Origin of the sequence: Ostreiculturibacter nitratireducens (assembly GCF_032670585.1) — a bacterium.
GTDB lineage: Bacteria > Pseudomonadota > Alphaproteobacteria > Rhodobacterales > Rhodobacteraceae > Ostreiculturibacter > Ostreiculturibacter nitratireducens.
Map to the genome: position 1 here is coordinate 562,856 of NZ_JAVQHL010000001.1, position 55,591 is coordinate 618,446.

At 64.3% G+C, this 55,591-nt stretch carries 55 protein-coding genes and 4 pseudogenes (2 of these 59 cut by a window edge); 23 read left to right on the forward strand and 36 right to left on the reverse strand.

The annotated features are described in order from the left end of the window. The 8 genes in view from ABCN56_RS02625 to ABCN56_RS02660 are tightly spaced (at most 10 nt apart) and all read right to left on the reverse strand, a layout consistent with a single transcriptional unit that may run on beyond the window. Positions 1-742 carry the 5' portion of a V-type ATP synthase subunit B gene (locus ABCN56_RS02625; protein WP_343079214.1) on the reverse strand. It extends 668 nt beyond the left edge of the window, so 742 of the gene's 1,410 nt are visible here — the first part of the coding sequence; its start codon is at positions 740-742; its stop codon lies beyond the left edge, outside the window. Beyond that, positions 732-2,450 (reverse strand): V-type ATP synthase subunit A, encoded by a 1,719-nt coding sequence (locus ABCN56_RS02630; protein ID WP_343079215.1) that lies wholly within the window; start codon positions 2,448-2,450, stop codon positions 732-734. The genes ABCN56_RS02625 and ABCN56_RS02630 overlap by 11 nt, the downstream gene beginning before the upstream one ends. Beyond that, complete coding sequence (locus ABCN56_RS02635) at positions 2,447-3,076, reverse strand: hypothetical protein (protein WP_343079216.1); 630 nt, start codon at positions 3,074-3,076, stop codon at positions 2,447-2,449. Before ABCN56_RS02635 ends, ABCN56_RS02630 begins: the two co-directional genes overlap by 4 nt. A gap of 1 nt (position 3,077) precedes the next feature. Next, positions 3,078-3,374 carry a V-type ATP synthase subunit F gene (locus ABCN56_RS02640; RefSeq protein ID WP_343079217.1) on the reverse strand — a complete coding sequence of 99 codons (297 nt, stop codon included), beginning with the start codon at positions 3,372-3,374 and terminating at the stop codon, positions 3,078-3,080. 10 nt (positions 3,375-3,384) lie between these two features. Next, a complete protein-coding gene (locus ABCN56_RS02645; protein WP_343079218.1) occupies positions 3,385-3,732 on the reverse strand; it encodes an ATP synthase subunit C in 348 nt (115 codons plus the stop codon). Continuing rightward, entirely contained in the window at positions 3,729-5,555 is a 1,827-nt protein-coding gene (locus tag ABCN56_RS02650) for a V-type ATPase 116kDa subunit family protein (protein WP_343079219.1), read from the reverse strand. The genes ABCN56_RS02645 and ABCN56_RS02650 overlap by 4 nt, the downstream gene beginning before the upstream one ends. Further along, positions 5,555-6,211, reverse strand: coding sequence for a hypothetical protein (locus tag ABCN56_RS02655; protein ID WP_343079220.1), 657 nt, complete (start codon positions 6,209-6,211; stop codon positions 5,555-5,557). The genes ABCN56_RS02650 and ABCN56_RS02655 overlap by 1 nt, the downstream gene beginning before the upstream one ends. A gap of 5 nt (positions 6,212-6,216) precedes the next feature. Beyond that, positions 6,217-6,564, reverse strand: a complete 348-nt coding sequence (locus ABCN56_RS02660) for a hypothetical protein (RefSeq protein ID WP_343079221.1) — start codon at positions 6,562-6,564, stop codon at positions 6,217-6,219. 287 nt (positions 6,565-6,851) lie between these two features. Between ABCN56_RS02660 and ABCN56_RS02665 the strand changes: the two genes are divergently transcribed. Continuing rightward, positions 6,852-7,325 carry a hypothetical protein gene (locus ABCN56_RS02665; protein WP_343079222.1) on the forward strand — a complete coding sequence of 158 codons (474 nt, stop codon included), beginning with the start codon at positions 6,852-6,854 and terminating at the stop codon, positions 7,323-7,325. 148 nt (positions 7,326-7,473) lie between these two features. Here the strand turns inward: ABCN56_RS02665 and ABCN56_RS02670 are convergent, their stop codons facing one another. Continuing rightward, positions 7,474-8,301: a capsular polysaccharide synthesis protein gene (locus ABCN56_RS02670; protein ID WP_343079223.1), complete on the reverse strand. Its 828-nt coding sequence runs from the start codon at positions 8,299-8,301 to the stop codon at positions 7,474-7,476. A 312-nt stretch (positions 8,302-8,613) separates the two neighbouring features. Between ABCN56_RS02670 and ABCN56_RS02675 the strand changes: the two genes are divergently transcribed. From ABCN56_RS02675 to ABCN56_RS02695, 5 genes are all read left to right on the forward strand, one after another. After that, entirely contained in the window at positions 8,614-9,045 is a 432-nt protein-coding gene (locus tag ABCN56_RS02675; RefSeq protein ID WP_343079224.1) for a styrene oxide isomerase, read from the forward strand. A 191-nt stretch (positions 9,046-9,236) separates the two neighbouring features. Beyond that, the gene (locus tag ABCN56_RS02680) at positions 9,237-10,235 is read left to right on the forward strand and encodes a zinc-binding alcohol dehydrogenase family protein (protein ID WP_343079225.1); all 999 of its coding nucleotides are present in this window, start codon (positions 9,237-9,239) and stop codon (positions 10,233-10,235) included. A 1-nt stretch (position 10,236) separates the two neighbouring features. Then, complete coding sequence (locus ABCN56_RS02685; protein WP_343079226.1) at positions 10,237-10,605, forward strand: hypothetical protein; 369 nt, start codon at positions 10,237-10,239, stop codon at positions 10,603-10,605. A 143-nt stretch (positions 10,606-10,748) separates the two neighbouring features. Beyond that, entirely contained in the window at positions 10,749-12,197 is a 1,449-nt protein-coding gene (locus tag ABCN56_RS02690; protein ID WP_343079227.1) for a mannose-1-phosphate guanylyltransferase/mannose-6-phosphate isomerase, read from the forward strand. Between the two features lie 484 nt (positions 12,198-12,681). Further along, positions 12,682-14,049 (forward strand): phosphohexomutase domain-containing protein, encoded by a 1,368-nt coding sequence (locus ABCN56_RS02695; RefSeq protein WP_343079228.1) that lies wholly within the window; start codon positions 12,682-12,684, stop codon positions 14,047-14,049. A gap of 284 nt (positions 14,050-14,333) precedes the next feature. On the opposite strand, the gene ABCN56_RS02700 is transcribed toward ABCN56_RS02695, so the two are convergent. The 3 genes from ABCN56_RS02700 to ABCN56_RS02710 are packed head-to-tail and all read right to left on the reverse strand — an operon-like array spanning position 14,334 to position 17,279. After that, entirely contained in the window at positions 14,334-15,077 is a 744-nt protein-coding gene (locus ABCN56_RS02700) for a maleate cis-trans isomerase family protein (RefSeq protein WP_343079229.1), read from the reverse strand. Next, on the reverse strand, positions 15,074-16,240 hold the full coding sequence (locus tag ABCN56_RS02705; protein ID WP_343079230.1) for a M24 family metallopeptidase: 1,167 nt from the start codon (positions 16,238-16,240) through the stop codon (positions 15,074-15,076). Before ABCN56_RS02705 ends, ABCN56_RS02700 begins: the two co-directional genes overlap by 4 nt. Beyond that, positions 16,233-17,279 carry a pyridoxal-phosphate dependent enzyme gene (locus tag ABCN56_RS02710; RefSeq protein WP_343079231.1) on the reverse strand — a complete coding sequence of 349 codons (1,047 nt, stop codon included), beginning with the start codon at positions 17,277-17,279 and terminating at the stop codon, positions 16,233-16,235. Before ABCN56_RS02710 ends, ABCN56_RS02705 begins: the two co-directional genes overlap by 8 nt. Before the next feature lie 177 nt (positions 17,280-17,456). On the opposite strand from ABCN56_RS02710, the gene ABCN56_RS02715 reads away from it, so the two are divergent. From ABCN56_RS02715 to ABCN56_RS02725, 3 genes are all read left to right on the forward strand, one after another. Next, entirely contained in the window at positions 17,457-17,921 is a 465-nt protein-coding gene (locus ABCN56_RS02715) for an Lrp/AsnC family transcriptional regulator (protein ID WP_343079232.1), read from the forward strand. 247 nt (positions 17,922-18,168) lie between these two features. Continuing rightward, on the forward strand, positions 18,169-18,603 hold the full coding sequence (locus tag ABCN56_RS02720) for a universal stress protein (protein WP_343079233.1): 435 nt from the start codon (positions 18,169-18,171) through the stop codon (positions 18,601-18,603). 28 nt (positions 18,604-18,631) lie between these two features. Continuing rightward, positions 18,632-20,299, forward strand: coding sequence for a BCCT family transporter (locus tag ABCN56_RS02725; protein ID WP_343079234.1), 1,668 nt, complete (start codon positions 18,632-18,634; stop codon positions 20,297-20,299). A 190-nt stretch (positions 20,300-20,489) separates the two neighbouring features. Here the strand turns inward: ABCN56_RS02725 and ABCN56_RS02730 are convergent, their stop codons facing one another. Continuing rightward, positions 20,490-21,098: an HD domain-containing protein gene (locus ABCN56_RS02730; RefSeq protein ID WP_343079235.1), complete on the reverse strand. Its 609-nt coding sequence runs from the start codon at positions 21,096-21,098 to the stop codon at positions 20,490-20,492. Here ABCN56_RS02730 and ABCN56_RS02735 point away from each other — a divergent pair. Next, complete coding sequence (locus tag ABCN56_RS02735; protein ID WP_343079236.1) at positions 21,088-22,059, forward strand: LysR family transcriptional regulator; 972 nt, start codon at positions 21,088-21,090, stop codon at positions 22,057-22,059. The two genes, ABCN56_RS02730 and ABCN56_RS02735, sit on opposite strands and share 11 nt — an antisense overlap. Positions 22,060-22,319: 260 nt before the next feature. On the opposite strand, the gene ABCN56_RS02740 is transcribed toward ABCN56_RS02735, so the two are convergent. Then, positions 22,320-22,595 (reverse strand): Lrp/AsnC family transcriptional regulator, encoded by a 276-nt coding sequence (locus ABCN56_RS02740; protein ID WP_343080104.1) that lies wholly within the window; start codon positions 22,593-22,595, stop codon positions 22,320-22,322. A 57-nt stretch (positions 22,596-22,652) separates the two neighbouring features. Beyond that, a pseudogene (locus ABCN56_RS02745) lies at positions 22,653-22,781 on the reverse strand (Lrp/AsnC family transcriptional regulator); the annotation flags it as partial. A gap of 149 nt (positions 22,782-22,930) precedes the next feature. Between ABCN56_RS02745 and ABCN56_RS02750 the strand changes: the two are divergent. From ABCN56_RS02750 to ABCN56_RS02760, 3 genes and pseudogenes are all read left to right on the forward strand, one after another. Further along, positions 22,931-23,458 carry a protein tyrosine phosphatase family protein gene (locus tag ABCN56_RS02750; protein ID WP_343079237.1) on the forward strand — a complete coding sequence of 176 codons (528 nt, stop codon included), beginning with the start codon at positions 22,931-22,933 and terminating at the stop codon, positions 23,456-23,458. A 308-nt stretch (positions 23,459-23,766) separates the two neighbouring features. After that, positions 23,767-23,968 (forward strand): annotated as a pseudogene (locus ABCN56_RS19680) (IS5/IS1182 family transposase); the annotation flags it as partial. A 72-nt stretch (positions 23,969-24,040) separates the two neighbouring features. Then, entirely contained in the window at positions 24,041-25,132 is a 1,092-nt protein-coding gene (locus ABCN56_RS02760; RefSeq protein WP_343079238.1) for a YeeE/YedE family protein, read from the forward strand. A gap of 52 nt (positions 25,133-25,184) precedes the next feature. Here ABCN56_RS02760 and ABCN56_RS02765 read toward each other — a convergent pair whose 3' ends face one another. From ABCN56_RS02765 to ABCN56_RS02785, 5 genes are all read right to left on the reverse strand, one after another. Continuing rightward, entirely contained in the window at positions 25,185-25,943 is a 759-nt protein-coding gene (locus ABCN56_RS02765; protein ID WP_343079239.1) for an SDR family NAD(P)-dependent oxidoreductase, read from the reverse strand. Between the two features lie 16 nt (positions 25,944-25,959). Then, positions 25,960-26,775 (reverse strand): ABC transporter permease, encoded by an 816-nt coding sequence (locus ABCN56_RS02770; protein WP_343079240.1) that lies wholly within the window; start codon positions 26,773-26,775, stop codon positions 25,960-25,962. Between the two features lie 7 nt (positions 26,776-26,782). After that, positions 26,783-27,574 carry an ABC transporter permease gene (locus tag ABCN56_RS02775; protein ID WP_425466080.1) on the reverse strand — a complete coding sequence of 264 codons (792 nt, stop codon included), beginning with the start codon at positions 27,572-27,574 and terminating at the stop codon, positions 26,783-26,785. 70 nt (positions 27,575-27,644) lie between these two features. Then, complete coding sequence (locus ABCN56_RS02780; RefSeq protein ID WP_343079242.1) at positions 27,645-28,808, reverse strand: ABC transporter substrate-binding protein; 1,164 nt, start codon at positions 28,806-28,808, stop codon at positions 27,645-27,647. A 30-nt stretch (positions 28,809-28,838) separates the two neighbouring features. After that, on the reverse strand, positions 28,839-29,963 hold the full coding sequence (locus ABCN56_RS02785) for an ABC transporter ATP-binding protein (protein ID WP_343079243.1): 1,125 nt from the start codon (positions 29,961-29,963) through the stop codon (positions 28,839-28,841). Positions 29,964-30,064: 101 nt separating this feature from the next. Here ABCN56_RS02785 and ABCN56_RS02790 point away from each other — a divergent pair, with 101 nt between their 5' ends. Then, entirely contained in the window at positions 30,065-30,856 is a 792-nt protein-coding gene (locus ABCN56_RS02790) for a helix-turn-helix transcriptional regulator (RefSeq protein WP_343079244.1), read from the forward strand. A 219-nt stretch (positions 30,857-31,075) separates the two neighbouring features. On the opposite strand, the gene ABCN56_RS02795 is transcribed toward ABCN56_RS02790, so the two are convergent. The 8 genes from ABCN56_RS02795 to capB are packed head-to-tail and all read right to left on the reverse strand — an operon-like array spanning position 31,076 to position 39,974. Next, positions 31,076-31,363 carry a cupin domain-containing protein gene (locus ABCN56_RS02795; RefSeq protein ID WP_343079245.1) on the reverse strand — a complete coding sequence of 96 codons (288 nt, stop codon included), beginning with the start codon at positions 31,361-31,363 and terminating at the stop codon, positions 31,076-31,078. Between the two features lie 60 nt (positions 31,364-31,423). Further along, entirely contained in the window at positions 31,424-32,611 is a 1,188-nt protein-coding gene (locus ABCN56_RS02800) for an ABC transporter substrate-binding protein (RefSeq protein WP_343079246.1), read from the reverse strand. A gap of 42 nt (positions 32,612-32,653) precedes the next feature. Next, complete coding sequence (locus tag ABCN56_RS02805; RefSeq protein ID WP_343079247.1) at positions 32,654-33,691, reverse strand: branched-chain amino acid ABC transporter permease; 1,038 nt, start codon at positions 33,689-33,691, stop codon at positions 32,654-32,656. Position 33,692: 1 nt separating this feature from the next. Beyond that, on the reverse strand, positions 33,693-34,607 hold the full coding sequence (locus ABCN56_RS02810) for a branched-chain amino acid ABC transporter permease (protein ID WP_343079248.1): 915 nt from the start codon (positions 34,605-34,607) through the stop codon (positions 33,693-33,695). Continuing rightward, positions 34,607-35,341, reverse strand: coding sequence for an ABC transporter ATP-binding protein (locus ABCN56_RS02815; protein WP_343079249.1), 735 nt, complete (start codon positions 35,339-35,341; stop codon positions 34,607-34,609). The genes ABCN56_RS02810 and ABCN56_RS02815 overlap by 1 nt, the downstream gene beginning before the upstream one ends. Further along, positions 35,338-36,090, reverse strand: coding sequence for an ABC transporter ATP-binding protein (locus tag ABCN56_RS02820; RefSeq protein WP_343079250.1), 753 nt, complete (start codon positions 36,088-36,090; stop codon positions 35,338-35,340). The genes ABCN56_RS02815 and ABCN56_RS02820 overlap by 4 nt, the downstream gene beginning before the upstream one ends. Further along, positions 36,090-38,177 carry a caprolactamase subunit alpha gene (gene capA, locus ABCN56_RS02825; protein ID WP_343079251.1) on the reverse strand — a complete coding sequence of 696 codons (2,088 nt, stop codon included), beginning with the start codon at positions 38,175-38,177 and terminating at the stop codon, positions 36,090-36,092. Before capA ends, ABCN56_RS02820 begins: the two co-directional genes overlap by 1 nt. Before the next feature lie 12 nt (positions 38,178-38,189). Then, complete coding sequence (gene capB, locus ABCN56_RS02830; RefSeq protein WP_343079252.1) at positions 38,190-39,974, reverse strand: caprolactamase subunit beta; 1,785 nt, start codon at positions 39,972-39,974, stop codon at positions 38,190-38,192. 253 nt (positions 39,975-40,227) lie between these two features. On the opposite strand from capB, the gene ABCN56_RS02835 reads away from it, so the two are divergent. Further along, positions 40,228-41,190, forward strand: coding sequence for an AraC-like ligand-binding domain-containing protein (locus ABCN56_RS02835; protein WP_343079253.1), 963 nt, complete (start codon positions 40,228-40,230; stop codon positions 41,188-41,190). Here the strand turns inward: ABCN56_RS02835 and ABCN56_RS02840 are convergent. Genes ABCN56_RS02840 through ABCN56_RS02865 form a run of 6 tightly spaced genes read right to left on the reverse strand, consistent with a single transcriptional unit; the run spans position 41,187 to position 45,955 of the window. Further along, positions 41,187-41,744, reverse strand: coding sequence for a biotin transporter BioY (locus ABCN56_RS02840; protein ID WP_343079254.1), 558 nt, complete (start codon positions 41,742-41,744; stop codon positions 41,187-41,189). The two genes, ABCN56_RS02835 and ABCN56_RS02840, sit on opposite strands and share 4 nt — an antisense overlap. Positions 41,745-41,760: 16 nt before the next feature. Next, positions 41,761-42,729 carry a 5-oxoprolinase subunit C family protein gene (locus ABCN56_RS02845; RefSeq protein ID WP_343079255.1) on the reverse strand — a complete coding sequence of 323 codons (969 nt, stop codon included), beginning with the start codon at positions 42,727-42,729 and terminating at the stop codon, positions 41,761-41,763. Then, entirely contained in the window at positions 42,719-43,594 is an 876-nt protein-coding gene (locus tag ABCN56_RS02850; RefSeq protein ID WP_343079256.1) for a 5-oxoprolinase subunit B family protein, read from the reverse strand. Before ABCN56_RS02850 ends, ABCN56_RS02845 begins: the two co-directional genes overlap by 11 nt. Positions 43,595-43,607: 13 nt before the next feature. Beyond that, positions 43,608-44,984: an acetyl-CoA carboxylase biotin carboxylase subunit gene (locus ABCN56_RS02855; protein ID WP_425466065.1), complete on the reverse strand. Its 1,377-nt coding sequence runs from the start codon at positions 44,982-44,984 to the stop codon at positions 43,608-43,610. Continuing rightward, positions 44,984-45,217 carry an acetyl-CoA carboxylase gene (locus tag ABCN56_RS02860; RefSeq protein WP_343079257.1) on the reverse strand — a complete coding sequence of 78 codons (234 nt, stop codon included), beginning with the start codon at positions 45,215-45,217 and terminating at the stop codon, positions 44,984-44,986. The genes ABCN56_RS02855 and ABCN56_RS02860 overlap by 1 nt, the downstream gene beginning before the upstream one ends. 3 nt (positions 45,218-45,220) lie before the next feature. Then, a complete protein-coding gene (locus tag ABCN56_RS02865; RefSeq protein WP_343079258.1) occupies positions 45,221-45,955 on the reverse strand; it encodes a LamB/YcsF family protein in 735 nt (244 codons plus the stop codon). 108 nt (positions 45,956-46,063) lie between these two features. Between ABCN56_RS02865 and ABCN56_RS02870 the strand changes: the two genes are divergently transcribed. Then, entirely contained in the window at positions 46,064-46,969 is a 906-nt protein-coding gene (locus ABCN56_RS02870) for a LysR family transcriptional regulator (protein ID WP_343079259.1), read from the forward strand. A gap of 66 nt (positions 46,970-47,035) precedes the next feature. Here ABCN56_RS02870 and ABCN56_RS19685 read toward each other — a convergent pair. Beyond that, positions 47,036-47,125, reverse strand: a pseudogene (locus tag ABCN56_RS19685) (IS6 family transposase); the annotation flags it as partial. Positions 47,126-47,517: 392 nt separating this feature from the next. Continuing rightward, positions 47,518-48,447: a GlxA family transcriptional regulator gene (locus tag ABCN56_RS02875; RefSeq protein ID WP_343079260.1), complete on the reverse strand. Its 930-nt coding sequence runs from the start codon at positions 48,445-48,447 to the stop codon at positions 47,518-47,520. A 119-nt stretch (positions 48,448-48,566) separates the two neighbouring features. Between ABCN56_RS02875 and ABCN56_RS02880 the strand changes: the two genes are divergently transcribed. The 7 genes and pseudogenes from ABCN56_RS02880 to ABCN56_RS02910 all read left to right on the forward strand — a co-directional run. Next, positions 48,567-50,498 (forward strand): acetoacetate--CoA ligase, encoded by a 1,932-nt coding sequence (locus ABCN56_RS02880; protein ID WP_343079261.1) that lies wholly within the window; start codon positions 48,567-48,569, stop codon positions 50,496-50,498. Between the two features lie 22 nt (positions 50,499-50,520). Next, positions 50,521-51,438: a 3-dehydrocarnitine:acetyl-CoA trimethylamine transferase BcoG gene (bcoG, locus tag ABCN56_RS02885; protein WP_343079262.1), complete on the forward strand. Its 918-nt coding sequence runs from the start codon at positions 50,521-50,523 to the stop codon at positions 51,436-51,438. A 94-nt stretch (positions 51,439-51,532) separates the two neighbouring features. Next, positions 51,533-52,957, forward strand: coding sequence for a carnitine 3-dehydrogenase (locus ABCN56_RS02890; RefSeq protein WP_343079263.1), 1,425 nt, complete (start codon positions 51,533-51,535; stop codon positions 52,955-52,957). An 87-nt stretch (positions 52,958-53,044) separates the two neighbouring features. After that, positions 53,045-53,167 (forward strand): annotated as a pseudogene (locus tag ABCN56_RS02895) (transposase); the annotation flags it as partial. Positions 53,168-53,630: 463 nt separating this feature from the next. Beyond that, the gene (locus tag ABCN56_RS02900) at positions 53,631-54,122 is read left to right on the forward strand and encodes an Lrp/AsnC family transcriptional regulator (RefSeq protein WP_343079264.1); all 492 of its coding nucleotides are present in this window, start codon (positions 53,631-53,633) and stop codon (positions 54,120-54,122) included. 186 nt (positions 54,123-54,308) lie between these two features. Beyond that, a complete protein-coding gene (locus ABCN56_RS02905) occupies positions 54,309-55,451 on the forward strand; it encodes a glycine cleavage T C-terminal barrel domain-containing protein (protein ID WP_343079265.1) in 1,143 nt (380 codons plus the stop codon). A 30-nt stretch (positions 55,452-55,481) separates the two neighbouring features. Beyond that, positions 55,482-55,591, forward strand: the 5' end (the start) of a protein-coding gene (locus tag ABCN56_RS02910; RefSeq protein WP_343079266.1) for an OsmC family protein. 340 nt of this gene lie beyond the right edge of the window; the window shows 110 of its 450 coding nt (coding positions 1-110); the start codon lies at positions 55,482-55,484; its stop codon lies off the right edge, out of view.

Consider the following 55,591-nt stretch of genomic DNA (forward strand, 5'->3'; position numbering starts at 1 on the left):
GAACGTGGCGGCCCTCCTCGAAGGCTAGGTATTCGGCGGCCGTCAAGGCGTACCGGGGTGTGAGCAGGCGCTGCGCCGAGGGTTCGGAGGCTAGGTTCAGGAACATCGCCGTATGTTCGAGCGCGCCCGACTCCTCCATCGCCGCGCGGAAGTTCTCGGCCGCGTCATGCGACACCCCGATCCCCGCGAAGACGACGGCGAAACCCGCCTCGTCCTCGCCCCTGAGCCGCGCATTCTGCGCGATGCCGGCGGCCAGCCGGTCGTGCGGCAGGCCGCCGGCGGAAAAGATCGGCAGCTTCTGGCCCCGAACGAGGCTGTTCAGGATATCGATGGAGGAAACGCCGGTCTCGATGAAATCCTGCGGCAGGCCGCGCGTCGCGGGGTTGATCGTTCCGGTATCGACGCGACGCCGCACCACTGCGGGCACCGGAACGCCCCCATCGCGCGGTCGCCCCACCCCGTCGAATACGCGGCCCAGTAGTCCGGGGCCCAGCGCCATCGTCATCGGCTCGCCGCGAAACCGGACGGTCACGTCCTCGATGCCGAGGCCCGTTGTGCTTTCGAGAAGCTCCATCACGATGCGGTCTTCGTCCAGCGCAACGATGCGCCCGAGCCGGACGCTGCCGTCGGCGCCCTCGACCTCGACCGCCTCGCCCAGTCCGACGTTGACGACCCGCTTGAGGAAGACCAGCGGGCCTTCGATCGAGGTGACCGCGCCCTTCGTTCGGAGTTCAAACGTCATCGCGGCCCTCCCGTCCAAGGTCTCCGATCGCATTCTCCATCTGCTCGGTCAGCGCCGAGAAAGCTTCCGGATCGCCAGCCGGGATCTCCTCGCCCATCCGGGAAATCCGCCGGAAGACGGGCACCTCCGCGATCGACTGGACCTCAACGCCGCGCGCCACGGCCGCCTCCGCCACGTCGAAGAAGCGCATGAGGACGCCGAGCATGGCCGTCTGCTTTTCCGGCGAGCATGTCCGGTCCGTCACCGAGAACGCCGATTGCCGCAGGAAGGCGTCATCCACGAGGCTCGCGCAAAGAAGCGTCAGCTGTTGCGCCTGAGGCATCGCGTCCCGTCCGACGATGCGCGCCATCCGTTCAAGCTCCGCCTGCGCCTCCAGCAGATCGAGGATCCGCGCGCGCTGCTGGCGCCAGTTCGGATTGCCATGTTCGGTCCACCATCCGGCGAGGCCATCGGCGTCTTCGGAATAGCTCTGCAAGGGATGGATCGCCGGGTAGAAGCGCGCTTGCGCCCGGCCCCGGTCCAGCCCCCAGAAGGATCGGACGTAGCGCTTCGTGTGGCTCGTGACGGGCTCCGAGAAGTCGCCCGCCGGCGGGCTCACCGCCCCGATCAGGGTCAGCGATCCTTCCGCGCCGCCCAGGGTCTCTACCCGGGCCGCCCGTTCGTAGAACTCCGACATGCGCGAGGAAAGGTAGGCGGGATAACCGCTTTCCGATGGCAGTTCACCCAGACGCGCCGACACCTCGCGCAGCGCCTCCGCCCAGCGCGAGGTGGAGTCCGCCATCAGGGCCACATTGAACCCCTGGTCGCGGAAATACTCGCCGACGGTCACCCCGGTGTAGATCGACGCCTCCCGCGCGGCCACCGGCATGTTGGAGGTGTTGGCGACGATCACCGTCCGCTCCATCAGAGGCCGTCCGGTCCGGGGGTCTTCGAGTTCCGGGAACTCGTGCAGGACCTCGGCCATCTCGTTGCCGCGCTCGCCGCAGCCGACATAGACGATCACATCCGCGTCGGACCACTTCGCCAGTGTCTCCTGCAGGACCGTCTTTCCCGTTCCGAAGCCGCCCGGGATGGCCGCACGCCCACCACGGGCCACGGGGAACAGGCTGTCGAGGATCCGTTGGCCGGTGACCATCATCGTGTCCGGCGGGAGCCGCCGCGCCACCGGACGCGGCCGGCGCACGGGCCAGGCGTGGGTCACCGCGATGTCGCGCGTGGCGCCGTCGGGCAGCTCGATGCGGGCGATGATGTCCTCCTTCGCGAAACTTCCTTGCTCCACGCTGACGACTTCGCCCTCCCTGAGATCGGCGGGCACGAGGATGAACTGTTCCTTCGCGGGCCCTGCGACCCTGGCGAGCCGCTGGCCTCCGCGAACGCGATCACCCGCGCTCACCAGCGGCTCCATCTCGTAGGTCTCCGGGGCGTCGTCCGGACGAAGCGGGCGCAGGAGCCCGTCGAAGATGTGCCCCAACAGATGCGGCCCAAGTTGCACCGACAGCGGCGCGCCCATGCCTTCCACCGGGCCTCCGGGGGCGAGCCCGGTCGTGTCCTCATAGACCTGCGCCGTCAGGTCGTCGCCGGACAGGCGCACGATCTCTCCGAGAAGCGCATCACGGCCGACCCGCACCGCCTCGCCCAGGCTGAAGGGACCGTCCCGCCTTGCCCGGATAACCGGACCCGCGACGGAGGTGATGGTCGCCTTGCTCATGGCGTTCCCTCCCTACCCCGTTCGATTTCGGCCAGAAGCGCCGCTCCAGCCTCATTGGCATCGCCCATCAGTGCCTCGATCCCGGCATCAAGACAGGCGTTCCCCGCGCACAGGCGCACCCCCGCCTCGAGGTCCGTGGCCACTTCGAAGTCCGGCGCCTTGCCGGTCCGTTCCACCACCTCTTCGGCCGCGGCCTTTCGCTCGGCTTCGCTCCAGTCCTTCGGGTGTTCGATGACCCAATCCCGGGATACGAGGCGTTCCGACGCCGCACGGACCGCGGCGGCGACCCATGCCTTTCGTGCCTCGGCGTCTGCCCAAAGCGCGGTGAAGGCCGCCTCGAGCGCCGGCACGCCGTCCTCGATGAGAGCGCCGGCCTCGCGTTGCCTCAGTTGCCGGCGGAGCGTGTCGAGCCTCGCTGTCTCCTGGCGCGCTGCGTCGGCGCGCCTGCGGCGGAGGTTCTCGATATCCTCGTGAACACGTTCCCGCGCCCGCCTGTGCGCGGTCCTGACCGCCGACGCCGCCTCTTCCTCCGCCTCGGCGCGCAGGCGATCCAGTTCCTTCCGCGTCGCCGCCTCTATCCGTGCGATCAGTGCCCGTGCCCGTTCCGCCTGCCTTGCATCCACCATCTCACACCTCGATTCCGAGCGCCCTGCGCACCTCCGCCTCGATGTCGGGCACGGCAACCGTTTCCCGAGCATCCGGCACGACCGCGAGCAGCGGGTAGCTCGATTCGAGCAATCCGCGGGCCACGGGTTCGGGCAGGCGCGACAGCATTTCCGCCGTCATCACGATCATGCAGCAATCCTCGCCTTCGGACGCGATGACTTCCTCGAGCCTTGCGGGATCGGGCGAGAAACTTGGCACGCCCGCAAGCCGGAAACCCGCCGCCGTCACGTCATCACCGATGAAGATCACCTCGGGCATGACGCCGACCTCACACCGTGTTCAGGATAAGGACCGCCACGATCAGCCCGTAGATCGCGATCCCTTCCGCGAGCCCCACGAGGATGAGCAGCCGCCCAAGCAGTTCGGGTTTCTCCGTCAGCGCCCCGACGGCCGCGCTGCCGACCATCGCAACCGCGTATGCCGCGCCCAGAGAGGCGAGCCCGGCGGCGATCGCCGCGCCTATCATCGCCAGATCGGCGTGGGCTGACGTCGTCGCCGGTTCGGCCTCCGTCACGGTCTGGGCCAGGGCCGGGTCGATCCAGAGGTACGTCAGCGCGATCGCCAGAGGCAGGGCGAGCGCGATCAGGCCGATCAATGGTGCGGTAAACCGTTTCATGGTGTGTTCTCTCCACTGAAGTGTGAACGGGGAGCCGAGAGCGGGCGGAACTCGCGCCCTTCGGCCCGAAAAAACCGGATGAAGAATTCGAACAGGATCAGACGCGTCGTCTGGATGCCGGTGACGAGGCCCTCCAGTGCGAGGATCAGGAGGTTCCCCACTAAGAGCGCGAGCCAGAAGCCCACCCCGCCGATTGCATCGGCCACGCCCACGATGGCGGCCGACAATCCGGCATGGGCAAGCGCAAAGGCGCCGACACGGGAAAAGGACACCGCGGCCACCAAGAGCCGCATCAGCGCCTCCACGAATTCGGCCGCAGCCTTCGCGGCAGCGGCCGGCGTCCAGCCGCCATCCCCGCCTGCGGCCACGACGGTAAGGCCGAGGCCGACAGGCAACGCCAGGGCCAGGGCCGGCTCGAACCACGCGCCGAGAAGCCCGATGAACGCCAGCACCACGCCTCCGGATTCACCGAGCCAACGCGCCGTGCGCCGGTGCCAGAAGGCTTGCGTGAAATCGAGAACGACACCGACGAGCAGCAGCACCGCACCAAGGACGAGAGCGGCCGCAAGCACCCTGATCGGTTCGTCGAGGGGGTGGAGCCAAAGAGCCGGGATGACATGTTCGAGGCTGAAGACGGATCCGAACATCAACCCGAAGACCATCGCCATCACGCCGCCGGGAACCAGCAGGAACAGCATCGGCATCCGGCGCGACAGCACGAGCCCCGCGACGAGCAGCACCGCACCCTGCCCGACATCCCCGAACATGAACCCGAAAAGCAGCGGCGCGACCACGGCGGTAAGCACCGAGGGATCGACGTCGCGGTTGGCCGGGACGCCAAGGAGGCGGGGGAAGAACTCGAAGGGCCTGAGCCAGTGCGGGTTGTCCAGAACCATCGGCGGGTTTTCCCTCGTGGGATCGCCGAGCGTGACCGCGTAGTCGATCCCCGCCTCGTCCAGCGCTCGGCGAATTTCCACGCCGTCCGGTGACCGGGTCCATCCCGTGATCCTCACCATGTGGCGGGTAGCGCCGACCTCTCCGGAATTTGCCTGTAGCCACTCCAGCACCGCGACGCGGTTCAGCAACCCCGCCAGATCGATCTCCTCGGCCAGGGCGTCGAGGCGCGCCCTGTTCCTGCGGCAACTCGCCCAGGCCTCCTCGATCTCCTCCCGCACCTGGCGCGCGTGCGCCGTATCATCCGTCGAAAGGAAGTCCGGCAGCGGAACCGGGGTCGCCCGCAGCGCGGCCATCCGTGTCGCGACCTCGGCCATTTCGGGCTGACCCGCCAAGGCGATGACGAAGGCGCCGTCCCTGGAGGGGAAGACATCGAACAGAACATCTTCGATCTCAGGGAGTTCCACCTCGGGCCCCTGCAGGAAGTAGATCGCGTGTTCCAGAAGCCGCGCCTGCGTTTCCGTGAGGTGGTGGAGAGGCGTGCCCGCAGGAACCGCTTCGACGAGCTTTCCGATCAGCTCAAGCTCCCCGAGCCGGGCCTCGCAGGCACGCAGGTCCGAAACGACCGGGTCTGCGCGTTCCGCCCAACCGGACAGCTTCTCAAGGGTTTCCTCGAGGACTTCGATCGGGTTTTCCAGCATGGCCCCGGCGTGGCCGCGTGCATCGGGCCAATACGGCCCATACTGCGCTTCCAGTTCCCTGAAGGCCGCGAAGAAACCATCCAGCCGGGGCAGAACCGGCTCGGAGCCGTCGTAAGGGCTGGCCTCCAGCTGCGCCACACCGTGAGCCGCGAGCGTCTGCATCGTGCGGGCAAATTGCCCGCGGCTCGTCAGCAACTCGAACCACGTGGTGGGGCGCGGCCGAAACATCAGGCGCCCTCCACCGGCTGACGGGCGGGAAAAAGGACCGCGCGCAGAAGCGCACCGCGCAGCCGTTCCATCACAAGCGCCATCAGGCCGAGCCAGGCGAAGGCCGCGACGGGTTCCTGGGCCCGCGTGCGGAACAGCGTTTCGAGATGAACCGAAAGGGCGGCCGCGTCGGACTCAGGCCGGGGCGGACCCTCCAGGAACCGGTCGAAGAGCGGGGCGAGATCCCGGACGAGCGCCGGATCGGACACCGGCAGGCGCGAGATGAGCCGCTCTCTCCATGCCTCGGATACCTCAAACTCGCCGACGGCCTCCGCCTTAGACGCTTCGTCTGCAACCAGTTCCGGTGCGCGCCACGCCTCCACCAGCCGGAGATGCGGCAATGCAGTGATCCAGAGGAGAGCCGGCCGCCATTTCTCCGGCACCCAGGATGCCGCCTCAGCCACCAGATCGGCCCAGGACTGCCGCAGCGCCTTTTCGATTGACGCCTCATCGCTTTCCCGCCCAAGCCGCGTGACGAAGGGGACAAGCGAGGTGCGCGTCGTCGCGTCGAGGCTCTGGGCAAAATCGCGGCCGGTCTCAATCATCTGCCATTCGACCGACGTCGGACGTTCAGCCAGCCGCGCCTGCATGCGAACCTGAGCGAATGCGAAACCCACCTGTCTCATGACTTATCGAGTCCCAGGATGCGCCTTGCGAGCCGCATGGCGGCCGCAGCGATTTCATCGGCGCCGGGTCGCGTCGCGAGTTCTTGCCGTTCTTCCTCGAATGCCTCGACCATCCGCGCCTTGTCCGCCGCGATCTTCGCCTGAACCGACCCGTGCAGCGCCTGTATTCTCTGGTCAGCGCGCGACGAGATGCGCCGTCCCTCGGCAAGTCCTGCCTGGCGGATGCGATCCGCCTCCCTGCGCCCTTCGGCAAGTCGCGCATCCGCGGCCTTTTCGCCTTTGAGAACGAGGGCGATGCTGCTCGCCTCGCCCCCACTTGCCTGTGGATCAGCGCCGTCAGTCACTTTTCCTTTTCCCCCTTCATCAGGCGTTCCCGGACGATAAAGAACAATAGACCCCATTTTTCTCTTTAGTTCGAATGTCTGGGCCGACCTTGATCTGGCGCAGACAGACGGCCTTTGTGGCGACAATGGTGCCGCTGCCCAATCGCGAACCCGATCAGGACTTCCGCTTCCGGCTTCTATCGGCAAAGTTCCCTCCGACGCCCCCGTGCGGCCGGAAGGCCCGATCTGTGCTATGATAGTCTGTCCGCTCCTCCATGGAGTGGTCACCGCAAAGGGGGGAAACAGCAATGAAACTCAAACTGTTCTGGACAACCGTTCTGTTCGCGCTTGCTTCTCCTGCTGTCGCCGAGACCTACGATGCCGGCGGCACAGGACATGGCACGGCCATGAACGAGGCAATGCCCGTCTCCGAGGATCTGGTGGTGATCCATGCCGTGTCGCAGTACGATCGGTTCGACACCACCGACCCCGACAGCCCGATGTCCAGCCTGAAAGGCCCCTGCTTCGGCTCGCTCGTCATAAAGGCGGGCCAGGTTTCGGGCGACGGCTATTGCCATTACGCCGACAAGAACGGCGACATGGTCATCATGGCGTGGACCGCCGAGGGCCTGAGCGACGACGGCAGGACGATGGGCTCGTGGTCGGTCGTCGGAGGATCCGGCAAATGGGCAGAGGCTTCCGGGGGTGGCGGGTTCCTCGCCGGTGAGGACGCCGCCGGAGTCTACACCAACGAGATCACGGGCGAGGTAATGCTCCCCTGACAGGAGCCGTATAGCCCGATCGTATCTCGGCACCCGTATCACTGCTCCGCCGATCGAGAGCGTTTTCTTGGGAGGCGCGGGGCGAGCAGTGACGCTTAGGGCAACGCGGCGCCTTGCCAGCATCAGAGGCGCTCAGGCGTCACGCCAGCTAAGGCCGATCGGCATCCGAAAAGGAAACCCGTCTTTCCGCAAAATCCAGAACCTTTGAAAAAATCTCCGGCTTCCGCCAGTTCAGCTTGTGAATTGGAAAGGAAGAAAACAGATCGGCGATCCTGTCGGTTCCCAAATTCCCGCTCGACTTGGCACATGCAGACTTCAGTCGGCCGGCTGGAGCACTGGAAACCTTCCTGACTTTTTTCCATTCAGCCGCGCAATCCGCACGTGTCTTGAGGAGCTGCTCGAAATGGTAATGCAGCACGTGATACGGGTAGAATTCTGATCGTCCAGCGACGTCTTTTCGGGCAAAGCTGGCCGGGGCCACCATGCGCCTTAACTCCTGCCGCATGCGGACATGGAGCGGTGCTTTCTTGTTGGGCCTTCTCGGGCTTCGGAAATAGTCCACATAGATCTCGCGCCACCGCTTCGCGATCAAGCTGTCTGGCGTCGCGCTGAGGAACCAACTGGATATGAGGCGGTCTCGATGCCGATTGGTGAAGGCGAAAAAGTGGGCCCGAACGAGATGCTCATCGAGCCAGGTTCCGACAGGCACGGACGGAAGCATCGTTGCATCCGCCCAGATCCCTCCACGGTCCGCAAGCAGGATCAATCGCACGAGATTCGAACGGACCTGCATGGTGAGCGACGTGGGGTCGATGCCTTCGGCAGAAATCAGATCATCGACCTCCTGACCTGAAACGAGATGCACCGATTGCGGCCCATGCATCTCGGTCCAGATGCGGTTGATGCGACGTATCATGTCAGGGGCCTCTTTCAGACCCTGATACCACATCATGTAGATCGGCGATGCTGACAACATCTGGGAAGCCGCTCACCTCAGCTTCAGATGGCCTTTGTTCCCTAATCCGACAGGCATCTTATCGCTTCCGGATGAATGCACAACCAGCCATCCATAGAGACCAGAGCAATAACGTCGAACTTCTTCATTTCCCCGCGCATCCACCTTGGCGGAAAGAAGGCAATCGAAGCCCCGTCGACTCCACCTTGTCGCGATGGAGCGTGAGTGAGCGTCCCCTTGAAAGGAATTCCCCCGACGCTGGCCATTTCTTCCGATGGCGACGCGCCTTAGACTGATCCGCAGGCTCGGGTCTCGAACGCGGAGAGTGGTCGGATGGAACAACAAACGCTGTCCATGGTTCTGGCCCTCAACGGCGCTTTGGTCCTGGTGTTTTCCATGACGGCCGGACTCGTTCTGTACCGAAGGATATTGTCGAGGAGCAGGCCCGAGGACTGGCATCTTCTGCACGCCGGCGGCAGCACCCGGGGCGTCATGCTGATCGCCCTGGCGGCGACGGTCCACCTTGCGGCGCTTTCGGACCGGGCGCTCTTCTGGGCGTCGATGCTGGTTCTCTATTTCGCCTGGGCTTCCGTTCTTGCGATGTTTCTGAGGGCTCTCACCGGCGAGCAGGGCTACCAGTTCTCCGGCACCTTCATGAACCGGGTGACCTTCCTGCTGTACGCTTCGGGTGTGGTAACCGTCTTCGCCGGTTTCGGCTGGTGGATCCTCGGCCTCCTGCGCGGGTTGCAGTTGGCGGCGGGATAGACCCGATACGCGAATGCCAATTGCCGCTGGCCCCTGAGGGCGCGCAGAACCTCCCTGCGCGGCCTTGCCGCACTGCCGCTTCGGAAAGACTGCCATTTGCGTTTGACGCCTGCGGCATTTCCCAAATGATGTGAAAAAGGGAGCGAGGCCGCGGCGCCTCTTCTGGCACGGGAAAGACGGAGCATCCGAAAATGACCGCCAACGCGATGAGAGTCCTTGTCTGCGACGAACCGGGCCGGCTGACCGCCACGACCCGGCCGCGCCCCGAAGACAAACCGGGCCACCTGCGCGTTCAAATCGCGGCCATCGGGATCTGTGGCACCGATTATCACATCTACGGCGGCAATCAGCCCTACCTGGCCTATCCGCGCGTCATGGGGCACGAGTTGTCGGCCCGCGCCATGGCCGACAGCACGGACGGGCGGATCAGGCGCGGTGACCTGGTCGTCGTGAACCCCTACCTGACCTGCGGCACCTGCAATGCCTGCTCCATCGGCAAGCCCAATTGCTGCGAGAACATCGCCGTCCTTGGCGTCCACACCGATGGCGGCATGTGCGAGGAAATCGTCGTTCCCGAGGGCAATCTTTATCCCGCCAACGATCTGACGCCGAAAGCGGCGGCGATGGTCGAATTCCTTGCCATCGGCGCCCATGGCGTGCGCCGTTCGGCCCTTGCGGAGGCAACGAGCGCACTGATCGTCGGCGCCGGACCCATCGGCGTCGGCGCGGCGCTGTTCGCGTCGATCGCCGGGGCCAGGGTCGTTCTGCGCGACACCTCGGCAAACCGCCTGGCACTCGCGAAGGCCATCGTGCCAAGTGCCACGACCGAACTCGTCTCAGAGGCGCAGCCGGCGGTCTACGAAACCGTCTTCGACGCGACCGGCAATATCGATGCGATGAACGCTGGCCTGAAATGGCTCGCACATGGCGGCAGCTACGTCCTGCTTTCGCTCGTGAAGGGCGACCTGAAGTTCGCCGACCCGGAATTCCACAAGCGCGAAACGACCCTGTTCGCCAGCCGCAACGCGCTGAAGGCCGATTTCGAACATGTCATGGACTGCATGGCCCGGGGGCTCGTCCCCGTCGAGGCCATCGGGACCCACCGCACCACGCTCGAAGGCGCGGTCGAGGACCTGCCGAAATGGGCCGCCGACCGGGGCACGGTGGTCAAGGCGCTGATCGAGCTTTGACATGAGCAGGATCGTCACCCCTACCGTGCAGTTCGGCTCCTCGCGTTTCCTGCAGGCCCATGCCGACCTGTTCTCTTCCGAGGGCACGCCACCCCGCGCGGTCACTGTCGTGCAAAGCTCCGGCGACCCGGTCCGGGCCGCGCGGCTCGGCGCGCTCGCCGCGCCCGAGGGCTATCCCGTGCGCATTCGCGGCCGGAAGAACGTCCGGACCGTCGACGAGGAACTCCGCGTCATCACGGGAGAGGCGGAAGCGAACCTGTCCAACACGAGCGACGCCAGTTGTGACCCAAAAGCCGCCGAAGGCGACCGGGCACCGTCGCAGGACCGGCGGCGCACCGCGGGTGAGACAAACAAGGATAGGTCCAAGTGAGCGAAAAGGTTTCGCGCGCAGAAGAACGCCCCTGAATCCGTCGTCCCGATGGACCAGAGGCCGGTCATGCACTAACAATCAAATCGGACCACTCAGGTGGGGCTGATCAAGGCCAACCGCACAGATCATTCGACGAACGACACGTGGACAAGCCCATTCACCCAACAATTCTCTGTGGTGGCTCCGGCACTCGGCTTTGGCCTCTGTCGCGCAAATCCTATCCAAAGCAGTTCGTCCAACTGGTCGGAAACGAGAGCCTGTTTCAGGCGTCGGCCCGTCGCGTTCACGGCGACGGATTTGCGGCGCCCTGCGTGATTACAGGTACAGATTTCCGCTTCGTCGTGCTTGAGCAACTCGCTGCGCTGGAAATCGCGCCTGCGGAAGTACTTATTGAACCCTCGGCCCGAAACACGGCGGCGGCAATCTGCGCGGCGGCCCTGACCCTTGACGCCAAATCGCCGGGCGCAATGATGCTGGTCGCCCCCTCGGACCACGTCATCCCCGATGCAGAGCGCTTTCGCGCAGCGGTGGCAATGGCAGCAACGGCCGCTGAGGCCGGAGACCTGGTGACTTTCGGCATCCGCCCGGACCGCCCCGAAACCGGCTATGGCTGGCTGGAACTGACCGCGAGGCCAGATGCCGAATTCAGCGCCACGCCGCAGCCACTGAAAGCCTTCGTCGAAAAGCCCGACATCTCCACAGCCGAAAGCATGTTGGCAGGGGGAATGCATCTATGGAACGCGGGGATCTTCCTGTTCTCGACGACCGCAATCCTTGAGGCTTTTTCCCGCCACGCGCCAGCCACCCTTGCCGGTGTCCGCGCGGCGGTCGAAACAGCCGAACGCGACCTGGGCTTCACCCGTCTTGCCGTCGAACCATGGTCGGAACTGGAAGATATTTCGATCGACTACGCCGTCATGGAGCGGGCCCAGAACCTGACCGTCGTGCCCTTTGGGGGCGCGTGGTCCGATCTCGGGGACTGGCACGCCGTCTGGCGTGAAAGCGGTCCCAACGCGACCGGGACCGTCGCAAGGGGCATGGCGACCGCCATCGACTGCAGCGACACGCTTCTGCAGGCAACCAGCGATGCCCAACAGCTCGTTGGCATTGGCCTCACCGACATCATCGCCGTTGCGATGCCAGATGCCGTCCTGGTTGCGCACAAGGACCGCGCGCAGGACGTGAAGCTGGCGGTGCAGAGGCTCAAGGCCAAGGGGGTGACCCAAGCCGATACGCTGCCCCGCGACTACCGTCCCTGGGGCTGGTATGAAAGCTTGGTGATCGGCCCTCGCTTTCAGGTCAAACGCATCGTCGTCCATCCGGGCGGCAGCCTGAGTCTGCAAAGTCATCACCACCGCGCCGAACATTGGATCGTGGTCGAGGGTACGGCCCAGGTGACCGTAGATGATGCAGTCAAACTGGTGACGGAGAACCAGTCCGTTTACGTCCCGCTCGGGGCCGTCCACCGCCTTCAAAACCCTGGAAAGGTTCCTCTGACCCTCATAGAGGTCCAGACCGGCAGTTATCTCGGGGAGGATGACATCATCCGCTACGAGGATGTCTACGCGCGCGGCCAGGGAGCGAAGGGATAGGCTTCACTGTGAAGCCACGTATTGGAAAACCGTAATCTAGCGATGGACCAGAATGCACCTTGCTGTCATCGGTTCACCGTGCGCTGACCCCGCGAATGCGGAACTCCCGGCCAGGGCCAATGGGTGGGTGCCCTTAAGAATCCCGAAGTGGCACACATCAATCGCCACCCATCAAGGACCAACCGAAGTTCGGGACGTGCCGTGCAGTCCAGCAGAGCCTACTCCCGGACTTGCCGGAAGAATGTCGACTTCAGATGCCGTTTCCGAAGCAGAGGGATCACCCGGGAGCATTTCGGCATGAGGTAAAGGTCATCAATGCAGATCGGTCTCCCGATGACATTCCCGACACGGAGGACAAAGCCTCCACTGGAGCATCATTTGGCACCGAACTGTAATGTTTTCTCCGGCCCGGATCGACCCAAGTCGATCTTCAACCGAAAGCAACGCTCGACGAGCAGCGCCTCAGAATCGAGAAGGCGAGTTCATGGATGGCAAGCTGACATGCTTCAAGGCCTACGACATCCGCGGCCGCCTCGGCCATGACCTCAACGCAGAGATTGCCTACCGGATCGGGCGCGCGTTCGCACGCGTCCTGAGGGCAGGAACTGTCGTGCTCGGCCGAGACGTCCGGGCGTCTTCGGAAACCTTGGCCGAGAGCGTGTCTCGGGCCCTCGTGGATGAAGGCTGCAAAGTGCTGGATCTGGGTTTGTCCGGCACGGAAGAGATGTACTTCGCGACGAGCCACTTCGACGCTGATGGCGGGATATGCGTTACCGCGTCACACAATCCGATGGACTACAACGGGATGAAGCTGGTGCGGGCAGGTTCGGCCCCGCTTGATTCCGTGTCGGGACTGGCAAGGATCAAGGCAGAGGCGGAAGCGAATGACTTTGGCCGCCCGGTTCCGGGCGGTCGGATCCTGAACGTCTCTCGCGAAGCACGGGACGCCTATGTCGCGCGGGTCATATCTTTCGCAGAAGTCTCTGTTTTGCGTCCCTTACGGATCCTCGTGAACGCCGGGCACGGCGCGGCAGGTCCGACGTTTGACGTGATTGCAGAACGCCTAAAGGAGCTAGACGCCCCGCTGTCCTTCGTTCGCACATGTCATGAGCCGGATGGAACCTTCCCCAAGGGCATTCCCAACCCGCTCCTGCCGGAAAACCGACCCGCAACCGCGGAGGCCGTCCGATCGTCCGGTGCCGACTTCGGCGTCGCCTGGGATGGTGATTTCGACCGATGTTTCTTCTTCGATCACCGTGGAGACTTCGTGGACGGGGAATACGTCGTAGGCTTGCTTGCCGAAGCATTTCTGGCGAAATCTCCCGGCGCGACGGTCATTCACGACCCGCGTGTCATATGGAATACGCAAGACATCGTCGCAAAGTCCGGCGGAAAGGCTATTCCATCTCGCACGGGACATGCCTTCATCAAGCAGGCAATGCGTGACGAGGAGGCCATCTACGGCGGCGAAATGTCCGCTCACCATTACTTCAGGGACTTCTGCCATTGCGATTCAGGGATGATCCCATGGCTCATCATCGCAGAGCTCGTCAGCAGGTCCGGACCGCTTGCTGATCTGGTTGCCGACCGCAAGACAGCCTTCCCGTCCTCGGGAGAAGTGAACTTCACTTTGGAAGATCCAACGGCGGCCATTGCGAGAGTTCGCGACACCTTCCAATCCCTCGCGCGCCGCGTGGACGAAATGGATGGTCTCAGCTTCGACATGGGCGAGTGGCGGTTCAATCTGCGCAGTTCCAACACGGAACCCGTTGTACGCCTGAATGTCGAGGCCCGCGGCAACGCCGCCCTGGTCTCTGAGGGGGTCGAGAAGGTCAAGGCATTGCTGTTTTGAACCATGTCGTTCGAGGAGAGGTCTGAAACGCGCGGATCCTGCGCCACGGTGGCGGGGCCGGCTTCGTCACCAGACAGCCACTGCTCTGCGGCCTGCGCGGCCGTGCAGGCCTTGCGTTCTTCACGACCTCTTCCATGAAGCTGGTGGCGCAACCCGGTGCCGAAGGTGTGGAGCCGGCCGCGGCACGCCGAGGCGCCAGATCCAGGCTCGGCGTCGGTCTGCCTCCGCTTCTTCAAGAGCCGCAGCCAAGCCATTCGCGGACCCCGGATGCAAATGCCGCCGCATCAGAGGCGGAAAAGGCGTCCGGGTGCGGTATCCGCCACGGCAGCCTCCGAGCTGCGTGCCATGTGCCATGCCAGCGCCTGGTTGCTGCTGACCACGGGAATGCCCAGTTCCGCTTCCAGCCCGTCGATGACGTCGAGCGTGCGCAGGTTCGTGCAGGACAGGAACACCGCCTCGATCCCCGGCTTTCGACCGATTGCCAGCGCGGCTTCGCGGATGGATTTCGGGTCGATCCGCGCCACGCGGGCCTCGATCTCTTCGCCGAAGGACAGCGTTTCCGGCACCTCGAAACCGCCGGCCTCGAAGGCGCGGCGGATCGGGCCGGCGACCGAGGCGATATACGGCGAGACGATGCCGATCCGCCGCACGCCAAGCGCCCTCATCGCGGCCAGCGCGGCGGTCAGCGGGTTCGTCACGACCCTTGTCGTGGCGTGGGCCCCGACCAACTCGGCCACCCGTTCCGCACCGATCAGCGTCGTCCCCGAGGTGCAGGCATACCCGACCGCATCGAAACTCGCCGCGGGCGGCAGCAGCGCGGCGGCGGCAGGCAGGTGGGTTTCCATCGTGGCGATGGTGTCGGGGGTCAGTTCGGCACCAGATGGCACGCGGCTTACATAGAGCGCCACCTCCGGCGCGGCGAAGAGCCGCCGGAAATCCTGTTCGATCGTCTCGTCCACCTGCAAGACGATCAGCCCAAGCGTGCGCGCGCCGATCGGGCCGGTCAGGTCGTAGGGAAAGTCGCTCATGCCTCTATCTCCGGCAGTTCGGCGGGGGCGCGGGTGGATAGCAATTCGCAACCGTCCGCCCGCAGAACGAGGTTCTCCTCGTGCACCATGATCGTGTCCGGGGCGATGCACACACCCGGTTCCAGGGTCAGAACCATGCCCTCGCGCAGCGGGGTGGTATCGAGCGGCGTGAAGGACGGCCACTCCGTCAGCGTGATGCCCAGCCCGTGCCCGAGACGCCCGCCGCCGGGATCGGCCCCTTCCCTTGCCAGTGCCTCGGTCAGGATGCGATGGACATCGCAGGCCAGCATGCCCGGTCGCAGGGTTTCAAGCGCGGTCTCCGTTGCCCGATAGAGCGCGGCGTGGGCGCGCTTCGCGGCGTCTGAGGCGCGCCCGATGGCATAGTTGCGGTCGAAGTCGCAGAAATACCCGTCGCGGACGGCACCTGTGTCCAGCATCAGGATATCGCCGCGCGCCAGGGGTTGCGGCCCGGCGGGCGAGATCACGTCGCCATAGCCGCCCTGCCCCGCGCCTCCGGCGACATAGCTGACCCAGTCCGCCCCCTCATCGAGCAGGGCGATCTGGAAGGCGCGGAACACCTGGTCAAGCGGTGTCCCCTCGCGCGCGAATTCAGGCACCCGCGCATAGGCTCTGTCGGCAATCGAACAGGCCGTCCGTATCTTGGCGATCTCTGCCTCGGTCTTTATTTCACGGACGCGCTGGACCGTGTCGGTGGCATCGACGAAGCGGCGCGGCGCGATCCTTGCGGACACCTGAAGATAGTCGGCCATCGGCATCCGAACATGGGTCTCCAACCCCATCGGCACGCCGATCCGGCCCTCTGTCGGAACCGTGCCGCACAGGGTGTCGGACAGCAGGCTGACCCCGTCATCGCGCGGGTCGGGAGCGCTCCACGTGCGGATGTCCCGCATCCACGTCCGCCGCATCAGATCCGCCCCGATGGAGGGGATCACCGCCACGGGATCCCCTTGCGCGGGGACGACGATGAACCACGGGCGCGCCGGGCTTTCCCAGAAGCGCGTCAGGAAACCGGTGACGTAGAACACATCTGCCGGCGCGGTCAGAAGCAGCGCATCGAGCCCGTCCTCATCCATCTTGCGCTGAAGACGCGCGACGCGCTCACGGTACTCCCCGGCGGGAAAGATCAACGAATTCTCATGCATCGACAGGTCCCTCGCTGATGATCGCCAGAACGCGCGCGTCTGCGTCAAGGTCAAGCCCGCTCAGGAGAGCAGCGAGTGCCGCCCCGCCGGAAGGCGTGGTTTCCAGGCCCACTTCGGCCAGTTTCGCAATGCCCGAGGCAGCCTCTTCCTCGCTGATCGTTACAAAGAGATCGGCATCGCGCGCCAGCCCCGCAAGCGCGATCATCGAGGGGGTCTTGCAGTCCAGACGCCCCATATCGGAAACCGGCCCCTCGGTCGTCACGATCCTGCCCGCGCGGATGCTTTCGATCAGGGCGGGCGCGGCTTCGGGTTCGACCACGATGATGGTGGGGTCGTCCCCCCAGACGCTTCGGGCGTGGGCCGCAACCGCCCCCGCCAATCCGCCGACACCGGCCTGAAGCAGGATGTGCGTGGGCGGCGCATCGATCTGCGAGACGGCCTCGGCGGCCATTTGCAGATACCCCTCCATCACCCGCAGCGGCAATTCGGTGTATCCCGGCCACGAACTGTCCGAGAGCAGCGTCCATCCGTTGGTGGCCGCCGCCCTTTCCGCCGCCGCCATGCTGGCCTCGTAAGTCGCCCCCTCGCGCACCGGCTGCGCGCCCATTGCGGCAAGCCGCGCGACGAAGGCTTCGGGGACCGCTTCGGAGAGGTAGATCACCGCCTTCGCTCCGAACACACGCGCGCCGGCGGCGACGGAGAGGCCGTGGTTTCCCGCGCTGGCGGTCACGAAGACCCGACCCACGAGCGAACTGGCCCAATCGTCGTCGCGGACCGCCGCTGCCGCCTGCCTCGCAATGGCATAGGCGGCGCCAAGCGCCTTGAAACTCCCAAGCCCCATACGGCCGCGCTCGTCCTTGACATGGATACGCGCGACACCTGCCAGCCCTGCAAGTTCGGGCACGTCGCGCAGAGGCGTTTGGGCATGTGCCGGGCACATCCCCAGCAGCCGCGCCACGGCACTGGCATCGCTGAGAGGCAGCGGTGAGAGTTCGGGCAATCCCTTGCCCCTGTGAGGGTTCACAAGCATGTCGCGCATGAGGCGTCTCCGCGTTTCCGGATTTCGCCCAAGATAGCGGCTGCGCAGAACCCGTTCCCGGATATTTCGGCCTCCGACCATCCCGTTTTCGGACGCAACCCGCTCAATATGTCCGAATATCGGATCAAGGGCACGAAATGGCTTTCCAGAACGCGGGTTTTCGGAAAGTCTGGCCGAATGGACAAATTCGACGCCCTTATCCTCGACTCACTCCAGCAGAATGCCCGCCTGACGGCCGATGCGCTGTCACAACGCGTCGGGCTGTCTCCCGATGCCTGCCGCAAGCGGCTTGCAAGGCTGCGGGACTCGGATGTGATCGAATCCGAAATCGCCGTCTTGCGCCCAAGTGCCGTGGGTCGGGGGCTGATCCTGATCGTCGAGGTCACGCTTCATACTGAGCGGCTGGCCGATATCGACCGGTTCAAGCGCCGGATGAAGCAGTCCCCGGAGGTGATGCAGTGCTACTATGTGACCGGAAACGCGGATTTTATCCTGATCCTGTCCGTCCGTGACATGGCCGATTACGAGGATTTCACCCGCCGCCACTTCTTCGCCGAGGAAAACGTGATGCGCTTCCGGACCAGCGCCGTGATGGACCGTGTGAAAGTGGGCTTCTCGATGCCCGTCAGTAAAACGGACTAAGCAGCCACCCTTGCAGGACCCGGGCCCCGCGCGGCGTCGAGACGGACATCCGGGGCGATTTCGACAGATGCCGCCAGCCGCGTCGAAAGACCGCAGACCGCGCACTCCCCGTCAGAACGGCCACGGGTTGTGCTCCCCTTTCCAGTGGTCCACCCTTGGCGCGGCCCCGGTGGTTCCCCCTTGGCGCGGCCACCCTGCAACACACCTGACTGACGGCCAGTTCGTCGCAATAGAGCGAGCCCCCCTCATGTTCAAACACATCCTTGTCCCCGTGGACCTTGCCCATGCCGAGCGGCTTCACAAAGCGCTTGCGATCGCGGCGGAAATGGCGCGGCTTCATTCCGCTCCCGTCACGTATCTCGCCATTGCCGAGGAAACGCCGGGACCTGTCGGACACAATCCAAACGAGTTCCGCGAGCACCTGGAAGCTTTCGCCCGCGGCGAGGGGGACAAGCACGGGATCGAGACGCGGGCGCACATGATCGTGTCGACCGATCCCGCGGTGGAGATCAATCGGTCCATCCGGAACGCGGTGAAGGAACTCGGGGCCGATCTGGTCGTCATGGCCTCGCACGCCCCCACGGTGATGGACTGGATCCTGCCTTCACACGCCGGAAATGTCGCTGAGCATTCCGAAGCTTCGGTTTTCGTCGTGCGCTTGGCGCCAAACGGACCGATCTAGAGGCACTTCCGAAACGAAAGACACTGCCATGACTGAAGATCCGCGCGACCAGGAAGAACCTGTCGGCGCCACCCCCGAACTCGAGCCAATACCCGAGCCCGAAGGCGACACGGAGATCATCCAGACCAGTTACGAGATTGGTCAGGACAACATCGCCCCGCGCTGGGTGCTCGAATTCGACTTCCACCAGACGGTCTTCACCATCTCCGCGATCGGCGTGATGGCGTTCACCATCCTCGCGCTCATCTTCCAGACCGAGGCCGAGCCGCTGTTCACGGGGCTGCGCGACTGGCTGACGACGAACCTCAATTGGTTCTTTCTGCTCGCCGGCAACATCTTCGTGGTCCTGTGCCTGTTCCTGATCGTGTCTCCGCTCGGCAAGATCCGCCTTGGCGGGCCGGAGGCGACACCGGACTACGGCTACATCGGCTGGTTCGCGATGCTCTTCGCCGCGGGGATGGGCATCGGCCTGATGTTCTACGGCGTGTCCGAACCGATGTCGCATTATTCGTCGTCGTTCGCAGGCGTAAGCTTCGACGAGAACGGTGTCCGCACGGACTGGGCGCCACTCGGCGGGGCCGCTGGTGATGCCGCGGGATCGATCCGACTGGGCATGGCCGCGACGATCTTCCACTGGGGGCTGCACCCCTGGGCCATGTATGCGGTCGTGGCGCTGGCGCTGGCGCTGTTCTCCTACAACAAGGGTCTGCCGCTGACGTTGCGTTCGGCCTTCTACCCGATCTTCAAGGAAAAGGTCTGGGGTTGGCCGGGGCACATCGTCGATATCCTCGCGATCTTCGCCACGATCTTCGGCCTGGCGACATCCCTTGGGATCGGCGCTCAGCAGGCGGCTGCGGGGCTGGATCACCTTTTCGGCTTCGGAACGTCGAATTCGCGTCTGATCTTCCTGATCGCCTTCATCACCGCCATAGCCATCTTCTCGGTCGTGCGCGGTCTCGACGGCGGGGTGAAGCTCCTGTCCGAGGTCAACATGGCACTGGCCGCCCTCCTGTTGGCCTTCGTCATCGCCTACGGCCCGACCGCCGAAATCGCCTCCGGCTTCGTCGCCAATCTCGCCGCCTATGGTGAATACCTTCCGGCTCTTTCGATGCCCTTCGGGCGCGAGGACGCGAACTTCGCCTCGGGCTGGACGGCCTTCTACTGGGCCTGGTGGATCAGCTGGTCGCCCTTCGTCGGCATGTTCATCGCCCGCGTGTCGCGCGGGCGCACGGTCCGCGAGTTCATCATCGCCGTGCTGATCGTGCCCACCATCCTGTCGGTACTGTGGATGACGGCGCTCGGCGGCACTGCGATCAGCCAGGTTCTGAACGACGGCTTCACCGGCGCGCAGGACGCCGCGCTGGAACTCAAGCTCTTCGAGATGCTGAGCCAACTGCCCCTGGCAGGGATCAGCTCGCTAATCGGGATCGTCCTCGTCGTGGTGTTCTTCGTCACCTCGTCCGACTCCGGCAGCCTTGTGATCGACACGATCGCGGCGGGGGGAAAGGTCAACGCGCCCGTCGTCCAGCGTGTCTTCTGGGCTACGCTCGAGGGCCTGGTGGCCATCGCCCTGTTGCTAGGAGGCGGGTTGGCCGCGCTGCAGGCAATGGCGGTTTCCACCGGGTTGCCCTTCACGATCGTTCTTCTGGCGGCATGCTATGCCATCGTTCGGGGCCTGATGAACGAACCGCGTTGACGACGCAACTGCTCGCGGCAACCGGTGGAGGGCCCCTTGCGGGGCCCGACAGGAAACCGGTTGCCGCTGGTCCACCCCGCCGAATTCACCCACCTGCCGGGCGCTGGCGGGCGAATGCGGACCGATCTCTCAGCCAGCCTTGTGCGCGGAACCGACGGCAACCCATGACCGGGTCCCGCCCCCGGTCCGCTCAGCCATGCTGATCGACCGTGTCCTCTGACGTTTCGGCAAGTTCCAGGTGCCCACTCGACTTCGAGAAGACCCGGCGCACCATCGGCTCGAAGAACTCCAGGGGTTTCGTCGGGTACTCGGGGTCGAAGGCGTTCTGATCGTAGTTGTGACAGAAATAGACGCAGTCGTCGTAGTACGGGCTGTCCCTGTATTTGTCGCGCGCGTTCCGGTCGCCGCCCAGATGGTGGTTGTAGTAGTGGCCCTGAAAGACGCAGTGGTGTTTGAGGATCCAGCAGGCCTTTTCGGACATGTAGGGCTTGGCGATCGCGGCGGCGAGTTCGCCGTGATTGTACGGCGACAGGATGTCCCCGACATCGTGGATCAGGGCCGCCACGACGATTTCCTCGTCTGCGCCATCCTCGTAGGCGCGCGTGGCTGATTGCAGGCAGTGCTGGTAGCGGTTGATCGGATACGGCGTCCAGTCCTCGTCGAGCGAGCGGATCGCGTCGAGCAGGCGGTTCACGAGGCCCGCATTGAATTCCTCCTCATAGTCCATGACAGCAAGGAAATCCTCCTTGGTGGCATCTTCCATCCGGGTCCACGTGGGCTTGTGCGATTTGTCGAGCATTGCGCGTTCCTTTGCCTTCGCAGAGTTCCGACACGGCGTCGGACCTCGCGTTGGGATAGCACCAGGGCAGACCACAAAAAAGATAATTGATTTTGCCATTACGATAGAATTATTTTGTTATTCTATGCATATCACCCAGCTTCACACCTTTCTGGCGGTCACAGAGAGCGGCAGTTTCCACCTTGCCGCCGAGCGACTGAATATCACGCAGGCCGCCGTGAGCGCGCGGATCCGGCAGTTGGAAACGATCCTCGACGTGCGTCTTTTCGACCGGGGACGGCGCGGGGCGGCGTTGACCGAGGCCGGCCGACATCTTCGGCCCCATGCCGAAAGCATCACAAGGCAATGGCGTACGGTGCTGGAGGATACGCGCCGCCGGTTCTCGGGCCGGGTCTTCCTTCGCCTCGGCTCGCAACTCAGTATCTGGGACAGGTTGCTTGTAGATCTTACGATCTGGATCGAGACCAAGTTGGACAAGCTGCCGCTCACGGTCAATTTCGATCACGACATGAACATGCATGAAGCTGTGCGGAACGGGATTCTCGATCTCGCGCTGACGCATGAACTCCCGGTCGGAGCCGATCTGGCCCACGCGCCGTTCCCCGCAGAACGGCTCGTTCTCGTCGCCGACAAGCCGTGTTCGCTGCACGACACCGAGTTGCCGTTGTTCGTGAACTTCGAACTGGGAGCCGAATATGACGCGGCGCTTGGCGACGCCCTGCCAAAGGGGGCTGCCCAGCACATCTTTCTCGGCAATTGCACGATGGGACTGCACTACCTCAGGCAAAGAGGCGGCATGGCCTATGCGCCGCAGCCGATGGTCCAGGACGATCTGCAGGCCGGGCGCCTCGTGGCCGTGCGGGACGCGCCCGATATCGAGATCAGCTGTCACGCGGTCTATGATCCGGAGTCGCCGGCCGCCGAACTGGTCAAACGGGTCCTTGAAGGGTTCGCCGCCTGACAGTGCTGTCGGACCGGAACGAACCAGCTTCTGGCTGAGCGGTAACGCTGCGCCTCAGCCAACGTCGAGTGTCATGCCAGAGCGGCGCCAACATTGTCCGGGCGGGCGCCACCTGCAGCGGATCGCCCAGCGGCTCGCGTCGATGCTGCGTTCGTGCAGATGATCCCCCACACTTCGCCGTGACGCGGGAAGCGAACGTCGATCTCCACCGCGGGGCGGATGATGCAGGGATTGGAAGTGAACCGGAAAAAGAGCTGCGCTCAGTCCGCGGCGCTCAATGGCAGCTTGGTCGTGTACTTGATCTGCTCGATGGCGAAGGTCGAGCTGACGTCCTTGAGTTTCACTGCCGCGATCAGTTTCTTGTAGAACCTGTCATAGGCGTCTATGTCCGGCACGACCACGCGGAGCAGATAGTCAACCTGACCGCTCATTCGGTAGAACTCCATCACCTCGGGAAATCCCTCAACGGCGGCATGGAAGCGATCCAGCCATTCCTGGCTATGTTCCGGCGTGGTGACGGCGACAAACACGGTCATGTTTGCGCCGGCCTTGCGGGGATCAAGTATGGTCACACGTTCCAGAATGGTCCCGTCTTCCTCGAGGCGCCTTATGCGATCGGCACAAGACTTTTCGTCCAGACCAGTCTGCTCTGCGACCTCCCTTGCCGAAAGGGCGGCATTGGATTGCAGAACGTCTAGGATCTTGGCGTCTGTTCGGTCCATTTTACCTGCTATCTGTAAGTCGCTGGCGTTCGATCAACTCATGGAAGGCCCTTCAAGTCTAGGCAAGCCACGGAATTTGTGAACAAGAAAGATGTTGCCGCAAAGGGAGAACTGTCGGCGGCGCAGTCTGAACAGGAGACTAGGCGGGCGTGCTCGAATTCGTCAATGTGACCCCGGAGTTCGCGATCGGTCCGCAGATATCGGCCGAGGATTTCGCGCCGCTTCGCGCGTCCGGCTTCGCTTCCGTTCTGAACGCGCGTCCCGACGATGAAACCGGGCCATATCTCCTTTCCCAGGATGCTGAGCGTCTCGCGCGCGCCAACGGTCTGGCGTATGCGCACAGCCCGACTGAAAACCACTCGATCTTCGAACCCGAGGTCATCGACCGGTTCGAACAGGCGCTGGTCGAACTGCCCAAGCCCATCTTCGCTCACTGCAAGAGCGGCACCCGGGCCGCGATCCTCTGGGCGCTCGTTGCTTCGCGTCATCGTTCCGTAGAAAGTGTCATTGCAACGTTGCGGGCGGCCGGTCAGGAGCTCGAGTTCCTCGAGAACGAACTCCGTGAATCGGCCGATGCCGCTCGCCAATCACCATTCCGCCTGAAAGGAGACGCACTGCTTGTCCTGGGCCAGTCCAGCTTGCTCGGCGGCAGCGTCACACGTTCTGACGAGGAGTGAACCGCTGGAAGATCAGGAAACTGCGCGGTGCTCGCTGCCATTGCCGTGTTTCAGGCTGCGCTGCCTGCGTGATTCAAGCTTTCGCACCGATGAGGGCATGATGGGGCATCCCTTCTGACTGACCGGCAAACAGACAGCACGACTGCGGCTGTTCTCTCCGCGGAGCCTTGGCACGCCACGGGTTGATGACCGGCGCGTTCGGCGATGCGCGAACTTCATGAATCCCAACAGATTGCGACGGTGCGACACCCTCAAGAAGTATGGGCCGCCCAGGACGCCCTGAAGCCACCGGGCGCGTTGAAGGACTAGGGATGCACCCCTGCATCCCCGGCCCGATTTCCCGAGGGAAGGCCGTCCACCACGACAAGCGCCGCTACAAGCTGCGCAACCGCATCGGGATCATCTTCATCGCCTGAAGGACTGGCGCCGGGTCGCGACCCACACGACCGATGCCCCAAGGACTTCCTCTCCGCTGTCGCCCTCGCCGTAGGCATCATGTTCTGGCTTTGACGATCCATGAGTCTGGAGCCTAATGTCATCCGCAATCGTGCCTGACAGAAAAAGCACCACGGGGGGGAGAAGATGGTCGAATCGTGGAAAATGGCGGCCGTGGAATCCGCGGCATTCTATATCGGCTGGGGCGGGTTACTCATTGGCATCGCTTTCGGTTTCATCGTCTACCGGACGAATTTCTGCACCATGGGGTCAATTTCCGACATTCTGTCCTTCGGCGACAAGAACCGGTTTCGCGCCTGGCTGCTGGCCATCGCAACGGCGATTCTCGGCGTGTGGTTGATCGAACGCGCGGGTGTGGCGGACACCAGTCTGTCCATGTATCGGACGCCGACACTTGGATGGGGCGCCAATATCGTCGGAGGGCTACTCTTCGGATTTGGCATGGTGTTCACGGGCGGGTGCATCAGCCGTAACCTGGTCCGAGCCGGCGCCGGCGATTTGCGCTCGGTAGTTGTCCTGCTGATAACCGGAGTCTTCGGCTACATGACGATCGGCGGTCTTCTGGGCCCGCTGCGCGTGTCGATCTTCACGCCCTTGTCGTCCGAGCTCGGAGCAGCAGGGATAGAAGATCAGGGTATCGGCGCAGTCATTTCCAGCCTGACCGGGATGTCGGTCGAAGCGGCGACGACCGCCAGCGCGCTGGCCATCGCGGCAGCACTTGTTTTCTATTGCTTCAAAAGCCCCGAATTCCGTTCATCTGCCGCCAACCTGACGGCCGGCATCGGAATCGGGCTCTGCGTGGTGTTCGGCTGGATCCTGACCGGGCTGACCTATGACGAATTTGCCGCCAACCCGACGCTCATATCGCTCAGCTACGTGCGTCCGGCCGGTGACACGATTGACTTCGTCATGCGCTACACGGCACTCGGAGCGCCCGGTTTCGGCGTCGCGACAGTTGCGGGGGCCTTGATCGGCGGATTTCTCGGGGCCCTGTCCATGGGGCGCCTTCACCTGACCACTTTCGCCGACAAGGCGGATACAATCAGGAACATGTTTGGCGCGGCGCTCATGGGGATCGGCGGTGTGCTGGCGCTTGGCTGTACAGTCGGCCAAGGGCTGACCGGAGTATCGACGCTGGCCATCGGGTCGGTCATCACATTTGTCTTCATCGTGGTCGGCGGCATCGTCGGCATCAAGACGATGGATGCTATCGCCTGAACCGCAACGTCTCGCGGCGCAACTCGCTTGCTGGTGCCATCGGACGGTGCTGTCAGATTGACTCCGCCCCATCAATCACCAGCGCGTGCCCGGTCATGAACGAGGATCGGTCGGAAGCCAGAAATACGATCCCGTCGGCCATTTCGTCGACCGTGCCCCAACGCCCCATTGGGATCTGGTGCGCGATATAGCTCTCGAGTTTCTCGCGTCCGCCCATTTGCTGCTCGAAGCCAGCGTTGAACGGGGTATCGATGAAGCCGGGGCAGAGCGTGTTGACCCGCACATTGAACCGGCCATAGTCCTTCGCGATCTGCTTGGCCATGGCAACGACGGCGTGTTTGGTGGTGGCGTAGGCCACCATCTCGCTGTCGTACTGGATGCCCGAACCCGACGCCGTGATGATGATCGAGCCTCGGCGCGCCTTCTTCATGTGCGCCATGGCCGCGCGGGTGGCCACGAAGTGCGAGCGCACGTTGAGCCGCCACGAAGCGTCCATGTCGTCGGCAGTCACCTCCTCCAGGGTGCCCGGGATCTGGATGCCGGCATGAGAGTGGAGCACGTCCAGCCGGCCATGCCGGGCGACCGCTCCATCGATTGCCGCGATCACCGCAGCATCGTCACCCGCGTCGAGTTGGGACCCCTCGGCTTGACCCCCCTCGTCCCGGATCCTGGTTGCCGTCGCCTCGGCCGCCGGGCCATTCAGGTCCGTCGCGATCACGATCGCGCCCTCGCGGGCCATAGCCAGTGCGCCCGCTCGTCCGATGCCCGATCCGGCTCCGATCACGAAGGCCACGCGGTCCTGAAGAAGCATCAACAAGTCCCTCCGTTCAGGCGGGCTTCCGCCCGCGTTGCAGTATCGCCTGCGCGACGATCAGCAGGATCAGGGAAACAGCCAGAACCATCGTGCCAATGGCGTTGATCTCGGGCGTCACTCCGCGACGGATCGAGGAGAAGACGTAGATCGGAAGCGTGGTTTCGGATCCCGCGACGAAGAAGGCGATGATGAAATCGTCGAAGCTGAAGGTGAAGCCGAGCAGGAAACCCGCGAGGATCCCAGGGAAGATCTGCGGCAGTGTCACCTGGCGGAACGTCCCGAACGGCGTCGCGTAGAGGTCGGCCGAGGCTTCGATCAGGCTGCGGTCCATGCCCGCGATCCGCGCCCGCACGATTATGATGACAAGCGCCATCGCGAAGAGCCCGTGCGCGGCGATGAGCGAGCCATAGCCAAGCGACAGGCGCGGCGCGGATTCGGCCACCGGCCAGATGGCGGAAATGATCGGGTTCAGCCAGTCAAACAAGGTGACCAGGGCAATCAACGTCGCGATTCCGATCACGATGCCGGGCACCATGACGGCGATATAGATGAGCGCGTCGAAGAACACCCTGAGCCGGCCCTTGACCGACTGAAGCGCCAGCGCCGCGGCCGTTCCGAAGAGCGTCGCGAGGACCGCCGAGACGAAAGCCACCGTCAGGCTGGTTCTCAACGCATCCATCACGAAGGGATTGGACAGCGCCTTTCCGTACCACTGCACCGAAAACCCTTGCAGCTGCGTCGCATGCCGACCCGCGTTGAAGCTGAAAAGCGCGATGACCCCGATGGGGATGTAGAGGAAAAGGTAGACGGCGAACGCGTAGATCCTCATGGCCGCCTCACATCAGCGAGACTTCGTCGCGCGCTCCGGCCCAGCGGCGCGTGAACCGCATGTAGGCCGTGACCGTCACGAGCATGACGAAGACCAGCGCGACCGCGACAGCGGAGCCGAAGGCCCAGTTGCGTGACTGCAGGAACAGGTCGACAAGCGCATTGCCGACGAAGAACACCTTGCCACCGCCCAGCATCGCCGGGATCAGGAACTCGCCCATCAACAGGATGAAGACGAGCATGCATCCGGTCGCGACGCCCGGCATGGACAACGGCAGTGTCACCGATAGGAAGCCGCGCCAGGGCGGGCAACCAAGGTCGGACGACGCCTCCAGCAGTCGCTTGTCCAGACGTTCGAGGCTCACGTAGATCGGGAAGATCATGAGCGGGAGGTATCCATAGACGATGCCGGTCAGCACGGCGAACGGCGTATTGATGAGCTGGATGCTGCCCAGCCCGAGGGCGGACAGAAACGCCGGGATGCCCTTGCCGCCAAGGATGAAGATCCAGGCATAGGTCCGGATCAGGATCGAGGTCCAGAAAGGGACGATGACGAGGACCAGAAGCAGCGTCCTCCAGCGCGGGTTGGCCCGCATCGCGAGGAAGTAGGCCAGGGGGTATGCAATTATCAGGCATAGGAGCGTCCCCACCGGCGCGAGCGTCAGCGTGTTCTTGAACGCCGTCCAGCGCGCGCCGAGGTTGGCATAGTTCTCGAGGGAGAAAGCGGGGACGTAGCCACCGGCCGGCCCCCGCTCTCCGAAGCTGAAGACGAACACGACCACGAGCGGCAGGATGAGCATGGCCACGAACCATGCGCCTGCCGGCAACAGGAACAATGCTGTTTTGTAACGTGGCCGCACCGTGACCTCCTCAGGCGGACTTGAAGCGCGCCATGAGCTCGGCCCGGTTCGGGTCGGTCAGCGTCACCGCTGCTCCGAATTCCAGGGCATCGAGGAGCTCCTGCGCGGGATAGAGGATCGGATCGTTCAGCACCTCGGCCGGAAGCAGCGCATTGACCCGGGAGTCCGCCACCGGATAGCCGTGGAACAGGCTCTCCTTCGCATTCACCTCCGGGGTGAGCAGGAAATCGATCAGCGCGTAGGCCGCGTCGAGGTGCGGTGCACCCTTCGGGATTGCATAGAAGTCGCTCCAGAGTTCGCCGCCTTCCTTGCCGAGGATATACTCGATTTCGGGCATGTCGCGGTTCATCTGCTTGCCATCGCCGGTCCAGCAGATCGTCATCCAGGCATCGCCCGAGCGCATCGAGGGCTGGTAGTCCGAGGTGATCGCGAAGAGGTGCGGCTTCACCTCGATCAGGAGCTTCTCGGCGTCGGCAAGCTCGTTCGGGTCGATCGAGTTGAACGAGTAGCCGAAATACTTCAGCGCGTTGCCGATGGTCGTGAGCTGGTAATCGTGCACCATGGTGCGGCCGGAGAACTCGGCCTTGGTGATGTCCCAGAACTCCTTCCAGGTCGACGGCTTCGGAAGCGCCCCGAGTTGCGAAGTGTTCACCGCAAAGCCGGTCGTGCCCCAGTTCTTCGGCACGCCGTAGATCTTGCCGTCCACGGTGCCAGGGCCCGCGAAGCGCTGGTCGAACGACATTGGGTCATAGTTGGGGATCTTGGCGAGGTCGAGCGGTTCGATCAGATCCTCGCTCACGTAGGTGGTCATCGTGTAGTTCGTCGGAACGAAAACGTCCCAGCCCGAGCCACCAGCCTGGAGCTTCGCCAGCATCTCCTCGTTCGATCCGAAGACGTTGACCTGAACCGCTGCGCCGGTCGCCTCGGTGAAGGCGTCGAAGTTGGCCGGGTCATGGTAGTTGGGCCACGTGGCCAGAACCACACGGTCGCCGATGTTCCCTTGCGCCCAGGCACCACGCGGGCGCAGGGCGGGCACCGCGGCGCCCAGAACGGCCGATGCGGCACCAAGGCCCGTCACGCCCAGGAAATGCCGCCGCGTGACGGAGCCTTTCTTGTAACGCCAAAGCTCAGCCATGAACTTTTCACGAGAGATGTAGTCATTCCGGTCCGACATGGTCTTTCTCCCAGTTGCTACGTGTCGTTGTCAGTCTTTCCCGAGGATCAGCGCCGTCCCGGCCCGCCAGGTCGCATGCGCCGCGTCGCCGGGTTCGAAACTGCCCTCGGTTGCCTCTGCCTGGCGCGGAACCAGCACCAGAAACTCTCCAATCACGTCATTCCTCACGAGGTATTCGGTATGCTCTCCGAGGAAGATCCGGTTCACGATCTGCACCTGCAGGCCGAGGGTCTGATCTCCCTCGACCGGCTTGCGGGTCAGCGCTATCTGCTCCGGCCGCAGGCTGGCTGATGCCGCCTGACCCGGAGCGAGTTCAGCCGTCACCGTCCCTGATATGACCAGTCCGCCCGCCGCCTCCATCGTGGCGCTCGTGGCCGAAGCCTTCGTCACGCGGCCGTCGAAGAAATTGGACTTTCCGACGAAGTCGGCGACGTAGCGGTTGCGCGGGCGGTCGTAGAGTTCCCGCGGCGAGCCGGTTTGCATGATGCGTCCGCCCCGCATGATGCAGATGCGGTCGGACATGGATAGCGCCTCCTCCTGATCATGCGTCACGAGGACGAAGGTGATCCCCAGTTTGCGCTGGAGCGTCTGCAGTTCGATCTGCATATCCCGACGCAGCTTGCGGTCGAGCGCCGCCATCGGCTCATCGAGAAGCAACAGCTTGGGACGGTTGATGAGCGCCCGGGCCAAGGCCACGCGCTGCTGCTGACCGCCCGACATTTCCCAAATGCGACGCGGACCGAAGTCCGGGAGCCGCACCGTCTCCAGTGCCTTGCTCACCCGATCCGCGACTTCGGCGACGGAGAGCTTCGGCCGCTGCTGGCGAAGACCGTAGGAGATGTTGTCGGCGACGTTCAGGTGCGGGAACAGCGCGTAATGCTGGAACACCATGTTCACCGCGCGCTTGTGCGCGGGAAGGTGGTTCACGACCTGACCGTCCAGAAGCACCTCGCCTTTCGTCGGCGTCTCGAAACCCGCCAGCATCCTGAGTGCCGTCGTCTTGCCGCATCCCGACGGGCCGAGAAACGACAGGAATTCCCCCTTGCGGATGGCGAGGTTCAGGTCCTCTGCCGCCACCACGTCGCCGAAATGCTTCGTCGTCCCGCGAAACTCGGCGATAGGCAGCGGTTCTGTCTCGGGGTCGGTGTTGTTCATCGGGCCGCTTGCATATGCTTGATTTTGGGGAAAATCGTAGGAACTATGCCGTTTGTTGTATATATCACAATTTGCATATGGTTATGCATGAAGCGCCACTGATGAATAGAAACGACAAGATTCACCTCATGGGAGAGTTGGTGGCGGCTATCGGCTCGAAAGACTTTCCGACACGGCTGGCAAGGCTTCTGCGCTGCATCGCGCCATACAACTACACCGTGATCTTCGGTTATCAGGGCGCCGCGCGCCCCCTGGACCTTTTCGATGACTTCCCAGTGGGAAAGCGCAAGATTTTCGTGACCGACTACCAGGAGGGCCCATACCTCCTCGACCCGTTCTACCTGGCATCGGTGGAGCCGGTGCCCGCGGGTCTCTACCGGATGCGCGACCTCGCACCTGACCGCTTCTACCAGGGCGAATACTTTCGCAGTTATTACGTGCAGACTGGGCTCGCCGAAGAGATAGGTTTTTTCGTCGACTTGCCCGGCCCCGCCATGGTCGTTACCTCGATGATGCGGGAGGAGCGTCCCTTCGCAGCCCGAGAAATCCGCGCACTGGAAGAAGTGCGGCCAGTGGTCGAGGCCTGCATTCGCCGCCATTGGCATGACCTTGCATCGAAGTTCGAGCAGCCAGAAGACGGCGCTGACGGGTCAAACCTGCAACTACAGATCGAGCAGTCTTTCCAGACCTTCGGCGACGGTCTCTTGACCCCGCGCGAGCGCGAGATTGTCGAATACACCCTCAAGGGGCACTCTGCCGATGCGATAGGACGGATCCTGTCCATCTCACCCGGCACGGTGCGCATCCACCGCCGCAACATCTACTCTAAGCTCAGGATAAGCTCGCAAGGGGAACTGTTCTCGAAGTTCATCGAGACCTTGGCACGGGCCTGAAAGGTGACGCGGAGCATCAGGGCCAGACGGATCGGCTCCGGGCTCGTCTTGAACTGCCGAAACGGATGACATTGGTCATGGGCGAAGGCCGAGAGACCGCCCTGCCCGTCTCAAGCCACGTTCCCCTTGCACTTCCCCTGGCATGAACGTGAGAGGTGGCCCCATCGAAGGCGCCCGGTTTCCGGCCCCTGCCGGAGGGCGCTCAGAAGACGAGCAGCATCACTTGAGTTCGATCTCGACAAAACTCATCGGGGCGTCTCCGCGATTTATGACGTTGTGCTCGACGCCAGCCGGTCGCTTGTAAGCATCGCCCGCCTTCACGGTCACTTCGCGGGACCCTCCGCCGGGCTCTTCCAGCAACATCGGGCAATCAGTAATCGCGGTGATGACATAATCCATCCCATGTGTGTGCCAGCCGGTCTCGGCTCCCGGCACGAAGTCAAAGCGCGTGACGCGTACCGCATCGTCCTCGATCATGAGTGTCGCAGTTGCCTGCAGGCGTGACATGGGCTTCCCTCCTGCTAGGACCGGCCGCGATCGGTCGCGGCCGGTCCGGTCTATTTCAGGTCACTTCATCAGGTCGGCCACCGGAATGGGTTCGGAGATCGTCCATTCGTCGACAACGCCGGGCTTGCCATTGCTGGTCTCGACGATCAGGTAGCGCGCCTTGTTCTGATGGTGCAGCTCGGAATTGAAGGTCCGCGGGCCAAAGAGCGTCGGCTCCTCATTCATCTTCTCGAGCTCGGCCACCACGGCCTCAGCATCGGTCGTGCCTGCGCGCTCCACTGCCTTGGCCCAGACGTCGATGAGCACGTAGCCTGGATAGACGTACTGCGTGGACGGGTCGCCTCCGGTCGCTTCCTTGTACGTCGCATTGAAGGCGGTCACCTCCGGGTTCGGGTCGTCGCCGTAGATGGAGCCCTGAACCGGTACGTAGAAGTTCGACAGATCAGGCACCGCTGACAGCCAGTACGAACCGTCGACGGCCGAGCCGTTGATGATCATCGAGTTGATGCCCGCCGCCCGGATCTGCTTGATGGCCGAAACGGCGCCCGGCATCATCGTGCAGAGCATGATCGCGTCCGGCTCTTCCGGCAACGACTTGATGCGCGTGATCTGCGCGGCGATGGAGGCGTCTTCGTTCTTGAACGTGTCCTCGCCCACAAGCTTCGCCTCGGGCAGCTGCGGCAGCATCCAGTCGAAACCGTCACAGATGCCCTTGTTGTATTCGGTCCATGTATCCAGAAGGCGGTAATAATTCCGCGCACCCTTCTTTTCGTAGGACCACTGCGCCATCGTCGCGCCCTGCACGGCCGCAAGGACCGAAGCCGAGAAGCTGTGCGGGCCGACGCCCTGGATGCCGGCCTTGATCGATTCCGCGCAGAGGAAGAACGACACGAGGCCAGCGCTTTCCGCCGTCAGAGCCGCCGGCGATCCGAAGTCGTAGTCGCACGAGACGACGACGAGGTCGGCTCCCTGGTCGATGACGGCGAGGCCCGCTTTCGCGCCCTCGGCCCGGTCGGTCTTGGTGTCGGCGTTCACCACCTCGATCTGCTGGCCCAGCAGCCCGCCTGCGTCGTTGATCTCCTTGATGCGGATCATAGCCGCGTCCTGTGCAGGCTTGTCGTAGGCCTGCATGAACCCCGACTCGGCGGTCGCGAAACCGACCACGATCTTGTCGTCTTGCGCCGCTGCCGGCGCCGCGAAGGTCGCCATCGCGACCAATGCGGGGATTACATAGCCCTGTCTTTTCATCGTCTTACTCCCATGCTGAACAGTCAGTTCTGTTGACCGGGTTCACCCGGATTTGCTGCTCTGGCGCCTGGGCCAGGTCAGTTCGGAATTGCCCATGATGCCGACGGGTCGCCGCGCAAGGATCAGGATCATCACGATCCCGAGCGCGATTTCCTGAACGCCGTTCGGCAGGGCGAAGGTCGATGTGCCAATGCTCACCCCGGCCTCAAGCCAGCGCAGCACCTGAATGAGCGTCGATAGGAGAAGGACGCCGAGCACGGCCCCCGACAGGCTTCCGATCCCGCCGACCACAAGCATCGACAAGGTGATGAAGGTAAGCCCGAGGTAGAAGGTGTCGGGTGTGACGACGCCTATGGAGTGGGCGAAAAGTGCGCCCCCCATGCCCATCACCGCGCCGGAGACGACAAAGGCAACGAGGCGCTCCCTTGGCAGGTCGATGCCGGAGGCCGACGCGGCGGTGGGCTCGTCCCGCGCAGCGCGGAGTGCCAGGCCGGAGCGGCTTATCGCGTGTGCCCATGCCACGAAGACGGCGAGGATCGCTGCGACGAGATAAGGCCAGACCGTGCGCACGATAGGGATGCCCACAACGGAGGAGGTCGCGCCGGTCACATCCTCCCAGTTCGAATAGACCGTGTTGATCATGGCGAGCATCGCGAAGGTCGCGATGGAGGCCGCGATGCCCGACAGCCGCATGAGGATCTTGCCGAAGATCCCCGCCCATATCGCGGCCCAGAGCGCGGCAAGGCCGGCTCCCGCCCAGAACGGAAGCTGCAACTGCGTCAGCCACTCCGGCAGACCCGGCAGAAGCGTCTGTTTCATCATCGGCGGCATCGTCAGCCAGGCGGCAGCATAGGCGCCAAGGCATGTGAAGCCAGCGTGCCCGAACGAAATGACCCCTGAGTTGCCGACGAAGATGTATAGCCCTACGACGAGGATCACGCGCAGGAACACGTCGATGATCGTCTGGTTGAAGGGCTTGGAGCCCACGAACCACGCCAGCAACGCGAAGGCGATGAGAAGCCCCGAGAGGATCAGCGGGGTGGCGATGGTGCGGCGGGTAACGGAGGCGCGTTGCGACATCTCAGACCCTCTCTCTCGTACCGCGCGCGGCCAACAGGCCCTGCGGGCGGAAGATGAGGACAAGGATCACCGCGCCGTAGACGAACGCGTCGCGGAAGGGCCGCGCGTCAATCGAAAGCGAGACCTGCATCACGACCGAAGCGGCACCGAGCAGGAAGCCGGCCATGACCGCGCCCGGGAGGCTGCCAAGGCCGCCGATGACGGTCGCAATGAAGGCCATCAGCATGACGTTCGCGCCCATCTGTATGTCGGCCGTCCCGGTTTGGCTGCCAAGGATGAGACCGATCGAGGCGGCAAGGGCACCTGAAAGCGCGAAGGCCCCCATGATGACCCGGTTGGCGCGCACGCCGAGCATCCGCGCCATCGTGAAGTTCTCCGCTGCCGCGCGCATCTCCAGCCCGAAGCGGGTGCGCTTCAGGAAGGAAGTCAGGCCGAAAAGTATCCCTACCGTCACCGCGATGGTGATGACCTGCAGAAGGGGGATGCGCGCGCCGAGGATTTCGACGGGTTGGGAGAGTGCAGGCAGAAGCGAGATCGACTTCGGCCGCGAGGAAAAGAGCATCAGCAGGAAGTAGCGGATGACGAAGCCAAGCGCGAAGGAGGCGATCATCATTGTCGCCGGGCTCGCGTTGCGGAAGCGGCGGAAGACGGTGATCTCGGCCAGAACCGACAGCCCCGCGCCAACGGCGAGCACGAAGGGGACCAGCAGGAACCAGGGCAGGTTCGCGGCAAAAATGACCGCCACGGCGTCGGTGGAGGGCCAGAGCAGCGCGAAGATCGAGAAAGAGATCACATCGCCATGCGCAAAGTTGACCAACCGCATCACTCCGAAGATCAGCGCGATGCCCAGTGCGCCGAGTGCGTAGAGCGAGCCGAGGCTCAGGGCATCGAAAACGATCTGAAGAATGCTGCTCATCAGTGCTCCCCGTAGCCGAAGTAGGCGGCCTGCATGGCCTCGGATTGCCCCATCGCACGGGCGTCGCCGTCCAGCAGCACCTCACCGCCCCGCATCAGGATCATCCGCCCGCCGACGATCATCGCGCGGGTCGAGCTCTGCTCGACGATCAGCAGCGTCAGCTTCCGCTGTGAGCGGAGCGCGATGAGCCGTTCATACACCTGGTCGATGATGTTGGGCGCGAGGCCGAGCGAGGGTTCGTCGATGGCGACGAGGCGCGGGTTCGTCATCAGCGCGCGCCCTATCACCAGCATCTGCTGCTGCCCGCCTGACAGAAGTCCCGCTTGCGCATTTCGGCGTTCTTTCAGAATTGGGAAGGTCGCATAGACCTCCTCGAGCCCGCTGGCCGCACGGGCGCGCCAATTGTGCTCCTTCGCATGCATGCCGATACCGACGAGAAGGTTCTCCTCGATCGTCAACGAGCCGAAAACGTCCCGCCCTTCCGGCACCATCGACAGGCCCAGCCGCGCAATGTCTTCGGGCGCACGGCCAGTGATGTCGTGGTCGGCGAAATCGATCCGACCGCCCGCCGGAGGCGTCACACCGGCGATGGCGCGGAGAAGAGAGGACTTCCCCGCGCCGTTCGGGCCTGTGATGAAGAGAATTTCGCCTTCCGCGAGCGTCAGCGCGAGGTTCCGAACGGCCGTCAGGCGACCGTAGCGGATGGTGACGTCCGAAAGTGACAGAAGGCTCATTCCATCACCTCCAGCACCGGAAGACCGGTCTCGGCGGCAGTGCCCATGTAGGCATGGCGGACCTTTTCCGAAACGCGGATCTCGGCGGGCGACCCGGCCTCGATGACCGCGCCGGAATCCAGCACCACGATATGGTCGCAGAGTTCGAGCACGAGCCCAACGTTGTGCTCGATCAGCAGCACTCCGCAGCCCATTTCTCCCGCGATCCGGCGGATCAGGGCAGAGAGATCGGCGGCCTCGGCCGCGCTCATGCCTGCCGCCGGTTCGTCAAGGAGGACGAACCCCGGCTTGCCCATGAGCGCCCGTCCGATCGCCACGCGGCGCTCATCGGTATAGGGCAGCGTTCCGGCAATCCGCTCCGCAAGCGGGGCGATGCCAACCCAGTCGAGCATCCGCTCGGCCTCGGCGATGGCGGCACGACGGCTTTGCCCGAGGCCTACTCCCGTCACCTCGAGGTTGTCGATCACGGGAAGATCGCGGAACAGCCGACCACCCTGAAAGGTCCGCGCCACACCGCGCCTGCGGATCTCGTGCGGCTTGAGGCCCGACAGGGCGGTGCCGTCCAGCATCACGGCCCCACTGGTCGGGGCCTGAAACCCGGTCAGCACGTTGACAAGGGTGGTTTTGCCTGCGCCGTTCGGGCCGATCAGGCCGATGATCTGGCCGGGAGCGACCTCCAGATCAACCTCGCTCAGCGCCGTGAGCCCGTCGAAAGCAACCGTTACCTTGTCCGCGCTGAGCCGCTGCATCAGCCCCCCTTCCGTCCCTTGGTGATTAGATAGGACCCGCTTTCGTCGAGCACGGCCTGCCAGCCGGGCTCGATCACGATCGTAGTCGTCACCTCTTCGATGATCGCCGGGCCCGCGACTTTCGCCCCCGCGCCCAGGAAGCCACCATCGTAGACCGGCGTCTTCACCCGCTTGCCGTCGATCGAGAACACCGCATCGCGATGCCCCTTCAGCGCCGATGCAATGGGCTTGCCCTTGGAAATCGTCATGCGCTTCGGCTTTTCCACACGGCCGTAGACGGTGCTTTCGATGTTCACCACCTCGACCGTCGAGTGACGCTCCGAGTAGGTGTAGAGCTGCTCGTGTCGCTTGTGGAACGCCTCCTTGATCTTCTCGATCGACTTCGCGTCGACCTTGAAGTTCCCCACCTCGACCGTGCATTCATGGACCTGGCCCACGTAGCGCATGTCGAGGCTTCGACGGATCTCGATGTCCCTCTTGGCGAACCCGTCGGCTTTCAGATGGGCGATGCCTTGGGCCTCGATCTCGTTGAAGAGACTGTCGATCTTCGCAAATGCCTCGTCATTGTCGAGCCGGAGCGGCGCGGTGGCCATGTAGTTGTACTTCACGTCAGAGATGATCTGACCAAAGGCACAGAGCCCCGAAGCGAGCTTGGGCAGGACGATGGTTCCGATGCCCATCTCATCGGCAAGAGCGGTGATATGTGCCGCCGTCGCGCCGCCCGCGCCGACCAGCACGAAGTCCCGCGGGTCATAGCCGCGCTCGACGGTCACGCGGCGAATGCCGTTCACCATGTTGGCGTTGACGATGGTGAACATGCCGTATGCCGCCCGCTCCACCGACAGCCCAAGCGGATCCGCAAGGTGGGTCTTGATCGCCGCCCGGGCGAGCTTCGCGTCAAGCGGCAGCCGGCCGCCGACAAGGCCGTCGGGGTTCAGGTATCCCAGCACGAGGTTCGCGTCGGAAACCGTTGGCTGCGTGCCTCCCTGCCCATAGCAGGCCGGTCCGGGATCTGAGCCTGCCGACTGTGGCCCCATCTGCATCAGTCCCATCTCGTCGATCCAGCCGATGGACCCGCCACCCGCGCCGAGCGTTTCCACCTGGATCATCGGCACGCCGATCCTGTAGCGCAGGAAGTCGATGTTCTTGTTGATGTTCGTGATGCCGCCCTTGGTCAGCGTGATGTCGAACGAGGTGCCACCCATGTCGATGGTGATCACGTCGGTCTTTCCGAAGGGTTCGGAGACATATTGACCAGCGGCGGGGGCGGAGGCCGGGCCAGAGTTGATCGCGTAGACCGATCGGTCGGTCATCGCCTGGCCGATCGCGAGGCCGCCGTTCGACTGGTAGTAGCGCACCGGCTGCTTGGCGCCCAGGGACTGGAAGTAGCCGTCCACCGCGTCCACGTAGCGCTTCATGATCGGGGCGAGGTAGGCGTTGACCACCGCCGTCGAGGTGCGGGTGTATTCGCGCACTTGCGGGTAGAGTTCCGAGCCGAGCGTCAGGATCACGTTCGGCATCATCTCGCGCACGATCTGACCCGCCCGGCGTTCATGGTCGGGATGCAGCACCGACCAGACGAAGCTGATCGCCACCGTCTCGACGCCCTCGGCCAGGAAGAGTTCGCAAGCCTGGCGCACGTCCTCCTCGTTGAGCCCCATGCGGACCGAACCGTCCGACAGCACCCGCTCGCGTACGCCACGGCGAAGGTAGCGCGGCACCAGCATTGTCGCCGGCGGGTACTCCGGGTCATAGCGGTAGCCGTCCTCCTTGTGGCCAAGGCGGATTTCCAGCGAGTCCTCGTGGCCCGCAGTGCAGATGAGCCCGGTCTTGGCGCCCTTGTGCTGGATGAGCGCATTGAGCCCCACCGTCGTGCCGTTGATGCAGAGGTCGCAGTTCGGGATGATCTTGGTGGCCGGGATGCCCATTTCCTCGGTGATGAGGTGCAGGCCGTTCTTGATCGCGAGCGTCGGGTCCTGCGGCGTGGACAGCGCCTTGAAGAGACGCACCTTGCCGGTCTTGTCGGCCAGCACGAAGTCCGTGAAGGTGCCGCCCGCGTCGATGCCCAGTCGGTAATCGGTTCTCATCGCCCGTCCCCCTCAGTGCGCGGCCGCGGCGCGGCGTTCCGCGCGCAGGGCGTTGGTTGCGGCCATGTCGACGGCAAGCGTCGCGGGGTCCTTGATGACGACGCCGTAATCCTCCTTCGCGCCTTCCACGGAGACGAGCCCGTTCTTCACGTCCGAGACGACCTTCTCGACCGCGCGTTCCATCGGGTCGCCGTAGCCGCCGCCTCCGGGGTTCATGTTGGTAATCCGGTCGCCGGGCTTGATCACCTCGATCACGTTCTCGCGGATCGTCTTGGCCTTTCCGCCCTTGACCAGTTCGAGCCGGCCGACCTTCTTGTCGACCATCGTCGAGGCCGCGCCCGCCGCGCCCACGGCCGGAATGCGGCGACCCTCGCCGAAGGTGATGAAGGTCATATCGTCGTTCAGCGGCTCGACCTCCCAGGCGGTTCCCGACCCGCCACGGAACTTCCCTGCGCCGCCTGAATCGGTCATCAGCGAATAGCGGTGGATGATGATCGGGTAGGAGTATTCCAGAAGCTCCACGTCGCCCGAAGTCAGTGCGCCGAAGCAGCATTCCGGCCCGCAGGCGTGCCAGCCGTCCTGCGACGGCGTCGCGCCCGCGCCGGAGATGATGGTGGCGAGCACCATCGTCACGTATTCCTCGTCGTGCCGCTTGTCCCAGCCGGCGATGTTGAGCCCGTTGGCGTGGCCCCAGGAGGCCGAGACCTTCTCGGGCACCGCCTTCTCGAAAGCGAGCCGCACCGCGTCGGTGAGCGTCTCCATCGGCGTCGTGGTGCAGTTCATGTGCGGCGCTGGTTCCTTGGCGTTGCACAAGGTACCCTTCGGCCCCATGTCGACCGTCACGCAGCGGTAGAGCCCCTCGTTGTAGGGTGGCGGGAGCTGGGCGAACATCATCAGCCCGAGATAGACGCCGGAGTAGGAGTTCCCCTCGTAGCTGTTGATGAAATAGGGCACCTGCGGCGGAGAGGAGATCGCGATGTGGCAGGTGTCGTCCTTGATCGTCACCTTGGCCTTGATCTCGAAGTCGCCAAAGCCGTGACCGGCATCCTCGAGGATCGCCGAGCCCTCGTAGGTGCCGTCGGGCACGGAGGCGATCAGCCCGCGCATCTGCTTCTCGGCCATGTTCAGAAGCGTGTCGATGCAGGCGTCGACCTGCTCCTCGCCGTATTTCTCAAGCATCCTGAGCAGTGCGCGCTCGCCCACCTGGCAGGCGCCGATCAGCGCGTTGAAGTCACCCTCCTGGTCGCGGCGGGCGCGCATGTTGGTCAGGATCATGTTCAGGACGTCCTTGCGCACTACGCCCCGGTCCCAGACCTTAACGGGCGGAATGCGCAGGCACTCGGCGTAGATCTCCTTGGCGTTCGGGTTGTAGCCCGCAGGCACCGGCCCGCCGACATCGGTCAGGTGGCCCTTGCAGACGGTCCAGTACTTGAGCTTCCCCTTCCAGAACACCGGCCGGTAGAAGCAGGTGTCGATGGCGTGGCTACCGCCCCAGGCCGGGTCGTTGTGAATGATGAGGTCGCCTTCGTGGATGTCGTCCCCGAAGTATTTGGATACCACCTTCATCGCCGGAATAAGGGAGCCGAGGTGAATGGGGATGTCCTGCCCTTGCAGGATCATCTCGGGGCGCGCGTCGAAAAGCGCGGTCGAATAGTCATGCGCAAGGTTGAACACGCTCGACCGCGCGGTCTTTTCCAGGCTGAGCGTCATCTCGCGCTGGGTGGTTTCCAGAATGCCGCGCACGACCGACAGGGTGATAGGGTCGACCTTCACGGGCTTCTTGGCAGCTTTAGCCATCATCGTGCCTCTCTCTTGAGGCCGCGCAAAAGGCAAGCGGCGGGCAAATCGCCCGGTCGAATCGCTGAGGTTCCCTGTCGCGCGGCGTTCTCTGCACCGTTGCGACACAAAGGCTAGCGCCCCCTGGACGGCACCGTCTTTGCACCGTGCGCACGTGTTCTTGACGCTGAGCGCACAGCGACGCGCCGCGCGTATTCCGCGCTTTACAGCCCACGCCCCAGCGTCCCAGACTGCGAGATGGGAGGTACGGGTGATGAAGACGACGATCACAACTCGGGGTGTGGATACGGCCGCGCGCAGCCGCCACTGGCACGAAACGATCGCCCGCACCTACTTCCCTCTCGACCTCACTTTCCGCCGTCCCGAAGCTTTCGATGGCGAACTGACGAGTTGGCAACTCGGTCAGGTTTCGCTTTCGCGGCTTACCTCCGACGGCCTCTTCTACCGCCGACTGCCTCGCCATCTCTCGGTTCAGGGCCCCGAGGAATTCCTGGTCACGGTGCCCGCCAAGTCCGAGGTCCGGTTCAGCCAGTGCGGGAAGGAGGTGCGCGCCAATCCCGGCGCTTTCTTCCTTGAGCGCAGTCACGAACCCTATGAGTTCAGCCACGCCGAGGCCGCCGATCTCTGGGTAATGAAGGTGTCCGCGGACATGCTCGGCGGACGGGTGCGTTCGCCCGACCGGTTCTGCTCTCTCGAATTCGACGCGACCAACGGTGCGAACGGTCTTTTCGTCGACATGCTGCACCTCGTCCCCGGGCGCTACGACGCGATGAGCGAGCAGACACGCGCGACCGTGGGGCGCCAGCTCGTCGATCTCCTGGCGCTTGCGGTCCAGTCCGACGAACGCGTGCTGACCTCCGGCGCCTCGTCCGTCCGCGCCGCGCACCTTGCCAGAATCGAGGCGTTCGTCCACGGCCACATCGACGACCCTGACCTTGGGCCCGACGACGTTGCGGCCGGTTGCAGGATCTCGGTGCGATACCTCCATGAGCTCCTGCGGGATACCAACCAGACTCTGGGTCAGTGGATCCGTGACCGCCGCCTGCAGGCCGCGCAGGAGGACCTCGCGAACCCGGCCTGCAGCCGCAGCATCGGCGAGATCGCCTATGCCCGCGGCTTTGCCGATCAGGCGCAGTTTTCCCGCGCCTTCCGGGCCCGCTTTGGCCTTACCCCCAAGGAGATGCGAGCGAACCATCGCCGTTCGACCTCATCCTAGTCCCGGAATCGCCGCCGGATCTCGGACACTAGAAGCGCGGCCAGACCAAGCTTGAGTGCCTCACCCGGGAGGAACGGTACCAAGCCTGCGGCCAGCGCCTTCTCCATGCCCGTGAAGCCCGCGAGCCAGAGGACGCCAGCGCTGAAGATCAGCGCTTCGGCCACAAGGAAGATCGCAAGCGTCGGGATCAGCCCACGCGCGAACCCGCGTTCGAAGGCCCAGCCCGCGAAGACGGCAGCAGCGAGGAATCCCAGAAGGTAGCCGCCCGTCGGCCCCGTCATATAGGCAAGACCCGCACCCGAGGCGAAGACGGGCAGTCCGGACGCGCCTTCGATCAGGTAGGCGAGAACCGTCGCTCCCGCCAGCCTCGCCCCGAAAAGCGCGCCGATGGACATGACCGCAAGCGTCTGCAACGTCATCGGAACTGGCCAGAACGGCACTTGCACCTTGGCCGAGAGCGCCAATAGCAGCGACCCGGCCAGAACAATCCCCGCACGCGCGATCAGGCTGTGCGGCACCGATGGAGCCATGCGGTCGATAAGGGCTTTCGCCATGATCCTATCCTTTCTGTCAGATCCCAAGATGGTCGCGCACGCGCTGAAGCGCGGCCTTGCGGTCGGCGCGCGCCTGCAGCGCCTGATCCATATTCACTTCGACGAAACGTGCGGGTGCGTGGGGCTGCAGCTGACCGATCAGGTCCATGTCGGCCGAGATCACGCAGCCCAGCATCATGTAGCCGCCGCCCGACACCGCATCTCGGTGCAGCACGATCGGCTCCGTCCCGCCCGGCACCTGGATCGAGCCGTAGGGATAGCAGGCATCGACGATGTTGGACGGGTTCGAGCCCGCGCCAAAAGGCTGCTCGCGCGGCACGAAGTCGAGCGCGGTGCCGCCCCGGAAGCGATAACCGATCCGGTCCGCCTCGGGCGCGACCTTCCAGGTGTCCGCGAAGAACCGCTTGCCGCTTTCTGCGGTGATGCGGTGCCAGTAAAGCCCCGGCAGCATTCTCAGTTCCGCCGGGTTGCCAGGCATCCGGCGCAGATCGGTCGGCACGGAGCCCCCGCCTTTCCTGCCTTCGCCGACCGGCAGTTCATCGCCGGAAACAAGCGCCCTGCCTTCGTGGCCGCCCAGCGCGCCCAGCGTGTATGTCGACCGCGAGCCGAGTTTCATCGGCACATCGATCCCACCCGAGACGGCGATATAGGCCCGCGCGCCGCCCTTGAGGAACCCGAAGGACAGCCGGTCGCCGGCCTTCACCTCGAAGGCCGCCCAGCCTTCGCGATCCTCGCCGTTCAGCTTTGGCGGCAGGTCGCCCCCGGTCACGGCGACTGTGGCGGAAGCGGTGAACTCCAGTTCCGGTCCCATGAACACGGCTTCCAGCACCGCCGCGTCTTCATCGTTGCCGACGAGCATGTTGGCCACGCGCAGCGCGAAACGGTCCATGCCGCCGGACAGCGGGATGCCGAGGTGGTAGTAGCCCGGCCGGCCGAGGTCCTGCACGGTGGTGGAGAGCCCCGGGGTGATAACCTTAACGGCCATGGAGCACCTCCATCAGCTTGGCGTTGGTTCCGTCGATGTCGCGGTTGAAGTCCGTCAGGCTGAAGGTGCACTCGCGGACGACCGGCTCGAAGGTATTGCGCTCTACCTCTTCAAGGGCGGCGTCGTATTCGTCGCGGGTGATCGGCTTCCACTTGACTATGTCGCCGGGCTTGAAGAAGCACATCTCCTCGGTGAGGTAGCTCACCTTCTGGTTCGGGTCGTAGATCGGCATCGGCGTGATGCCGAACATCTGGTAGCCGCCCGCGCCCCTGACCGAGTAGATGCAGGAAAAGCATCCGCCGTAGCCCACGGTCAGTTTCGGCGTATCCGTCCGCGGCCGCAGATACTTCGGCACCTCGATCTGCCGCTTGCGCTCCACCATCTGGTAAAGGAACGGCAGGCCCGCGACGAAGCCCACCATCGAGACGAACCAGGGGCTGCCGGAATGGGCGGCGATGAAGTCGTCCACCGTCTTGAAGCCGTTGATCTCGGCCGCGTATTCGATGTCGGTCGAGTTCGGGTCCTGATGCCGTTCGCGGAAACGCATCAGCGTCTCGTGCGTCCAGGGATCCTGATAGTAGACCGGGATTTCCATGATCCGGGTCTTCAGCGTCGCGTCGGATTTGGAGGCCGCGCTCTCCATCGACTGAAGTTCGTTCAGCAGATCGTTCGGCTTGATCACGTCGGGATCGAACTTGATCTGGAAACTGGCGTTCGCCGGGCAGATCTCGGTCACGCCGCTGATACCTGCCTCGCGCACTGCATTTGTCATCGAGAGGCTCGTGAAGAACGCCTCCAGCGACATGGCCTCTGAGACTTCGGCGAAGATGTGCTCATCGCCGCCAAAGCTGAAACGGATAGACATGGCCCCTCCTTCCTTACGATTGCGGCTCGGACGCAAGCGCGCCCGCATTCTGGTCGAGCCAGCCTTCCAGCCAGCGCGTATGGACTCGTCCCTCCTGCACCTCGGCGTCCTTCGCCAGTTCGAGGAACAAGGGTTTCGTGGTCTTCATCCCCCCGATCTCCAGTTCCGAGAGGGCGCGTGAAAGCCGCGTGATTGCGTCACGACGCGTCTCGGCGTGGACGATGAGCTTGGCGAGGAGCGAGTCATAGAAGGGCGGCACCTGATAGCCGGGGTAGAGCATGGAATCGAACCGCACGCCGGGCCCGCCCGGCAGGCGCAGCGCTCCGACGGTTCCCGGGAATGGTGCGAAATCCCGCGCCGGGTCTTCGGCGTTCAGCCTGACCTCGATCGCGTGGCCCTTCGAGCGGATGTCCTGCTGACTCAGCCTCAGCCTTTCGCCCCCTGCGATCCTCAGGCTCTCCGCCACGAGGTCGATGCCAGTGATCATTTCGGTCACCGGATGCTCGACCTGGATGCGCGTGTTCATCTCGATGAAGTAGAACCGGTCGTCGGCGTCGTCGTAGAGGTATTCGACGGTGCCGGCGCCAGAATAACCGACCTCTCGCGCGAGCCGCACGGCGCTGTGGCAAAGCTCGTCCCGCATCCGCGACGAGAGCGCGGTGGAGGGCGCCTCCTCCCAGACCTTCTGGCGCCGGCGCTGGAGCGAACATTCGCGTTCAAAGCAGTGGATTGCGTCCGTCCCGTCGCCAAGCACCTGCACCTCGATATGGCGCGCGCGCTCGATCACCTTTTCCATGTAGAGCCCGCCGTCGCCGAAGGCGGCCAGAGCCTCGGCCTCGGCCTGCGGGAAGGACTTCTCGAACTCCGCGAGATCCCTCGCGATGCGGATGCCCCTGCCCCCGCCGCCAGCGGCAGCCTTGATCATCACCGGAAAGCCGGTTTCGATCAGGATGTGGCGTCCTTCCTCGATCCCGGCCACGCGGCCGTCCGAGCCCGGAACGACCGGCACACCCGCAGCCGAGGCCGCAGACCGCGCGGCGACCTTGTCGCCCATGAGCCGGATCGCATCGCCGGACGGGCCCACGAAGACAAGGCCCGCTGCCGTGACCGCATCGGCGAAACTCGCGTTCTCCGCGAGGAACCCGTAGCCCGGGTGGACACTGTCCGCCCCCGTGGCTTCGGCCGCCTTCAGGATCGCCTCGGCGTTCAGATAGCTCTTCCTCGCGGCCGGCGGGCCGATGTTCACAGCCTCGTCGGCGATCTGGACATGCAGCGCCGTTGCGTCCGCGTCCGAATGGACCGCAACCGTCGCAATCCCGAGATCGCGCGCGGCGCGGATGATCCGCACCGCGATCTCTCCCCGGTTGGCGACGAGGAGCTTGTTGAGCATCAGTCGAGCTCCGCCAGAACCGCGCCAGCCATGACCGGCTCTTCGTTGTCGGTCATGAAGCGGACATTGGTGCCCGCGACCTCGGCCATGACCTCGTGAAAGCTCTTCATCACTTCGATGAGCCCGATCACGTCGCCCACTGCAACCGCGTCTCCATCGGCCTTGTATGGCGGCTTGTCTGGCGAAGGCGCGCGGTAGAAGGTGCCGGGAAGCGGCGAGAGGATCTGGGCCATGGGTTACTCCTTTCGGTCGGAATACGGGGCGATCGCCTTCCGCACCGCTCGGGCGATGTCGAGCGCGTTCGGCGTATCGGAATGGATGCAGATGGAGTCGCAGCGCGTGGGGAAGTGCGACCCGTCCGTTGCCGTGCCCTCACCCTTCTCGATCGCCCGAAGGCAGCGCGCCGCCATCTCGGCCGGGTCCTTGGCGTCGTGTTCGCGGGTGACGATCAGCGAACCGTCGGGCCGGTAGTCGAGGTCGCCATAATACTCGGCGACCAGCCGGTGTCCGCGCGCTGGATAGATCTTCTCGTGCAGCGTACCCGTCATGCCCAGAAGTGGCACGCCATAGATGTCTGCCGCGTCGCAGACCGCGTGGGCGATTTCTTCCTGCCGGGCGGCCATGCCGAAGAGGCTGCCGTGCGGCTTTATGTGATTGAGCTCCATACCCTCGGCCTTGAGGAACCCGCAGAGTGCGCCGATCTGGTAGATGAGGCAGTTTGCCATCTCCTCGCGGCCCATCTTCATCTCGCGCCGTCCGAAGCCCTGAAGGTCGGGGAGCGAGGGATGAGCGCCGACCTTGACGCCATGCTCCTTTGCCAGCCGCACCGTCGCTCGCATGTGGTTGAAGTCGGACGCGTGGAAGCCGCAAGCGACGTTCGCGATGTCAATGAAGGGCATCATCCCTGCGTCATCGCCCATGCGGTAGAGCCCGAAGCTTTCACCCATGTCACAGTTGATGGTTACTCCCATCTCCACCCCCTCAAGATGACACTTCGAAAGGATGTTGCGGCGAGTTCACCGTATTGTAAAATTCGAAAAACTGCTGAATGATATAAAGAAAGTCGATACGGATATTTGATGTCGCTGACCTTCAAGCAGGTCCGGTATTTCATCGCGGCAGCCGAGACCGGGCAGATCAGTCATGCCGCAATGGAGATGAACATCTCCCAGTCAGCGGTAACGGCCGCGATACAACAGCTTGAAACGCAACTCGGCGTCATGCTTCTGGAACGCACGCCCTCAGGCGTGCGCCCCACAATCGAGGGCGCGCGCTTTCTCAACCATGCGCGGAACATCGCGGCGGCCGTCGAGGACGCCGTGCGCAGCCCACTCGGCGAGGGGCGCACGGTCTCAGGATCGCTCCGCGTCGCGGCGACCTACACCGTCTCTGGCTATTTCATGTCACGCCACTACACGCGTTTCCGCCGGGCATATCCGGATATCGACATTGAGATGGTCGAGCTTCAGCGCGGCGATATCGAGAAGGGGATCATCGATGGCTGGGTCGATATGGCCGTCATGCTGGTCTCCAACCTCGAGAACCAGGCCGAGATTGACCATGAAACACTCTTCCGCTCGCGGCGGCGTCTCTGGCTGCCCGCCGATCACAGGCTGCTTTCGGCTGATCATGTCACTTTGAAGGAGGTTGCGGCAGAACCTTACGTCATGCTGACGGTCGACGAAGCGCGCGTGACCGCCAATCGCTACTGGCAGAAGGCCAATCTGTCGCCGAACGTAATCTTCGCGACAAGTTCGGTCGAGGCCGTGCGCTCGCTCGTCGCGGCCGGGATGGGGGTCACGATCCTTTCAGACATGGTCTACCGGCCCTGGTCGCTCGAAAGTCAGCGCATCGAACTCCGCACCCTCGACCAGGAGATCCCGAGCATGGACGTGGGCCTGGCGTGGGCACGAAGCCGTCCGCAGTCGCAGGCGGCGGGGATATTCCGCGCCTTCATGTCCGTGGCTCTGGGCGGCGGCGGATAACTGACACGGCTGAAGACCGGCCTGCCCTCAATCCGCCATTTCCTTGCCATGGCGGCGATCACCGGCCCGAAGCATGAGCGGAAACCGGACGCAGAGCATTACCGTCAGGCGGATGACCTCCGGGCTGGTTTTGAAATGCTTGAATGGGCTGCGTTTTGGCCATGCGCGGACGCTGCCCGACCAATGCGTGAGTGGACAGTCTCATGCCAGCCTATCGCAACGATGACCTTCCTGGCAGCGCCATGCGAGCGAAGCCGGTCGGTCACACGCACCTCGTCGAGATGCCGACGCCATCGGCTCGACCGCATGCCCTCGACCCTCGGGCATCTGTCGTAGCGGGCGGCCCTTTGCATCCGTGACCGCATGCAGCCTGGTGTTCCGCCCGCCTTTCGTGCCCCCGTAAGTTCGGGAGCGTGAATCACGCGGGCACGTCAGTCTCAAGCAGGTCAACGCGCCCTGCCCCCAACCACTCCCGCGACAAGGCTTTATCCTCCGGCGCCTCGGGGCCCACGCAGTTCTCTCCGTTGGCCAGGGCTCGCGCTACCGTTTCATTTACGCGTTTTTCCAATACTGTAGCCGAAGTGCCGCGTGAACGCCTTGCCAAGGGCCGCCGCGTCGGAAAAGCCGCAGCGCAGGGCGATTTCCCGTTGGCCGAGATCGGTGTTCGCCGCGAGATCGCGGGCGCGCGAGAGGCGCAGGAACTGGTAGTAGCGGCCGGGCGGCATTCCCAGTTCCGCAAGGAACAGCCGGTTCAGCGTGCGCGGCGTCAGGTTGGCCTTCGCGGCCAGCGCTTCAAGGGACACCGGCGTCTCGATCGTCTCGATCATGTGGTTCAGCACGCGCCGCAGCGGCTCTGAACCCTTGCCTGACAACCGGCTCGGCCCGCGCCCCCCGCTGCTTTGCCGTTCGGCATCGTGAACGAACATGGTAGATACGTCGAAGGCCTGCGCCGGGCCAAAGCGCTCGGCGACGAAGGCCAGCATGAGGTCGAGCGCGGTCGACGCCCCGCCGCAGGTCCAGACCCGGCCTTCCTTGACGTAGCGTGCGTAGGACAATTGTGTGTCGGGGAATGCCTCCGCGAAGTCGGACAGGACCTGCCAATGCAGCGTCGCCGTCCGCCCCGACAGCAAGCCCGCCTCGGCCAGAAGCCAGGCCGCCGTATCCGCGCCCAGAACGCGATCCGCCTGCCGGCTGAGCCGCAAGAGCACCGAGGACGCGGCTTTCGTGGCGTGCTCCCGGAACCCGTAGCCGGAGACGACGATCAGTAGGTCCGAGCGTGAAACTCCCGCGATGGGACGATCCGGTGCGATGCTAAGCCCGCTGGAACTGATGGCGGGCCGGTCGCCCGGCGTGATGACCGACCAGACGATGCCGCCGCGAACCTGGTCGCGCACGGCGCGCAAGGGCTCCAGGAGGCACGCAAGCACCATGTTCGAGAAACCGTCGAACAGAAGGATCGTGACGTTCAGCGGGCTCATTTGGCATTATTGGATAATTCTTTGTCATTATTGGACAGACCAAGCGGTAGAAGCAAGCCTAATGTCCAGCCCATGCAACGACGTCGGAATCGCCGTCCGATCATCGAAGAGGCGCTGTAGTGGGCAGATTTCTGTGGAGAGCGGGACCGGAACGGGCGGCCGAGGCGTCGATCACACGCTTCACCCGGCTGGCGGCCGCAGCAGCGGCGGGACGGGACTTTCGGACCTATCCCGACCTGCATCGCTGGTCGGTCGAGCGCCCGGAGGAGTTCTGGCCGCTCGCGTGGGACTTCTGCGGGCTCGTCGGAGAGCCGGGCGACACCGCCGTCCAGCGCGCAGAGGACCCGCTCGGCTGGCGCTTCTTTCCCGGGGCACGGCTGAATGTCGTCGACACGCTCTTGAAGAACGCAGATGGCCGACCGGCACTCGTCTCCATCTGTGAGAATGGCGCGCGCGTAGTCCTGAGCCGAGCCGAGCTGAAGGCCGAGGCCGCGCGGCTCGCCGCCGCGCTCCGCGCCGCGGGCGTCGGGCGCGGCGATCATGTGGCGGGCTTCCTGCCAAACGCGGCGCAGTCGGTCATCTGCATGCTGGCGACAGCGTGGCTCGGAGCCGTCTGGTCCTCCTGTTCGCCCGAATTCGGCGCCGATGTCGTCGTCGACCGCTTCGGCCAGATCGCGCCGAAGGTGCTCTTCGGCGTCGCCGGCTACCGCTACGGCGGCAAAGACTACGACGTGGCGCCGGTTCTGGCAGAGATCGCCCGGCGCATCCCCTCGCTCGCCCATGTGGTCACAGTCGACCGCGCCGAGGCGCCGGAGGGCATGGTGGCCTACGCGACCTTCCTCAGCGCCGGTGCCGCGCCCGGCGCGCCCGAGCCGCTCGGCTTCGCCGACCCGCTCTACGTCCTCTTTTCCTCCGGCACGACCGGCAAGCCGAAATGCATCGAGCATGCAGGAGGCGGCGCGCTCTTGCGGCAGATGGTGGAACACCAGCTCCACGCCGACCTCCGCCCCGGTGACGTGATGTTCTACTACAGCACGACAAGCTGGATGATGTGGAACTGGCTCGTCGCCGGCCTCGCCTCCGAGGCAACGATCGTGCTTTTCGACGGCAATCCGATGCATCCCGGCCAGGGCCGGCTCTTCGACCTGGCCGAGGCCGAGAAGGTCACCCATTTCGGCGTCTCGGCCAAGTATGTCGACGCGACCGCCAAGGCCGGGCTGAAGCCTGCCGCGACCCACGACCTCTCCGCACTGCGCGTCGTCTGGTCGACCGGCTCACCCCTGTCGGCGGCCGGTTGCGAGCATGTCTATGCCGACTGGAAGGCGGACGTGCAGCTTTCCTCGATCTGCGGCGGCACCGACATCCTTGGCGCCTTCATCGGCGGGGCGCCAACCCTGCCGGTCCATGCCGGCGAGATCCCCGGACCGACGCTCGGCCTTGACGCGGCGGTCGTGGACGAGGCGGGACAGCAGGTCATCGACGCACCCGGAGAACTCGTCTGCCGCCAGCCGCATCCCTCGATGCCGACCCGGTTCCTGAACGATCCCGGCAAGGCGCGCTACCGCGCCTCCTATTTCGACAAGTTCCCGGCCTTCTGGCGCCAGGGCGATTTCGCCATCCGCCGCGCAACCGGCGGGTTCGAGGTGCTCGGCCGCTCCGACACCACGCTCAATCCCGGCGGCGTCCGGATCGGCACGGCCGAGATCTACCGCCAGACCGATGCGATCCCCGGAGTCGCCGATGCGGTCGTGGTCGGCCAGAGCCACGACAACGACGTCCGCGTCGTCCTCTTCGTTGTACCGGCCGAGGGCGCGCAGCTCGACGATGCGCTTCGGGCCGAGATCAAGGCGCGGATCCGTCAGCACGCCTCGCCGCGCCACGTTCCGGCGCTGATCCTCGACGTGCCGGAGATCCCACGCACCCGATCCGGCAAGATCGCCGAGCTCGCGGTGCGCGATGCCGTCAACGACCAGCCGGTGCGCGACCTCGGCGGACTGGCCAACCCTCAATCCCTCGATGCCTTCAGGAACCGGCCGGAACTGGCCGCCTGACCAAGAAAGAACGGAGATACCGATGCCTCTCACCATGAACCGCGAAGTCTTCATCACCTGCGCCGTCACGGGGTCTGGCGGCACCCAGGATCGCAGTCCGCATGTGCCGCGCTCGCCCGAAGAGATCGCGAAGTCCGCGATCGACGCTGCGAAGGCGGGCGCCGCGATTGTCCATTGCCATGTCCGTGACCCCGAGACCGGCAAGCCCTCGCGCGATCTCAAATACTACCGCGAGGTGACCGAGCGGATCCGCGACGCCGAGGTCGACGTGGTCCTCAACCTCACCGCCGGCATGGGCGGCGACATCGTCTTCGGCGGCGTCGAGAGCCCGTTCCCGGTCAACGCCGCGGCGACCGACATGGTCGGCGCCACCGAGCGCGTCGCCCATGTCGCCGACTGCCTGCCCGAGATCTGCACCCTCGACTGCGGCACGATGAACTTCGCCGAGGCCGATTACGTGATGACCAACACGCCGGGCATGCTGCGTGCTATGGGCAAGATGATGACCGATCTCGGCGTCTGCCCCGAGATCGAGGCATTCGATACCGGCCATCTGTGGTTCGCCAAGGAACTGGTGAAGGAGGGCGTGCTGAACGGTCCGGCACTGGTCCAGCTCTGCATGGGCGTGCCCTGGGGCGCGCCGAACGACCTCAACACCTTCATGGCGATGGTCAACAACGTGCCGTCGGACTGGAACTGGTCGGCCTTCTCGCTCGGCCGCGACCAGATGCCCTATGTGGCCGCGACCGTGCTGGCCGGCGGCAACGTGCGCGTCGGGCTGGAGGACAACCTCTGGCTCGGCAAGGGCCAGCTCGCGACCAACGCGCAGCTCGTCGAGCGCGCGGTGACGATCATCGAGAACCTGGGCGCGCGGGTGATCGGGCCTGATGAGGTGCGCAAGAAGCTAGGGCTGACGAAGCGGGCGCCGAACGCGCGCTGAGGCGATGTCGGTACGGCGTCGGCACGCGAAGCCGACGCCTGCGGTACGGAAAACAGACGCCCCTTGACGGGCTGAATTCGGAAAGGACGGGCGCATGGCGCGCAAGGCAACCATCATCGGCGGGGGCGTGATCGGCGGCGGCTGGGCCGCCCGCTTCCTCCTCAACGGCTGGGACGTTTCGGTCTTCGACCCCGACCCCGAGGCCGAACGCAAGATCGGCGAGGTGATCTCGAACGCGCGGCGTTCGCTGCCCGCACTCTATGACAAGGCGCTGCCCGCCGAGGGGCGGCTCAGCTTCCATACCGAGATGGCCGAAGCTGTGGCCGGCGCCGACTGGATTCAGGAAAGCGTGCCCGAGCGGCTCGACCTCAAGCACAAGGTGCTCGGCGCGCTCTGCGCCGCCGCGCCGGCCTCGGCGGTGATCGGATCCTCGACCTCCGGCTTCAAGCCGTCGGAACTGAACGAGAAGGGAGCGCGCGCCGTCGTCGCGCATCCGTTCAACCCGGTCTATCTCCTGCCGCTGGTGGAACTCGTGGGCGATGCCACGGAAACCGGGCGCGCGGCGGAGATCCTGCGGTCGATCGGGATGTTCCCGCTGATGGTCCGCAAGGAGATCGACGCGCATATCGCCGACCGTTTGCTCGAAGCCGTCTGGCGCGAGTCGCTCTGGCTCGTGAAGGACGGCGTCGCGACGACCGGCGAGATCGACGAGGCGATCCGGATGGGATTCGGCCTCAGATGGGCGCAGATGGGACTTTTCGAGACCTACCGCATCGCCGGCGGCGAGGCTGGCATGAAGCATTTCATGGCGCAGTTCGGCCCCTGCCTGAGCTGGCCCTGGACCAAGCTCATGGATGTGCCGGAGTTCAACGACGAACTCGTCGACCTGATCGCCGGCCAGTCAGACGCGCAGTCCGGGCACCTGTCGATCCGCGAGCTTGAACGGCTCCGCGACGACAACCTCGTCGGCATGATGCGGGCGCTGCGAAAGTCGGGGAGCGGCGCGGGCGGCGTCCTCAAGGCGCATGAGGCGACGTTTGCGGACCCGGTGGCTACCGAACTTCCGGTGACGGGCGAGCGGCAGGTCCCGACGAGCTGGACCGACTACAACGGCCACATGAACGAAGCCCACTACCTCGAAGCCGGGGCGCAGGCCACCGACCGGTTCATGGAGATGATAGGGGCCGACGCCGCCTATGTCGCGGCGGGGCGCAGCTACTTCACGGTCGAGAGCCATGTCCGTTTCATCGACGAGGTGAAGGCGGGCGAGCGGCTTCGCGTCACGACACAGGTCCTGGGCGGAGAGGGCAAGAAGATGCACCTGTTCCACCGCCTTGAGCGCGGCGACGGCACGCTTGGCGCGACGGTCGAGACGCTGCTCCTGCACATGGACCTGACCGCACGGCGCAGCAGCGAACCCGCGCCCGAGGTCGCCGCGAAGCTCGCCGATTTCACCGCCGCCCATGCCGCGCTGCCGTTGCCGGACGGTGCGGGGCGGCATGTCGGGCAACGGGCGTGATCTGAGGCTGGCGGTGGCCTCGCTCGCCCGGCACGGGCCCAAGGCGCCGCCGCTGCCGTCGCAAGACGAACGCCCGCCCAGATCGCGCGGGGGAAGCCGACGTTCACCGACGCCGCAATCCAGGCCTGCCTGGATCTGAAGGCGCTGTACGGTCTGCCGCTACGGCAGCCGACCGGCATCGTGACAAGCCTGCTGGATCTGGCGGGGCTGACCGGTTCCGGGCTTCAAGCGCTCGTCCGGATCGAGAATGCAATGGCCTGACGAAACCGAGGGTCGGAGGATTGGGTCCCGAGAGTCCGGCTTCCACATCGTTGTCGGGATGGCTCTGCTCGACCAAGCCGTGAGCGCGTGATTTGGGCTTTGTGCGGTTCGGTTGAGCCAGAGCTGCCGTGACGACCAAGAAAAGGGCGGAAGGCGGTCGTTCGCCGCAACTGCTGCGATCCGGGTGGCAAACGTATTCAGCGGGCATCAGATATCCATGCGACAGAAGCCGAATCCGCTTTGAGCACTCCCAGGCCAGGGGGCTGATCCGCAATTCCTCGTCGGCGCGCAGGCAACGATTGCCGCGAGTAGCCAGTTGGCAACGATATTCTCAATGCGTAGATGAACCAGTGTTCGCCCCGATGGGAAGCGGCTTGCCTCGAGGGTGGCTATTGATGAAGGCTGTGCGACAATGAAAAAGACTACCCTGGACGCCGCAGATATTCGCATTCTCTGTGCGCTTCAGCAGCACGGCCAGCTCAGCAAGTCCAAGCTGGCTGAGCTGGTCGGGCTCTCCTCGACGCCTTGCTGGGCGCGCTTCGACAGGCTGAAGAAGGCTGGCCTGATACGCGGATACCACGCGGACCTCGCGCTGAACAAGATCATCAACGTGTCCAAGGTCGTCGTGACCGTTTCGCTGAAAAGCCACCGCAAGGCGGACTTCGACCGCTTCGAGACGCATATCAATCAGCTTCACGAAGTCATTGACTGCGTCGCGACGGGCGGAGGGATGGACTATGTCATGACGGTCGTGACGACCAGTCTTCCCGCCTTTCAGAACCTGATGGAAGATATGCTGTCCGCAGAGCTCGGGATTGACCGCTACATGACCTACATCGTGACCCGGGAGGTCAAGTCCGCCCAGCCGGATCTTCGTCGCCTGCTGGCCGGGTCGGAAAGCTGAGTCGGGGAGAAAAACGCGCTTCGGGAACGGAAAGTCCGAACGGTCCGAGTCTCGCGTGAAATTGGTCCGTTCAGTCTCTCCCGCCTGAATCTTCAGCCCGATTTCGTGCGCTGATTGCCACTAGAAACTGCCCAATTCGACGAGGTCGCGCGGTCTTTGGAAGACCCGCCAGAGAGGGCAATCAGGATGGCACAATCAGACGATTTCGGTTTCGGAACGCAGATCCGGAAATCTCCCTATTTCAACGCGACGGTTCGTTGTGGTGCAAAGGGCTTCTCGGTGTACAACCACATGTACATCCCGCGTGACTTCGGCGATCCCGAGCAGAACTTCTGGAACCTGATCAACGACGCGATCCTCTGCGACGTGGCGGTCGAGCGCCAGGTCGAGATCACCGGCCCGGATGCCGCGACATTCGTTCAGATGCTGACCCCGCGCGATCTCTCCAAGATGGCGGTCGGGCAATGCAAGTACGTGCTCATCACCAATGCCGACGGCGGCATCCTGAATGACCCGATCCTGCTGCGCCTCGCGGAGAACCATTTCTGGATCTCGCTGGCCGACAGCGACATCCTCCTCTGGGCGCAGGGCGTCGCCGTGCATTCCGGCATGGACGTGACGATCCGCGAACCGGACGTGTCGCCGCTGCAGCTTCAGGGGCCGAAATCCGGCGAAGTGATGAAGGCGCTCTTTGGCGACAGCATCATGGACCTGAAATACTACTGGCTGCGGCAGGTCGAGCTGGACGGCATTCCGCTCATCGTGTCGCGCACCGGCTGGTCGAGCGAGCTTGGCTACGAACTGTACCTGCAGGACGGATCGCGCGGCGACGAGCTGTGGGAAAAGATCATGGCGGCGGGCAAGCCCTTCGGTCTGAAGCCCGGGCACACCTCTTCCATTCGTCGCATCGAGGGCGGAATGCTGTCCTACCACGCCGACGCCGATATCAACACGAACCCTTACGAGCTTGGGCTCGACCGGCTTGTGAACGTCGACATGGAAGCCGACTTCATCGGCAAGGCCGCGCTGCGTCGCATCAAGGAAGAAGGCGTCAGCCGCAAGCAAGTTGGCCTCGTTATCGACTGTGCCCCCCTGAAAGGGCCCAATACCACGTTCTGGGCCATCAACAAGGATGGCGTCTCTGTCGGCAAGGTCACCTCGGCCGTCTATTCGCCCCGGCTGGAGCAGAACATCGCCCTGGCCATGGTCTCGGTGGATTTTGCGCAGGTCGGCATGGAAGTCGAGGTCGTCACCGCTTCCGGTCCGGTGCGCGCCAAGATCGTGGAGCGCCCGTTCTACGACCCCCAGAAAAAGCTTGCCGCCGCCTGATTGCCACGGCCAAGACAGGGATCTGCAGACATGTCCGACCTTTCGATCGAACTGCACTGGCACCGCACCACCCCCGCCCTTCAGCCCGGCAAATACTCTGCCGAGCACACCGTGCGCTATAACAACAGCCACGAAGTTCA

Coding starts and splice junctions, on each gene's coding strand:
- ABCN56_RS02630 (WP_343079215.1), bottom strand. CDS start 2,450: ATGAGCAAGGCGACCATCACCTCCGTCGCGGGTCCGGTTATCCGGGCA.
- ABCN56_RS02635 (WP_343079216.1), bottom strand. CDS start 3,076: ATGGTGGATGCAAGGCAGGCGGAACGGGCACGGGCACTGATCGCACGG.
- ABCN56_RS02640 (WP_343079217.1), bottom strand. CDS start 3,374: ATGCCCGAGGTGATCTTCATCGGTGATGACGTGACGGCGGCGGGTTTC.
- ABCN56_RS02645 (WP_343079218.1), bottom strand. CDS start 3,732: ATGAAACGGTTTACCGCACCATTGATCGGCCTGATCGCGCTCGCCCTG.
- ABCN56_RS02650 (WP_343079219.1), bottom strand. CDS start 5,555: ATGTTTCGGCCGCGCCCCACCACGTGGTTCGAGTTGCTGACGAGCCGC.
- ABCN56_RS02665 (WP_343079222.1), top strand. CDS start 6,852: ATGAAACTCAAACTGTTCTGGACAACCGTTCTGTTCGCGCTTGCTTCT.
- ABCN56_RS02670 (WP_343079223.1), bottom strand. CDS start 8,301: ATGTTGTCAGCATCGCCGATCTACATGATGTGGTATCAGGGTCTGAAA.
- ABCN56_RS02675 (WP_343079224.1), top strand. CDS start 8,614: ATGGAACAACAAACGCTGTCCATGGTTCTGGCCCTCAACGGCGCTTTG.
- ABCN56_RS02680 (WP_343079225.1), top strand. CDS start 9,237: ATGACCGCCAACGCGATGAGAGTCCTTGTCTGCGACGAACCGGGCCGG.
- ABCN56_RS02685 (WP_343079226.1), top strand. CDS start 10,237: ATGAGCAGGATCGTCACCCCTACCGTGCAGTTCGGCTCCTCGCGTTTC.
- ABCN56_RS02695 (WP_343079228.1), top strand. CDS start 12,682: ATGGATGGCAAGCTGACATGCTTCAAGGCCTACGACATCCGCGGCCGC.
- ABCN56_RS02700 (WP_343079229.1), bottom strand. CDS start 15,077: ATGAGCGACTTTCCCTACGACCTGACCGGCCCGATCGGCGCGCGCACG.
- ABCN56_RS02705 (WP_343079230.1), bottom strand. CDS start 16,240: ATGCATGAGAATTCGTTGATCTTTCCCGCCGGGGAGTACCGTGAGCGC.
- ABCN56_RS02710 (WP_343079231.1), bottom strand. CDS start 17,279: ATGCGCGACATGCTTGTGAACCCTCACAGGGGCAAGGGATTGCCCGAA.
- ABCN56_RS02715 (WP_343079232.1), top strand. CDS start 17,457: ATGGACAAATTCGACGCCCTTATCCTCGACTCACTCCAGCAGAATGCC.
- ABCN56_RS02720 (WP_343079233.1), top strand. CDS start 18,169: ATGTTCAAACACATCCTTGTCCCCGTGGACCTTGCCCATGCCGAGCGG.
- ABCN56_RS02725 (WP_343079234.1), top strand. CDS start 18,632: ATGACTGAAGATCCGCGCGACCAGGAAGAACCTGTCGGCGCCACCCCC.
- ABCN56_RS02730 (WP_343079235.1), bottom strand. CDS start 21,098: ATGCTCGACAAATCGCACAAGCCCACGTGGACCCGGATGGAAGATGCC.
- ABCN56_RS02740 (WP_343080104.1), bottom strand. CDS start 22,595: ATGACCGTGTTTGTCGCCGTCACCACGCCGGAACATAGCCAGGAATGG.
- ABCN56_RS02760 (WP_343079238.1), top strand. CDS start 24,041: ATGGTCGAATCGTGGAAAATGGCGGCCGTGGAATCCGCGGCATTCTAT.
- ABCN56_RS02765 (WP_343079239.1), bottom strand. CDS start 25,943: ATGCTTCTTCAGGACCGCGTGGCCTTCGTGATCGGAGCCGGATCGGGC.
- ABCN56_RS02770 (WP_343079240.1), bottom strand. CDS start 26,775: ATGAGGATCTACGCGTTCGCCGTCTACCTTTTCCTCTACATCCCCATC.
- ABCN56_RS02775 (WP_425466080.1), bottom strand. CDS start 27,574: ATGCTCATCCTGCCGCTCGTGGTCGTGTTCGTCTTCAGCTTCGGAGAG.
- ABCN56_RS02780 (WP_343079242.1), bottom strand. CDS start 28,808: ATGTCGGACCGGAATGACTACATCTCTCGTGAAAAGTTCATGGCTGAG.
- ABCN56_RS02785 (WP_343079243.1), bottom strand. CDS start 29,963: ATGAACAACACCGACCCCGAGACAGAACCGCTGCCTATCGCCGAGTTT.
- ABCN56_RS02790 (WP_343079244.1), top strand. CDS start 30,065: ATGAATAGAAACGACAAGATTCACCTCATGGGAGAGTTGGTGGCGGCT.
- ABCN56_RS02795 (WP_343079245.1), bottom strand. CDS start 31,363: ATGTCACGCCTGCAGGCAACTGCGACACTCATGATCGAGGACGATGCG.
- ABCN56_RS02800 (WP_343079246.1), bottom strand. CDS start 32,611: ATGAAAAGACAGGGCTATGTAATCCCCGCATTGGTCGCGATGGCGACC.
- ABCN56_RS02805 (WP_343079247.1), bottom strand. CDS start 33,691: ATGTCGCAACGCGCCTCCGTTACCCGCCGCACCATCGCCACCCCGCTG.
- ABCN56_RS02810 (WP_343079248.1), bottom strand. CDS start 34,607: ATGAGCAGCATTCTTCAGATCGTTTTCGATGCCCTGAGCCTCGGCTCG.
- ABCN56_RS02815 (WP_343079249.1), bottom strand. CDS start 35,341: ATGAGCCTTCTGTCACTTTCGGACGTCACCATCCGCTACGGTCGCCTG.
- ABCN56_RS02820 (WP_343079250.1), bottom strand. CDS start 36,090: ATGCAGCGGCTCAGCGCGGACAAGGTAACGGTTGCTTTCGACGGGCTC.
- capA (WP_343079251.1), bottom strand. CDS start 38,177: ATGAGAACCGATTACCGACTGGGCATCGACGCGGGCGGCACCTTCACG.
- capB (WP_343079252.1), bottom strand. CDS start 39,974: ATGGCTAAAGCTGCCAAGAAGCCCGTGAAGGTCGACCCTATCACCCTG.
- ABCN56_RS02835 (WP_343079253.1), top strand. CDS start 40,228: ATGAAGACGACGATCACAACTCGGGGTGTGGATACGGCCGCGCGCAGC.
- ABCN56_RS02840 (WP_343079254.1), bottom strand. CDS start 41,744: ATGGCGAAAGCCCTTATCGACCGCATGGCTCCATCGGTGCCGCACAGC.
- ABCN56_RS02845 (WP_343079255.1), bottom strand. CDS start 42,729: ATGGCCGTTAAGGTTATCACCCCGGGGCTCTCCACCACCGTGCAGGAC.
- ABCN56_RS02850 (WP_343079256.1), bottom strand. CDS start 43,594: ATGTCTATCCGTTTCAGCTTTGGCGGCGATGAGCACATCTTCGCCGAA.
- ABCN56_RS02855 (WP_425466065.1), bottom strand. CDS start 44,984: ATGCTCAACAAGCTCCTCGTCGCCAACCGGGGAGAGATCGCGGTGCGG.
- ABCN56_RS02860 (WP_343079257.1), bottom strand. CDS start 45,217: ATGGCCCAGATCCTCTCGCCGCTTCCCGGCACCTTCTACCGCGCGCCT.
- ABCN56_RS02865 (WP_343079258.1), bottom strand. CDS start 45,955: ATGGGAGTAACCATCAACTGTGACATGGGTGAAAGCTTCGGGCTCTAC.
- ABCN56_RS02870 (WP_343079259.1), top strand. CDS start 46,064: ATGTCGCTGACCTTCAAGCAGGTCCGGTATTTCATCGCGGCAGCCGAG.
- ABCN56_RS02875 (WP_343079260.1), bottom strand. CDS start 48,447: ATGAGCCCGCTGAACGTCACGATCCTTCTGTTCGACGGTTTCTCGAAC.
- bcoG (WP_343079262.1), top strand. CDS start 50,521: ATGCCTCTCACCATGAACCGCGAAGTCTTCATCACCTGCGCCGTCACG.
- ABCN56_RS02890 (WP_343079263.1), top strand. CDS start 51,533: ATGGCGCGCAAGGCAACCATCATCGGCGGGGGCGTGATCGGCGGCGGC.
- ABCN56_RS02900 (WP_343079264.1), top strand. CDS start 53,631: ATGAAAAAGACTACCCTGGACGCCGCAGATATTCGCATTCTCTGTGCG.
- ABCN56_RS02905 (WP_343079265.1), top strand. CDS start 54,309: ATGGCACAATCAGACGATTTCGGTTTCGGAACGCAGATCCGGAAATCT.